We start from the raw sequence: 48516 nt of genomic DNA, 5'->3' as shown, positions 1-48516 counted from the left end.
ACCTGCACTGCCCACCCCTCGCCGTCGCCACCGCCGCCGACCTCGCCGCCTCCACCCTCAACCCCTCCCTCGACTCCTGGGACCAGGCCCCCACCGCCTCCGCCCTCGAAACCCTCGTCACCCAAGCCCTCGCCCGCCACACCGGCACCGCCGACGCCCTCATCACCAGCGGCGGCACCGAGTCCAACCAGCTCGCCCTGCTCCTCGCCCGCGAACGCCACGGCGCCGGCCTGCGCCTGATCACCGGAGCCAACGCCCACCACTCCCTGCCCCGCGCCGCCTGGCTGCTCGGCCTGCCCGACCCCGTCACCGTCCCCGCACCCGGCGGCACCCTCGACCCCGCCGCCCTCGACGAAGCCCTCACCCACATCCCCGGCCCCCACCTCGTCGCCGCCACCGCAGGCACCACCGACGCCGGCCTCATCGACCCCCTCCCCGACATCGCCGCCCGCTGCACCGCCCACGGCGCCCGCCTCCACATCGACGCCGCCTACGGAGGCGGCCTCCTCTTCAGCGACCGCCACCGCGACCGCCTCACCGGCCTGAACGCCGCCCACACCATCACCCTCGACCTGCACAAACTCGGCTGGCAACCCGTCCCCGCCGGCATCCTCGCCGTCCGCGACCCAGCCGACCTCACCGCCCTCGACCAGCGCGCCGACTACCTCAACGCCGACGACGACACCGACGCCGGCCTCCCCGACCTCCTCGGCCGCTCCCTGCACACCACCCGCCGCCCCGACGCCCTCAAAATCGCCGCCACCCTCACCACCCTCGGCCGCCGAGGCATCGGCCACCTCGTCGACACCGTCCTCGACCTCGCACAAGAACTCGCCGCCCTCATCAAGGACCACCCCCACCTCGACCTCTACGACACCCCCACCCTCAGCACCGTCCTCTTCCGCCCCACCGGCGCCCCCGACGAGGCCGTCGCCACCCTGCGCCGCACCCTCCTCCACCACGGCCACGCCGTCCTCGGCCGCGCCCGCCTCGACGGCCGGCTCTGGCTCAAAGCCACCCTCCTCAACCCCCACACCAGCACCGGCGACCTGGCCACCCTCCTCACCCACGTCCAGGCCGCACTCCCGGAAGGAACCACCCCCCGATGACCCCGCCCCCAACCCCCCGACACCCCCCGCGACCTCGTCGGCATCGGCATCGGCCCCAGCAACCTCTCCCTCGCCGCCCTCGCCCAGCCCCTCACCGAACTCGACACCGCCTTCTACGAACAACGCCCCGGCTTCCACTGGCACCCCGGACTGCTCCTCGACGGCACCACACTCCAAGTGCCCTTCCTCGCCGACCTCGTCACCCTCGTCGACCCCACCAGCCGCTGGACCTTCCTCAACCACCTCAAAGCCCGCGACCGGCTCTACCCCTTCTACTTCGCCGAGCGCTTCCACATCCCCCGCGCCGAATACGACGCCTACTGCCGCTGGGTCGCGGCGAACCTCCCCGCACTGCACTTCCGCCACCAGGTCGACGCCGTGCGCTGGAACCCCGAACGCGACATCTTCGAAGTCGACTACACCCAGCTCGACGCCGACGGAGAAGCCGAAGCCCTCGGCCGCACCCACACCCGCAACATCGTCATCGGCATCGGCACCGAACCCCACATCCCCGAACCGCTCAAACCCCTCGCCGACGCCCCCGGCGTCCCCGTCGTCCACGCCGCCGACTACCTCGACCACCGCGAACAACTCCTCACCGCCGGGCACATCACCGTCGTCGGATCAGGACAATCCGGCGCCGAGATCTTCCTCGACCTGCTCCGCCACCGCCCCGCCGGCCACGAACGCCTCACCTGGATCGGCCGCACCGACGCGTTCGCGCCCATGGAGTACTCCAAGCTCGGCCTGGAACACTTCACCCCCGACTACACCCGCTACTTCCACGCCCTCGCCGAACCCGTCCGCGACCAGCTCGTCACCGCACAGTGGCAACTCCACAAAGGCATCAGCGCCGACACCCTCGCCGCCATCCACGACGAGCTCTACCACCGCACCCTGCACGGCGGCTGGCCCGACACCGTCCTCACCCCCGGCGTCCGCGTCCGCACCGCCGGCCGCCTCGCCACCACCAAAGTCGAACTCCACCTCGAACACATCCAGCAAGGCACCCGCACCCGCCTCACCACCGACGCCGTCGTCCTCGCCACCGGCTACCACGAACGCCCCCTGACCCACCTGCTCGCCGGACTCGACCCCTACCTGCGCCGCGACACCAGCGACCGCCCCCGCATCGACGAGCACTACCGCCTCGTCCTCGACCCCTCCGTCACCGGCACCGTCTACGTACAGAACGCCGAACGCCACACCCACGGCGTCGGCGCCCCCGACCTAGGCCTCGCCGCCTGGCGCAGCGCCACCATCCTCAACACCCTCACCGGCAAAGAGACCTACCCCCTGCCCACCCGCACCGCCTTCACCACATTCGGCCTCCAGCCCACCGACCGCGTACCCCCCGGCCGCCGCCCCCACGAGCACCTCACGCCACTCGTCCAGGAACACTGAAACCCGGGCCCCGAACCACACAAAAAAGCCGGCGGAGCGGCAGCGACGGCCAGGACCACCATGGCCCGAACCACCGCCCACCGCTCCGCCGGCAGCAGCCTCCACCAGGTCAGAACACCGGCACACCGTTACGCGTCAGCTTCCAGTCCACCGACGCGAAGTCCTTCGGATCCAGCACACCCTTCGCCGTCACCCACTCCGCGATCCGCGTCCGGATCTCCGTCGACTCCGACCACAACTCCTTCGCCGACGCCACGAACGGGAACGCACCGCCACCGTTCGCCCGGTAGTTGTTCACCGCCAGCACGAACTGCTGCGCATCATCCAGCGGAGCCCCATTGAACGTCAGGTTCCTGATCCGCGACCCGGCCGGCTGCGCCACGTCGATGTCGTACACCAGACCCGACACATAGTCGTAGTTGTAGTCCGGACGCCCGTTCGCGTTCGTCAGCTTCTCCACATCGACCACCACGTCCGGCGCCGTCTGCACGAAGTACTCCGCCGAATACTCCAGGTACGCCCGCACCTGCGCACCCGTCATCAACTTCGCCACCAGCGTGTTGTCGTATATGTACAGGCTCGACAGATCCCGGATCGTCACCTCACCCGCGGGGATCTCCGACGTCCGCGAGAACGGCGACGCCTGCGCGATCACCGGCAGCGACGCGTACTCCGTCCCCGCCAGCGCCGCCCTGACCACGTCCTCCTGCACCTTCGTGATCAGGTCGATGATCGGCGCGTCCTTGTACCGCGCCTCCACCGTCGTCAGCGTCTGCGTCGCCGTGCCGACCACCTGATTGACATACGCCACCACCTTCGCGTGCTGCTCCGACAGCAACCTCGTGATCTTCGGGTCGTCCGCCACGGAGCGCGAGTCACGCAGCGACGCCGCCACCGACTCCACCTCCCAGCAACCCCGCCGGAACACCAGCTCGACATCGAACACCGTCAGCCGCTCCGCGTAACACAACGGCTCCGACAGCACGACCGTCTTCCCCGACTGCTCGTTGACGACCCTCAGCTCCGGGATCTCCACATGCGCGTGCCCCACCAGAATCGCGTCGATCCCCGGCACCCGCCGCGCCACGTTCGCCGCCGCGTTCTCCACATACGGCACCTGGTCACCGTACGACGACGTCCCCGACGTACCCGAGTGCGCCGACACGATCACCACGTCCGCACCCATCGACCTGAGCTTCGGCACCCACTTCGCCGCCTGCTCCTCCAGCCCCGGGAACGCCAACTTGCCCTGCACATACGCCTTGTCCCAGATCGCGATGCCCGGGTTGGTCAGACCCAGCACCGCCACCTTCACCGGGCGCGCGCCCCGCACCCGGAGCGTCTTCATCACGTACGGAGGAAACGCCGGCCGCAGCGTCCTTGCGTCCACCGCGTTCGCACCCAGCAGCGGAAAGTCCAGCTGCTCCTCGAACTTCCGCAGCGTCTCGATGCCGTAGTTGAACTCGTGGTTCCCCAGCGCCGCCGCGTCATACCCGATCGCGTTCATCGCCGCCGCCATCGGATGCACCGGACCACCCTGCGCGGTGATCGGATCCACCTTCGCGAAGTAGTACGTCAGCGGCGTGCCCTGGATCGTGTCACCCGCGTCCAGCAGCAGCGTGTTCTCCCGGCCCCGCTCGGCCCGGATCTGGTTCACCAGCGTCGAGACACGCGCCAGACCCTGCGCGTTGCCCGCCTTGTCGGAGTACTCCGCGTCCTTGAAGTAGTCCCAGTTGAAGACATGCCCGTGCAGATCCGTCGTCCCCATGACGGTCAGCGAGTACCGCTTCTCGCCGGGCTGCGCCGCGGGCGCCGCCTGCGCGGCCGGAGCCGCCACCGCGCTCGCCACGGCCACCCCCGCCCCGGTCGCGGCCGACTTCTCCAGAAACGTGCGGCGGTTCAACGCCATGGTCTGCCTCTCCTCACGGGAAAACGACGCGCGTAGACGACGCGCTCGGGTAACGCGCGTAGATTCTGACCCGCACATGACGGACCACAACAGGCCCCGAAGGTTTCGATCTGGTGACCACACCTGCGACAGTGACCATATGACGCCCCCTCCGGAACCCACCGCCCTCCCCTACGGCACCCCCGACGCACCCCGAATCGCCGTCCGCGGCGAAGCCCACCTCGAAGTCGACCCCGAAATCGCCCGCATCGGCATCACCGTCACCGCCCGCGGCAAAGACCGCCGCACCACCCTCGACGACCTCACCCGCCGCAACACCACCGTCCTCGACCTCGTCAAGTCCTACGGCGACGCCGTCGAACACCTCGAAACCGGCGCCCTCACCCTCACCCCCCAACTCGACCACAAAGGCCGCGGCGAACGCGTCCGCACCTACCACGGCGCCATCCACCTCACCGCCGAACTCACCGACTTCACCGCACTGGGCGAACTCACCACCCGACTGGCCGACTTGGACCTCACCCGCGTCGACGGCCCCTGGTGGTCCCTGCGCCCCGACTCGCCCACCCACCGCACCGCACGCCGGCAAGCCGTCCAAGCCGCCGTCCAGCGCGCCCGCGAATACGCCGACGCACTCGGCACCACCCTCGCCGCCCTCGTCGAACTCGCCGACATCGGCGCCGAAAGCCCCACACCGCCCTACCCCCCGGCACCCGGCCGCGCCCGCTCCATGGCCTACGCCGGCCCCGCCGAACCCGGCGCCGCCGCCCCACCACTCGACCTCGAACCCCAGCGCCAGCACGTCCGCGCCCAGATCAACGCACGCTTCACGATGGTCCCGCCCCGCCTCTGATTCCGGTATTCGAAAAAGCGACCGGGGTAACCCGAAAGAACGACACCGAAATGCTCATCAGAGCGGCCCGGCGCACAATTCAACACTTGTCAATAGCGCTTCACCCAAAGGTTGTTGAGTAGTCACGCCCCACCAATTCTCTACCCGCCGGTAAGTCATAGGCTCGAACCATGCGCCGAGCAAAGATCGTCTGCACCCTGGGCCCCGCCACCGACACATACGACCAGATCAAAGCCCTGGTCGACGCCGGAATGGACGTCGCCCGCTTCAACCTCAGCCACGGCGGCCACGCCGAACACGAGGAGCGCTACCACCACGTCCGCAAGGCCGCCGACGAAACCGGCCGCAGCGTCGGCATCCTCGCCGACCTTCAGGGCCCGAAGATCCGCCTCGGCCGCTTCACCGAAGGACCCGTACTCCTTGAACGCGGCGACACCTTCACCATCACCGTCGAAGACGGCGCCGAAGGCAACCACGACCAGTGCGGCACCACCTACAGCGGCCTCGCCGACGACGTCACCCCCGGCGAACGCATCCTCGTCGACGACGGCAAAGTCTGCTTGGAGGTCACCGAGGTGGACGGCCCCCGCGTCCACACCCGCGTACTCGAAGGCGGCATGGTCTCCGACCACAAAGGCCTCAACCTCCCCGGCGTCGCCGTCTCCGTCCCCGCCCTCTCCAAAAAGGACGAAGACGACCTCCGCTGGGCCCTGCGCACCGGCTTCGACGTCATCGCCCTGTCCTTCGTCCGCTCCGGCAGGGACATCCTCGACGTCCACCGCATCATGGACGAAGAAGGCCGCCGCCTGCCCGTGATCGCCAAGGTCGAAAAACCCCAGGCAGTCGAATCCATCGACGACATCGTCGCCGCCTTCGACGGCATCATGGTCGCCCGCGGCGACCTCGGCGTCGAAATGCCCCTCGAACAGGTCCCCATCGTCCAGAAGCGCGCGATCAAACTCGCCAAGCGCAACGCCAAGCCGGTCATCGTCGCGACACAGATGCTCGACTCCATGATCGAGAACTCCCGCCCCACCCGTGCCGAGGCCAGCGACGTCGCCAACGCCGTCATCGACGGCACGGACGCGGTCATGCTCTCCGGCGAGACCAGCGTCGGCAAACACGCCATCGAGACGGTCCGGACCATGGCCAAGATCGTCGCCGCGGCGGAGGAGGACATGCTGGCCAAGGGCCTCCCGCCGCTCACCGACCGCAACAAGCCCCGCACCCAGGGCGGCGCGGTCGCCCGAGCGGCGGCCGAGATGGGCGACTTCCTCGGCGCGAAGTTCCTCGTCGCGTTCACGCAATCGGGCGACACGGCGCGTCGCCTCTCCCGCTACCGCTCACCCATCCCGGTCCTGGCCTTCACCCCGGACCCGGCGACCCGCTCCCAGCTCAGCCTCTCGTGGGGCGTAGAGACGTTCCTCGGCCCCCACGTCGACTCCACGGACGCGATGGTCGACCAGGTGGACGAACTGCTGCTGAAGTACGGCCGCTGCGAGAAGGGCGACGTGGTGGTCATCACGGCCGGCTCCCCGCCCGGCGTCTCGGGCTCGACCAACCTGGTCCGGGTCCACCACATCGGGGAGGACGACAGCCCGAAGTAGGCGGTCAGTGCTTGGGACCGACGTGGGCGTCGAGGAGCGCGACGGAGGCGTTCCTTGCAACGGAGATGTTGTAGGCCGCGCCTTGCCGGGTGCAGTGGGTCCACTCGACGCCGAGCCTGTCGAGGGTGTCGGTGTAGAGCTGCCTGATGTCGTCGGACTTGTCGGTGAAGAAGTAGCGCGGGTATTCGTACCGCTTGCGCTCCCCGCCGACGATCCGGGTCGTCCAGTTGGTGATCCGACACCCGTCGGAGTGGATGAGGCCCCGGACGAAGTCCCAGGGGTGAGCGTCGACGATGGCTTGCTGCCAGGGCTCAAGAGCGATCTCGCGCTCATGCTTCCTGCCGGGTCCGTGCTGGGGGAAGAGGCAGGGCCAGTGGCTGCTGTAGGACTTCACGTCGACGCAGCCGGCGCGGGCCAGTCTGCTGATGCTGGGATCGGGCATTACGCGGCGTAACGCATTCTCGGCTGCGTCAACCAGCCCTGGCCACGAGGCAGAGCATGTAGTCATCAGATAGTGCTGGCGCGGCTTGGAGATGATGTAGCCATCACCCAAATAGAGCCCCAGTAAGCAGGCATACGAGGCTTCGTCTACCGGGGTGGCTGGCGCGTCCTGGCAACGGATGCAAGGCGGCGTGCGCCGAAGAGGTTCGATTCGGGTTAGCCACTGTGTGATCGCGTGACGAGAGATGCCCATTTCTTTACTGAACGAGTTGAGGCTGCGCCCCTGGGCCACCAGGGCCAGTGCTCGCTTGCGCGTGCCCATGTCGTACGTGTGAACACTGTGCGCGACTGGGCTATGGAGCGTGCAGCAAAAAGCGGAAGATCACGCGAACGTGATCCTCCGCTAATGTCGTTAACCTTCAGAACGAAGGAAAAGTACCCCGGGTCGGATTCGAACCGACGCTGGATGGTGTTTGAGACCATTGCCTCTACCGCTGGGCTACCGGGGCTCCCTTTGAAAGCAAGGTCGACGGTCACCCGCCGTGCACCCACCTTACCGCAGCTAGGTAGGCTCTTGTCAGCAGTACCTGCCTGCCCCGGAACAAGGAGCGCCCCCGTGACCGCCGAGTCGCCCCAGCCCGCTGACGTGACCGACGACGACAAGTCGCACGTGCCTCCGCTCACGACCCGTGTCGTCATCGCCGAGGACGAGGCCCTGATCCGGCTGGACCTCAAAGAGATGCTGGAGGAGGAGGGCTACTCCGTCGTCGGCGAGGCCGGTGACGGCGAGCAGGCGATCGAGCTCGCCCGCGAGCACAAGCCGGACCTCGTGATCCTGGACGTGAAGATGCCGAAGCTCGACGGCATCTCGGCGGCGGAGAAGATCGCCGAGGAGCGCATCGCCCCGGTGCTGATGCTGACCGCGTTCTCGCAGCGTGACCTGGTGGAGCGGGCGAGGGACGCCGGTGCGATGGCGTACCTGGTGAAGCCGTTCTCCAAGAGTGACGTCGTCCCGGCGATCGAGATGGCCGTCTCGCGTTTCACGGAGCTGAAGACGCTGGAGAAGGAGGTCGCTGACCTCACGCTGCGTCTGGAGACGCGCAAGCTGGTGGACCGGGCGAAGTCGATTCTCCAGACGGAGTACGGGCTGACGGAGCCGGCGGCGTTCCGGTGGATCCAGAAGACGTCGATGGACCGCCGTATGTCGATGCAGCAGGTCGCGGAGGCGGTCATTCAGGACGCCGAGGAGAAGAAGGCCGCGAAGGGCTGAGCCCGAGCGCGCTTGAGGCCCGCGTCCCCTGGAAAGGGGGCGCGGGCCTCAGCTGTGTCCGTGACCTCAGTCCTCGCCGAGGTAGGCCTTGCGGACGGACTCGTCGTGGAGGAGGTCGCGTCCGGTGCCGGACAGGACGATCTTGCCGATTTCCATGACGTGGCCGTGGTCGGCGAGGGAGAGTGCCGCCTGGGCGTTCTGCTCGACGAGCAGGATGGTGGTGCCCTGGGACTTCAGCTCGGCGATGGTGGCCATGATCTTCTGCATCATGATGGGGGAGAGGCCCATGGAGGGCTCGTCCAGCATGAGCAGTTTGGGCTGGGACATCAGTGCCCGCCCCATGGCGAGCATCTGCTGCTCGCCGCCGGAGAGGGTGCCGGCGGCCTGCTTGCGCCTTTCGCCGAGGATGGGGAAGAGGTCGTAGGCGCGCTGGATGTCTTTTTCGATGCCGGGTCGGTCGCTGCGCAGGAAGGCACCGAGGCGGAGGTTGTCCTCGATGGTCATGCGCGGGAAGATGTGCCGCCCTTCGGGGGAGTGGGCGAGCCCGAGGGAGACGATCTGGTGGGCGGGGACCTTCTTGAGCGACTTGCCGTTGAATTTGATCTGGCCGCCGACGGGCTTGAGGAGGCCGGAGAGGGTGCGCAGGGTGGTCGTCTTGCCGGCGCCGTTGGTGCCGATGAGGGTGACGACTTCGCCTGCTTCGACCTTGAACGAGATGCCCTTGACGGCTTCGATCTTGCCGTAGGCGACGCGGAGGTCTTCGACTTCGAGCAGGGTGGTCATCGGTCGTTCTCCTTGCCGGGCGCGGCGTCTTCCTGCACGGCCTGTGCTTCGCCGGCCTGTGCTTCGGCGGCTTCGACCTCGGCGGCTTCTGCTTCGCCGGGGTCGCCTTCGAAGGGTTCGCCGAGGTAGGCGGCGATGACGCGTTCGTCGCCCTGGACGGTGGCGCTGTCGCCTTCGATGAGTTTTTCGCCTTGGACGAGGACGGCGACGCGGTCGCAGAGGTTGAAGATGAACCGCATGTCGTGCTCGATGACGAGGACGGCGATGCCCTGGTCGCGGATGGCGAAGACGAGTTCTTCGGTGGTCCGGGTCTCCTGCGGGTTCATGCCGGCGGTGGGCTCGTCGAGGAGGAGCAGGCCGGGTTCGCTGGCGAGGGCGCGGGCGATTTCGAGCTTGCGCTGTTCGCCGTAGGGGAGGTTGCGGGCGAGGTGGTCGGCCTTGTTCGCGAGGCCGACGAACTCCAGGAGCTCCATGGCGCGTTCGCGGGAGGCCTTCTCGGCTTTGTGGAAGCCGGGGCCGCGCAGGACGGCGGACCAGAAGCCCTCTTTTGTCCTGGTGTGGCGTCCGACGAGGACGTTTTCCAGGACCGTCATGTTGGCGAACAGGCGGATGTTCTGGAAGGTGCGGGCGATGCCGGCCGCGGTGACCTTGAAGGATTTGGGCGGCAGGACGTTGCCCTTGTAGCGGACTTCGCCTTCGGTGGGGACGTACAGGCCGGTGAGGCAGTTGAAGAAGGTGGTTTTTCCGGCGCCGTTGGGGCCGATGAGTCCGACGATCTCGCCGCTGTTGACGGTGAGGTCGACGCCGCGGACGGCGGTGAGGCCGCCGAAGCGCATGGTGACGCCGCGTGCGTCGAGGACGGTGTCGCCGCTGGTGATGGTCTGGGTCGTCATCTTCGGTCAGGCCCCTGTCTTGCTGAGGACTGTGGGCGCTTCGGCCTCTTCGTGGAATTCGAGCTGGCGGCGCCGGTTGGCGACCAGGCCCTCGGGGCGGAAGCGCATCAGCAGGATGAGCGCGACGCCGAAGGCGAAGAGCTGGTAGTCGCCGAGGAACTGCAGCTTGTTGGGGATGAGGTAGAGCAGGGAGGCGCCGATGAGGGGGCCGCCGATGGTGCCCATGCCGCCGAGGACGACTGCGGCGAGCAGGAAGGCGCTGTTGGGCGGGATGGGTCCGGCGAACTGGTACTGCTCGGGGGTGACGGTGTAGGTGACGTGGGCCTGGACGGTGCCGGCGAGGCCGGCGAGGGAGGCGCCGACGGCGAAGGCGATGAGTTTGACGCGGAAGCCGTTGATGCCCATGGCGAGGGCGGCGGTCTCGTCTTCGCGGATGGCGACCCAGGCGCGGCCGATGCGGGAGTCGCCGCTGCGTCGGAAGACGAGGACGACGATGGCCGTGATGACCAGCATCAGCAGGAAGTAGTTGGCGAAGCGGCCGATGGTGAAGCCGGCGATGGTGTGTTCGGCGCCGAGGTCCCAGCCGAGGATGTTCAGGTTGGGGATGGAGGAGATGCCGTTGGAGCCGTTGGTGACGTCGGGTCCGGAGGTTCCGTCGAGGTTGTTGACGGTGATGCGGAAGATCTCTCCGAAGCCGAGGGTGACGATGGCGAGGTAGTCGCCGCGCAGTCGCAGGGTGGGGGCGCCGATGAGGACGCCGAACACGAGGGAGGCGGCGGCGCCGACGAGGACGGCTGCCCAGAAGGGGAAGTGGACGTCGAAGGGGGAGCTGGGGGAGCCGGAGACGAGGGCCGCGGCGTAGGCGCCGACGCCGAGGAAGGCGACGTAGCCGAGGTCGAGGAGTCCGGCGAGGCCGACGACGATGTTCAGGCCGAGGGCGACGGTGGCGAAGATGAGGATGTAGACGCCGAGGGTCGCGTACTGGTCGTCGGTCTGGGTGAAGGGGAAGAGGGCGGCGGTGACGAAGGCGCCGCACATGGTGATGTTCTGGTGTCGTGCGGTGATCTGGGAGGCGTGGGCGACGAGGCCGGCCTTGGCGAGGGCGGCGAAGCCGAAGCCTGCGGTGATGAGGAAGCCGATGAAGAGTTCGTCGTATTCGGTGCCGATGCCGTAGGTGAAGACGATGAGGGCGACGGCGAGGACGGCGACGATGACGAGGATCTCGGCGTAGGCGGGGAGTTTGGGTGCGGGGCGGGCGGTGCCTCCGGTGAAGGCGGCCTTGAGGGTGGCCCGGCCGTGTGCGGCGCGGTTCTTGAAGTGTTCCCAGCTGTTGTCGTCGGGGTCGATGGGGTCGGGTTCGGGCCGCTGGAAGGGCAGCGCGAGGGCGCCGATGAGGGCGACGAGGCTGGTGGCGGCGACGATGTAGCCGCCGGGTTCGAGGTTGACGACGCCGCCGAGTTCGACGCTGATGGCGATGACGGTGTACCAGGCGGTGGCGAAGGTGGCGAGGGCCGCGAACTTCAGGGCGGCGTCGGCGCCGGCGGGGACGAGCCAGCGCAGGTACTTGAGGTCGTAGGAGGCGACGGCGAGGACGGTGGTGAGGATGGCGCCGATGAGGACGAGGACCTGCAGGCCGCCGGGGTAGCCGTAGACGGTGAGGTCGCCGGGGAAGTCTGTGGTCCAGGTCCAGGCGAGGAAGGTGGAGGCGATGGTGAGGGCGGCGCCGGCGGTGGCGAGGGCGCGGCCGAGGGTGGCGGGGATGCCGATGAGGCCGGCCGGGGTTCCGGCGGTGGGGGTGCTGGGGGTTTCGGGTGCGGTGGTCTGTGTGGTCATCGGTGTCACGCCCTGTCCGCGACGCGCTCGCCGAGCAGGCCCTGGGGCCTGAGCAGCAGAACAAGGATGAGGAGTACGAAGGCCCAGACGTCGGCCCAGGACTGGCTGCCGAACTTGTCCATGCCGGGGAGGTCGGAGATGTAGGCGGCGGCGAGGGTTTCGGCGACGCCGAGGACGACGCCGCCGATCATGGCGCCGTAGATGTTGCCGATGCCTCCGAGGACGGCTGCGGTGAAGGCTTTGAGGCCGAGGATGAAGCCCATCTTGAAGTCGATCTGACCGTATTTGAGGCCGTTTGCGACTCCGGCGACGGCGGCGAAGGCGGCACCGAGGGCGAACGCGATCACGATGATGCGGTCGGTGTTGATGCCCATGAGCTTGGCGGTGTCGGGGTCCTGGGCGGTGGCCTGCATGCCGCGGCCGGTGCGGGTCTTCATGACGAAGTAGGCGAGGATCGCCATGCTGAGGGGGGCGGCGATGATGAGGAAGATGTCGCCGGTCTGGATGGTGACGCTTCCGATGTGGAAGGGTCCGCCTTCGATCTGGGGGAAGGTGCGGGCGGACTTGGCCTCGGGGTACCAGGCCCAGACGGCCTGCTGCAGCGCGAGGGAGAGGCCGATGGCGGTGATGAGAGGCGCCAGTCGGGGGGCGGTGCGCAGGGGCCGGTAGGCGAATCGTTCCGCTGCGACGGCGACGAGGACGGCGACGATGATGCCGCCGATGAGCATGAGGGGGAGGGCTATCCACATGCTGGTGCCGTCGGGCAGGACGTAGGCGTAGACCGTGAGGGCGCCGAAGGCGCCGGTCATGAAGATCTCGCCGTGGGCGAAGTTGATGAGCTGGACGATGCCATAGACCATCGTGTAGCCGATGGCGACCAGCCCGTACATGGATCCCAGTAGCAGGCCGTTGACCAGCTGCTGCGGCAGTTCGTTCACCGCATGTCCTCCGAGACGTTCGGATGTTAGACGGATGTGCCGGATGTCCGGATGTGAGTGCGCGCGGGGCGCCAAGTGGAACAGCGCCCCGCGCGGCTCATGTGTGGTGCGGGTGGGGTTGTGGGTCAGCCACCGTTGTAGGTACCGGACTCCACGGTCTTCCAGGTCCCGTTCTCGACGGCGTAGACGGTGAGCTGCTTGTTGGTGGTGTCGCCGTACTGGTCGAAGGAGACCTTGCCGGTCACTCCGTCGAAGGAGACGTTCTGCATGGCCTCGGTGATCTTGGCGCGGGCGTCGTCGGGGAGCTTGCCGTTGTTGTCGGCGACGACCTTCTTGACGGCCTCGATGATGGCCTGGGCGGAGTCGTAGGCGTAGCCGCCGTACGCGCCGTAGGCGTCCTTGTAGCCGCCGGCCTTGTAGTTGTCCAGGAACTGCTTGGCCGAGGGGAGTTCGTCGAGGGGGGCGCCGACGGAGGTGGCGAGGTCGCCGTTGCTGGCGGGGCCGGCGAGCTTGACGTAGGTCGGGTCGTACAGGGCGTCGCCGCCGACGACGGGGATCTTGGCACCGGCGGCCTTGATCTGCTTGCTGAGCGGGCCGGCCTGGGGGTACTCGCCGCCGTAGTAGACGACGTCGGCGCCGGAGTTCTTGACCTTGGTGGCGACCGCGGAGAAGTCCTTGGCGTCGGGGTTGATGTGCTCGGTGCCCGCGACGGTGCCGCCGAGCTTCTTGAACTCGGTGGTGAAGGTGCCCGCGAGGCCGGCGCCGTAGGTCTTCTTGTCGTCGATGACGAAGACCTTCTTCTTCTTGGCCTTGTTGAAGACGTACTGGGCGGCGAACGGGCCCTGGACGGCGTCCGTGGTCGCGGTGCGGAAGTACGACTTGTAGGTGCGGGTCTTGCTGGTGGCCCAGTTGGTGCCCTGGGTGAGGGCCGGGTTGGTGTTGGCCGGGGAGATCTCGACCAGCTTGGCGTCGTCGAAGACCTTCTGCATGGACTCGGCGACGGAGGAGTTCAGCGGGCCGACCACGCCGAGGACGTCCTTGTTGGCGACGAGCTTGGTGGCGTTCTGCTGGCCGGAGGAGGGCTGGGCCTGGTCGTCCAGGGCCTGCATCTCGAAGGTGATGCCGTCGACGGCCTTGTTCTTGTTGGCCTGCTTGACGGCGAGGTCGACGGAGTTCTTGATGCCGAGGCCGATCGCGGACAGGTCGCCCGTGAGGGGGGCGTCTACGCCGATGACGACCTTGGTGCCGCCGCCGTTTCCGGAGTCCGAGCCACCGTCCTTGTCACGCGAGCCGCAGGCGGTGAGGGTCAGTGCTCCCGCCGCCAGCGCGGCGGTGATGGCGATGAGCGAACGTTGACGCACGATCAGTCCTTTCCCTGGCACAGCCGAATCCCCGTGGAAACGGCTGAGTCGAGCGCTGGGCCGAAGTGGCATTCCGACGGCGCGGTGACTGGCGGTGACTCTAAGCGTGTGTGGGGAACGTGGAGGAGTGTCTGTCCAAGGCTGTGACGCTCTTGTTATGACACGACGTAATGCGGAGCGGTACTGGGTGGGGGGAACAGCGGAATTCAGGCCGATTCGCCCTGTCCGGATTCTGAGAACCCGCAGGACTCGCCGCGATCTGTTCAGGTGTCTCGGCGCTTTTGCTAATGACGGGGAATCGTTGCCATGGGCGACTCATGGGGGTGGCAGGGGGTGGGGCGGGCAAAGATGATCAAGAGGAATGGGTGATCGTTTATTGCGTCCGCATTACGCACCGTTACGGATCAGGAAAAGGAAGCGAGGGTTCCTCGCTGTATTTCCGTATTCCGCGACATGGACGGGGATCGTGATCTTGCGGGGGGAAGCTGCTTCTTTGTCCGTAAAACGGCGAGGCCGCCCGTCCGTTGGGACGGGCGGCCTCGGGCCGCCTCGGGGCGCGCGGCGGTCAGTTCGCCGGGCTCGCCGGGTTCTGCTCGCCGGGGTTGAGGTCACGCAGCAGACAGGTCAGCCGCGCGCTGCACACACGCCGCCCCTGCTCGTCGGAGATGACGATCTCGTACGTCGCCGTCGAGCGGCCCCGGTGCACCGGCGTGGCCACGCCGGTGACCAGGCCGGAGCGCACCCCGCGGTGATGGGTGCAGTTGAGGTCGACACCGACGGCGATCTTGGAGCTGCCGCCGTGCAGCATGGAGCCGACCGAGCCCAGCGTCTCGGCGAGCACGGCCGAGGCGCCGCCGTGCAGCAGGCCGTAGGGCTGGGTGTTGCCCTCGACCGGCATGGTGCCGACGACGCGCTCGGCGGAGGCCTCCAGGATCTGCACGCCCATGCGCGTGCCGAGGTGCCCCGCGGAGAACAGTGCCGGCAGGTCGACGCCGAGCGCGGCGTACTCGTCGATGACCTCCTGCGGGAACTTCACATGCTGCTGCTCGCCCATGGGCCCGGCTCCGTTCGTCGTCGTGACACGTCCTGGTGACTTAAGCGAACGCTCAGTCGGTGGCCGATTGTTCCAGACGCACCACGACGGACTTGCTGGCCGGGGTGTTGCTGGTGTCCGCGGTGGCGTCCAGCGGCACCAGGACGTTGGTCTCCGGGTAGTAGGCGGCCGCGCAGCCCCGTGCGGTCGGGTAGTGCACCACGCGGAAGCCGGGCGCGCGGCGCTCCACGCCGTCCCGCCACTCGCTGACGAGGTCCACGTAGGAGCCGTCGGCGACCTTCAGGGCGCGGGCGTCCTCCGGGTTGACCAGCACCACCCGGCGGCCGTTGCTGATGCCCCGGTAGCGGTCGTCGAGGCCGTAGATCGTGGTGTTGTACTGGTCGTGCGAGCGCAGCGTCTGCAGCAGCAGCCGCCCCTCGGGCACCTTCGGGAACTCCACGGGTGCCGCCGTGAAATTGGCCTTGCCGGTGGCCGTCGGGAAACGGCGCTCGTCGCGCGGGGCGTGCGGCAGTGCGAAGCCGCCGGGGCGGGCCACGCGCGCGTTGAAGTCCTCGAACCCGGGGACCACGCGGGCGATGCGCTCCCGGATCGCCGCGTAGTCCTTCTCGAACTCCTCCCACGGGGTGCGGGATCCCTCGCCCAGCACACGGCGGGCCAGACGGCACACGATGGCCGGCTCGGACAGCAGGTGCCGGCTCGCCGGCTCCAGCCGGCCGCGGGAGGCGTGCACCATGCCCATGGAGTCCTCGACGGTGACGAACTGCTCGCCGCTGTGCTGCACGTCGCGCTCGGTGCGGCCCAGCGTCGGCAGGATCAGCGCCCGCGCGCCCGTGACCACGTGCGAGCGGTTGAGCTTCGTCGACACGTGCACCGTCAGGCGTGCCCGCCGCATGGCCGCCTCGGTGACCTCCGTGTCCGGGGAGGCGGAGACGAAGTTGCCGCCCATCGCGAAGAACACCTTCGCCTCGCCGTCGCGCAGCGCGCGGATGGCCCGTACGACGTCGTAGCCGTGCCCCCGCGGGGGAGCGAAGCCGAACTCCTTCTCCAGCGCGTCCAGGAAGGCGGGCGCCGGGCGTTCGAAGATGCCCATGGTGCGGTCGCCCTGCACGTTGGAGTGGCCGCGCACCGGGCACACGCCGGCGCCGGGGCGGCCGATGTTGCCGCGCAGCAGCAGGAAGTTGACGACCTCCTTGATCGTCGGCACCGAGTGCTTGTGCTGGGTGAGGCCCATCGCCCAGCACACGATGGTGCGCTCGGAGGCGAGCACCATGTCGAGGGCCTGCTGGATCTCCTCGCGGCGCAGTCCGGTCGCGGCGAGCGTCTCGTCCCAGTCGGCGGCGCGGGCGGCTGCGGCGAACTCCTCGTAACCGTGCGTGTGTTCACGCACGAAGTCCTCGTCGACGGCCCCCTCGGCCTCGACGATCAACTTGTTGAGGAGGCGGAAGAGGGCCTGGTCGCCGCCGATGCGGATCTGCAGGAACAGGTCGGTGAGCGCGGCGCCCGCGGTGAGGCCCTTGGCGGTCTGCGGGTTGCGGAACTTCTCCAGGCCCGCTTCCGGCAGCGGGTTCACGCTGATGATCTTCGCGCCGGCCGCCTTGGCCTGCTCCAGGGCGGTGAGCATGCGCGGGTGGTTGGTGCCCGGGTTCTGCCCGGCGACGATGATCAGGTCGGCCCGGTGCAGGTCCTCCAGCAGGACGCTGCCCTTGCCGATGCCGATCGTCTCGGTCAGGGCGGAGCCCGAGGACTCGTGGCACATGTTGGAGCAGTCGGGCAGGTTGTTCGTGCCGAGCTCGCGCGCGAAGAGCTGGTAGAGGAACGCCGCCTCGTTGCTGGTGCGTCCGGAGGTGTAGAAGACGGCCTCGTCGGGGGAGGCGAGTGCGGTGATCTCCTCAGCGATGATGCCGAAGGCGCGCTCCCAGGTGACCGGCTCGTAGTGGTCGGCGCCCTCGGGCAGATACATGGGGTGGGTCAGACGGCCCTGCTGGCCCAGCCAGTACCCGCTCCTGGTCGCCAGGTCGGACACCGGGTGCGCGGCGAAGAACTCCGGTGTGACCCGGCGCAGCGTGGCCTCCTCGGCCACCGCCTTGGCGCCGTTCTCGCAGAACTCGGCCTTGTGCCGGCGCTCCGGCTCCGGCCAGGCGCAGCCCGGGCAGTCGAAGCCGTCCTTCTGGTTCACGCTCAGCAGCGTCAGCAGGGAGCGCTTGAGACCCATCTGCTGCTGCGCGACCCGCAGGCTGTGCCCGATGGCAGGCAGGCCGGCCGCCGCGTGCTTCGGCTCCACGACCTGCGGCGCGTCCTGAACCGGGTCGGCCTTGGGCGGCTTGGTCGCCATCGCGCACTCTCCTTCGGGTACACGGGTGTGATACGCCCCAGATCCTCGCACGGGCCACTGACAGCGATCAGCCCCTTGGGGGCGGGTGGCCGCTTCCGCGCGGGCGGTGACCCGGAGGCGGTCGGCGTCGGGTCCCTCGCGGATGCGTGGTCCAGGTTCTTTACGGGCGGTCGGTCTTCGGCCTCCGTCCGTGCCCGGATCGGACCTCTGTCCCAGCCATGCGTTGTTCGCGCCTCGCCGACGACGCCGGAGCCCCCTGATCACATCCGCCGAAGCCCCCGCACCCCTCCCGCCCCGCCACAGCACTCCGCGCACCCGTCCCTTGTGCGCCCCCTCACACCCCGCCGTCGGCGCCGGGCGGCCGCGGCGGCGCGGCTCGGCGGCTCTGGCCGGCCAACCCCGCGGCGGCGTACCCGGAGACGGCGGCCCGGTGACGACCGAGGTGGCCGCCCTCCGAAGCCGGCGGCAGCCACCGGTGGCGGCTCGTTGTCAGTGGGGCGTGGCAGGATCGGGGGCGTGGCAGAGACAGCATCGAAGAAGACCGAGACCACCCCCGGCGGCAGCCGCCCGCGCCTGATGCTCATGGACGGGCACTCCCTGGCCTACCGCGCGTTCTTCGCGCTGCCCGCGGAGAACTTCACCACCGCGACCGGCCAGCCGACGAACGCGATCTACGGCTTCGCGTCGATGCTGGCGAACACGCTGCGCGACGAGGCGCCCACGCACTTCGCGGTCGCCTTCGACGTCTCCCGCAAGACGTGGCGCTCGCAGGAGTTCACCGAGTACAAGGCGAACCGCTCCAAGACCCCGGACGAGTTCAAGGGGCAGGTCGAGCTGATCGGCGAGCTGCTCGACGCGATGCACGTCTCCCGTTTCGCCGTCGACGGCTTCGAGGCGGACGACATCATCGCCACCCTCGCCACACAGGCCGCCGCCGAGGGCTTCGAGGTGCTGATCGTCACCGGCGACCGCGACTCCTTCCAGCTGGTCAGCGACCACGTCACGGTGCTGTACCCGACGAAGGGCGTCTCGGAGCTGACCCGGTTCACCCCGGAGAAGGTTTTCGAGAAGTACGGATTGACGCCCGCCCAGTACCCCGACTTCGCGGCGCTGCGCGGCGACCCGTCGGACAACCTCCCCGGCATCCCGGGCGTCGGCGAGAAGACGGCCGCGAAGTGGATCAACCAGTTCGGTTCCTTCGCCGAGCTGGTCGAGCGGGTCGACGAGGTGAAGGGCAAGGCCGGGCAGAACCTGCGCGACCACCTGGAGGCCGTCAAGCTCAACCGCCGGCTCACCGAGCTGGAGCGACAGGTGCCGCTGGACAAGACGGTCGCCGACCTGGAGCGCCCGGCCTACGACCGCAAGGCCGTCGCGATGATCCTGGACACCCTGGAGATCCGCAACCCGTCGCTGCGCGAGCGCCTGCTCGCCGTCGACCCCGGCGCGGAGGAGGCCGAGACGACCCCGGTCGTCGCCGACGGCGTGGAGCTGGACGGCACGGTGCTCGGCAGCGGCGAGCTGGCCGGCTGGCTCGCCGAGCACGCCGGCCAGCCGCTCGGCGTCGCCACCGTCGACACCTGGGCGCTGGGCACCGGCTCGGTCGCCGAGGTCGCGCTCGCCACCGCCGGCGGGCCGGCCGCCTGGTTCGACCCGTCGCAGCTGGACGAGGCCGACGAGAACGCCTTCGCCGCCTGGCTCGCCGACGCCGAACGGCCCAAGATCTTCCACGACGCCAAGCGCGCCATGCGGGTCTTCGCCGAGCACGGCTGGAGCATCGCCGGTGTCGCCATGGACACCGCGCTCGCCGCGTACCTGGTCAAGCCGGGCCGCCGCTCCTTCGACCTGGACGCGCTGTCGATGGAGTACCTGCACCGCGAGCTGGCCCCGGCCGCCGCGGCCGACGGGCAGCTCGCGTTCGGCGCGGACGACGGCGCCGAGGCCGAGGCGCTGATGATCCAGGCCCGCGCCGTCGTCGACCTCGGGCAGGCGTTCGAGACCAAGCTGCAGGAGGTCGGCGCCGCGGACCTGCTGCGCGACATGGAGCTGCCCACCTCCGCGCTGCTGGCCCGGATGGAGCGGCACGGCATCGCCGCCGACCGCGCCCACCTGGAGGCCATGGAGCAGATGTTCGCGGGCGCCGTGCAGCAGGCGGTGAAGGAGGCGCACGCGGCGGCCGGCCGCGAGTTCAACCTGGGCTCGCCCAAGCAGCTGCAGGAGGTCCTCTTCGGCGAGCTGGGCCTGCCGAAGACGAAGAAGACCAAGACCGGCTACACCACCGACGCCGACGCCCTGGCCTGGCTCGCCACGCAGACCGACAACGAACTGCCGGTGATCATGCTGCGTCACCGTGAGCAGGCCAAGCTGCGGGTCACGGTCGAGGGCCTGATCAAGACGATCGCCTCGGACGGCCGGATCCACACCACGTTCAACCAGACGGTCGCGGCCACCGGCCGGCTGTCCTCCACCGACCCCAACCTGCAGAACATCCCGGTGCGCACCGACGAGGGCCGCGCGATCCGCCGCGGCTTCGTCGTCGGCGAGGGCTACGACTCGCTGATGACCGCCGACTACAGCCAGATCGAGCTGCGGGTGATGGCCCATCTGTCGGAGGACGAGGGCCTGATCGAGGCGTTCACCTCCGGTGAGGACCTGCACACCACCGCCGCCTCCCAGGTCTTCGCGGTCGAGCCCACCGCGGTGGACGCGGAGATGCGGCGCAAGATCAAGGCGATGTCCTACGGCCTGGCGTACGGTCTGTCGGCGTTCGGCCTGTCCCAGCAGCTGAACATCGACGCCGCCGAGGCGCGCATGCTGATGGACGCCTACTTCGACCGCTTCGGCGGGGTGCGGGACTATCTGCGCCGGGTCGTCGACGAGGCACGGGCGACGGGCTACACGGCGACGCTGTTCGGCCGCCGCCGCTACCTGCCCGACCTCAACAGCGACAACCGCCAGCGCCGTGAGGCCGCCGAGCGCATGGCGCTGAACGCGCCGATCCAGGGCACGGCCGCCGACATCGTCAAGATCGCGATGCTGAACGTGGACCGGGCGCTGCGCGAGGCGAACCTGACCTCCCGCATGCTGCTCCAGGTCCACGACGAAATCGTCCTGGAGATCGCCCCCGGCGAGCGCGAGCAGGCGGAGGAACTGGTCCGCCGAGAAATGGCGAACGCAGTCCAGCTCCGAGTCCCCCTGGGCGTCTCGGTAGGCGCAGGCCCGGACTGGGAATCGGCAGCGCACTAGCCCGCAGACGGCAGGACAGGGAGTGGCCGAGCGGCACCAGTCGCTCGGCCACTCCCTGCCAGGCAGACGCCGTTGCCCGATGAACCGGCGGAAGTATCCGCACCTCAAAGGGTGCCCTCTCAACCAACGGCCCCCCACCCAACCCGAAGGGGCGCGGGGAACTGCGCGACCAGCCACCCCCCACCCGCACCCGCAAGACCCCCCAAGCCCCCCACAACGTCGGCGACCCGCTCTTGCCAGACATTGCCCTTCCAGCCGACGCCCCCGCAGCCAACCTCAAGGGGCGCGGGGAACTGCGCGACCAGCCACCCCCCACCCGCACCCGTCCCCCAACCCAAGCCCCCCACGAACGACGGCACCCCCCAACCCCCGGAGGGAACCGTCACTCGCCTGGCCCCCGCAAAAACGCGCCCCGCCCCGCCCTCCCGCCAGGATGCGGGCATGGGTATACGCATGCTCCACCGCCGCACGGCACGAGCTCAGGCCCAGCACCAGGCACCGGCCCGAGCCGAAGCCATGGCGGAACTCCCCGCGCCTCATCCCCACGTCCCGCCCTACGCCCCAAACGCCAGTACCGGCCGCATCCCGCACACCCGCGTCGAAGCCCTGCGCCGCAGCACCGCGGCCCTCGCCCGCCGCCTCACCCACCGCCACGCCGGCGCCGTGGCCGATACGGCGACGCCCGGCGAGTCGTCCCGCTGGCGCCTGTGGACCGAGCTGGGCCTGAGCTATCTGGCCCTGCTGCTCAGCCGGCTGCCCCGCCCGACCCGCCCGGCGCGCACCTTCAGGGTGTTCACGGTGCCCCTGCCGCCGACGGCCACCGCGACGGTCACCGCACCGGACGGCGCTCCTCGACCACGCCGCTGACCCGGCCCCCACCCACGGCGACGGGCCGCCGCGCCCGCACCCCGACGGCGTACACGAGCAGCCCGAGGAACAGTCCGGCGCCGCTGCCGAAACACACCGTCGGGATCAGTTCCCACGGCTTGGCGGTGGCCCCCCAATAGGCCCACCACCGCGTGGCCCGCTGCACGGCGCCCGCCGTCGCGCAACCGGCGAGCACCGCCGCGGCCCACCACCGGTCCCGCCCCGACAGCACCGGCACCCCGGCGGCCGGCTCACCCGAGGGCGCCCGGCGCAGCGCACGCCACAGGAACGCGGCGATCACCACCGCGGCCAGGGCCGACCCGCCGTACTGCAGGTACCAGTACAGGGGTGCGCCGGCCAGCCGGTTCCCCAGGACGGGGAACACCCGCATCCCCCAGCGGTCCAGGTGCGTGAACGCGTCCCACACCACATGGGTCAGCGCCCCGAGCGCCGCCGACACGTACCACCACAGCACGACGGCGGGCCGCAGCCGCGCGCGTGGCGTCCCGCAGCGCAGCAGTGCCGCCCACCGCGACTGCCGGGAGCGTGGCAGCAGCGCCACCAGCGGTTCGCGCACCAGCAGCCACAGCGCCACGAGCAGCCAGGCCACGCACACGTCGACGGTGAAGACGCCGCCGAAGGAGTGGGTGACGTCGCCGAACTCCATCGCACCGGCGACCGCACTGGCCGCGTAGTAGGTCATGTCGGGCGCGAAGGACCCCGCCACGAGGACGGCCGGCACCAGCGGCCCCCGGCCGGAGCCGTCGGTGCGCACGGCGGGCAGGACGGCCGCCGCGTGGCTCATCGTGAACGGCAACGGTGTTCCCCCTGTCGCGTGTTGACCGGCCGCGACCGGTCCGTGATCACCAGCGTTCACCGGCGATCACCGGCGATCAGTATGCGATGCGGCGCGGCATCCGAACGACACATGGACAAGCGGTAAAAATCGGTCATGAACAGGTGTCCCGTGAAAGGAAGTTGTCGTAGGGTCACGGAGGTGCCGCGCCGGGCAGACCCATCGCCCCATGAGGGCAACCGGAGCGGTGGTTCGTTCGTCACACCAAGGCGAGTACGCCACACCGGGCACAACACGACGGCACAGCACGAGGCAGAGCGGACGCTTCGGCGTCCACGGGAGGGGTTCACCACATGGCGGCGCAATTCGGCAGCAGACTGCGCAAGGGGGCGCTCACCACCGCTGTGGCCGCTGCGGCGGTCGCGGCGCTCTCCGCGTCCCAGGCCCCGGGCGTCACGGTCGACGACCAGGGCAGACAGTCCGCCACCGGAGCCGTCCCCACCCCCGACGTGGAGGCGGCCGACGACACCGCCACCGGCAACTCGCAGTACTACACCGACCTGCCGCCGCTCAACAGCCCCAACCCCGCGCCGACCGCCGGCACCACCCCGCCGGCCACGGGCAAGGCCACCGAGTCCGGCATCCCCGCCACCGTCCTGGACGCCTACCAGAAGGCGGCGGCCGAACTGCGCTCGTCCAAGCCCGGCTGCAACCTGCCCTGGGAACTGCTGGCCGCCATCGGCAAGGTCGAGTCGGGCCAGGCCCGCGGCGGCCGCGTCGACGCCAACGGCACGACGATCGGCAAGATCCTCGGCCCCGCCCTGAACGGCAACGGCTTCGCGCTCATCCACGACACCGACAACGGCGCCTACGACGGCGACACCACCGTCGACCGGGCCGTGGGCCCCATGCAGTTCATCCCGTCCACCTGGGCGTGGGCCGGCCGCGACGGCAACGGCGACGGCGCCAAGGACCCCAACAACATCTACGACGCCGCCCTCGCCGCCGGCCACTACCTGTGCCGCAACGGCTGGGACCTGTCCGTCCAGCGGGACATGAACAAGGCGATCCTCAGCTACAACAACTCGCAGGACTACCTGAACACGGTCCTGACGTGGCTGGAGTACTACCGCAAGGGCGCCCACGAGATCCCGGATGGCACCGGCACCCTGCCCTCGCACCCCAGCGACCCAGGCACCTCCGGTCCGACCCCGCGGCCCACGCCCACCCCGCCGCAGCCGACGCCGGGCACGCCCACCACGCCCGGCGGCACCCCGAAGCCGAAGCCGAGCAAGCCGGGCACCCCCACGCCGACTCCCACGCCGCCCCCGACCCCGACGCCGACTCCCACGCCCACCGACACGGTGGACCACCTGGAGCGGACCAGCACGGTCAAGCCCACCGCGATGGCCGGCGACGCCTTCACCCAGCGGATCGGGGCCCGCGCCGAGACCAAGGCCGGCAAGTCCGTGGCCAAGGTGCGCATCCGCTTCACCATCGACGGCGACACCGACGCCACCTTCGCCGGCGGTGAGAAGGTCGCCGCCGTCGTCACCGACAGCTCCGGCGTCGCCCTCGCCCCCGCGCTCCAGGCGGGCGAGAAGACCGGCGACTTCACCGTCCACGCGTCCGTCGTCGGCCGCATGGTGCCCGCGCTCGCCTACACGGCCACCGTGACCGAGCGCGCCGCCGACACCCTCGCCCGCACCGGCGACACCCAGCTGACCTGCGTCGCGGGCGGCACGTTCGCCGAGCAGGTGCAGGTCAAGGCCACCTACAAGGGCGCGGCCGCAGACAAGGTCGCCGCCACCGCCACCCTGATCAAGTCGGCCGACGACCCGTCCGAGAACGACAAGGGCCCCTACTTCAAGGACGCCGACGGGAAGGCCGTACGCAGCCTGACGGGCCTGCAGACCGACGCGGACGGCCTGCTGACGCTGCCGAAGCTGTACGCCGACGACACCACCGGCACGTTCCTGCTGCGCGTCACCACCGCGGGCGGGGCCACGCTGACCGTCGAACTCACCGTGACGGCGCCGGAGCCGGCCGGCAGCCCCTCCCCGTCGCCCTCGGGCAGCTCCTCCCCCTCACCGTCGCCCAGCCCTAGCGCCTGACCCGCCCGGCCCCGCGCGGCGCCCCTCCCTGCGAGGGGCGCCGCGCCGTTGTGCGCACGAGCTGTTCTCATCTCACCCGCCCGTTGCTACCGTGCCGCACCTGACGGTCCATCAGATGCACGGGGTTTCACGGGAGGCCCGTATGCGCGCCATCGTCGCCGCCGCGGCCGGTCTGGCCGCCGCGCTCGCCCTGGTCCTCACCCTCACCGCCGTGGGCTCCCCGAGCGGGAAGACCTCCCCGAAACCGCTGCTGACGACGGTGCCCACACACCCGTGACCACCCGGGAGGGAGGCCGAGATGCGCCGCAAGGCCGGCCTGGTCCTGCTCGCCCTCGCCGTGTTCTGCACGGCCCTGTCCCCACTGCTGCGCTGGTACGCCTTCCCCCGTCTGGCCAAGATCCCGGCGAACCAGTACCAGGAGGTGGTCCTGGAGGCCAAGGACGCCACCCTGCTCGACTACGGCACCATGCGCTCGCGCACCGTTGCGAAGGTCACCATCGTGCAGACCCTCAAGGGCGACGTGGCGGCGTCCGAGCGCATCGAGCGGACGGCCGGCCGCGACGTCGTCGTCTGGGACGGGCTGTCCTACATCCAGGGACCCGACGGGAAGATGGTCTCGGAGATCCCCGAGCGCTACATCTTCGACGCCCACACCCAAGAACCCGTCCACGCCACCGGCGAGATGGTCGACGGCGACCCCGTGCGCCGCGACGGCATCGAGTTCAAGTGGCCCTTCCTGACCCAGAAACGCGACTACGAGTACTTCGACGCCCAGGCCCGCATCACCGCCCCCATCCACTACCGGGGCACCCGCACCTTCCGCGGCCTGACCGTCTACTACTTCGAGCAGACCGTCCCCTGGACCAAGGTGCCCTTCCCCAAGGCCATGCCCGTCAAGGGCATCACGCCCGAATCGGTCGCCCGCACGGGCACCACCCGCTGGTACACCACCGTCCGCCGCTTCTGGGTCGAACCCGTCACGGGAGCCCCCGTCTACGGCGAGGAGATCCACCGCGAGGAACTGCGCGGCGGCACCCTGCTCGGGGGCCGCGCCAAGGTGACGGCGTTCGCCGGGCACGTGAAGATGCGCGAGGACTACATCGAGCACACCGTCGCCCTCGTGCGGCACAACCGCACCCTGGTCCTGCTGCTCACCTCCTATCTGCCGTGGGGCTCCCTGACCGCCGGGGCCCTGCTGCTCGCCCTGTCCCTCTGGCTGGAGGCCCGCGGCCGCCGCCCCGCGCCGACCCCGACCGCGGAACCCGCACCGCTCACCGTCTGAGCCGCGCGTTGGTGTGCCGGGTCGGCTCCGCACCGGCCGGGTCCTCGGGCCATGGATGCTTCGGATAGCGGCCCCGCAGCTCCGCCCGCACCCCCTTGTATCCGTCGCGCCAGAAGGAGGCCAGGTCGGCGGTGACCGCCGCCGGCCGCCCGGCGGGGGAGAGCAGATGCACCAGCACCGGCACCCCGGCGAGCGTGGGCGAGCGCTGCGCCCCGAACATCTCCTGCAGCTTCACCGCGAGCACCGGCCGCTCCGGATCGGCGTAGTCGACCCGGATCCTGGACCCGCTCGGCACGGTGATCCGCTCCGGGGCCAGCTCGTCGAACCGCGCCGCCTCACCCGAGGCCCAGGGCAGCAGCCGGGCCAGCGCCTGCCCCGCGTCGATCCGCGCCAGGTCGGCCCGCCGCCGGGCCCGGCTCAGCTCCGGCTCCAGCCACTGATCCACGCGCGCGTGCAGCGCCTCGTCGGACACCTCCGGCCACGGCTCCCCGAGGTGCAGCCGCACGAACGCCATCCGCTGTCGCAGCACGACGGCCTCCGGCGACCAGCGCAGCAGCCCGAACCCCTCCTGCCGCAACCCCTCCAGCAGCGCCCGCCGTACGGCACCGGGATCGGCCTCGGCCGGCGGCCGCACCGCCAGCTCTATCGCCCCCAGCCGCTCCACCCGCCGCGCGACGACGTCCCCGCCGGACCAGTGCACCTCCTGCCGCTCCTCAAGCAGCGACCCGGCGGCCGAGCGCGCCACGTCCTCGTCGATCACGGCACCGAGCCGCAGCCGCGCATGCCCCTTGCCGAGCGGCCGGTCGGCCACGGCGACGGCGATCCAGGGGGCGCCGTGCAGGGGAGAGCCGTCGGGCAGTTCGGCACGAGTACCGGAGGCCATGAGATACGAACCGCCCTCCAGCTTGGCGACACGCTCCGGAAAGGCGAGCGAGGCCACGACACCGGCCGCCCTGTCGTCACCGGTGAGCGCGCCGGCATCGACGGTCACGTCCGCCGGCCGGGACACCTCACCGAGGACCGCCCGCAGCCGCCGCACCTCCGCACGCCACCGGGCGGAGTAGGCGTCACCCCCGCGCCGGGCCGCCCGCAGGGCACCGGCCAGATCCTCCCCGTACTCCCGCGGCACCTCCTCGGACAGCAGCGCCACCACCTCGGCACCCGCCGCTGAGGTGTCCAGCAGGGCCCGGCCGAGGCGCGGGTGCACCCCGAGCCGCGCCAGCGTCCGGCCCCGCTCGGTGACCCGCCCGGCCGAGTCCACCGCGCCCAGCGCCGCCAGAGTGTCCCGCGCCGCCGCCATCGCCCCGGCCGGCGGCGGGTCCAGCAACGCCAGACCGGACGCGTCCGGGTCGCCCCAGCAGGCCACCTGCAGAGCGAACGCCGTCAGGTCGGCCACCTTGATCTCCGGCGACGGGAACCGCGGCAGCCGGCCCTCCTCCGCCTGTGGCCAGCACCGGTAGACGACCCCCGGCGCCTCACGCCCGGCCCGGCCCGCCCGCTGCCGCCCCGCGGCGTGCGAGGCCCTCACCGTCGCCAGCGCGCTCATCCCGCGCGCGTGATCGACCCGCGGCTCCCGCGCCAGACCCGAATCGACGACCACCCGCACCCCGGGAACCGTCAACGAGGACTCCGCGACCGACGTCGCCAGCACCACCCGGCGCCGCACCCCGGGCGCCAGCACCGCGTCCTGCACCGCGGCCGGCGCCCGCCCGTGCACCTGCAGCACGTCCACGTCACCGAGATCGCCGAGCAGCCCCGCCACGCGCGCGATCTCGCCCACGCCCGGCAGGAAGCACAGCACGTCCCCCTCCCGCTCGGCCAGCGCCCGCCGCACCACCGACGCCACATGCGCCAGCAGCGCCGGATCGACCCACATCCCGTGCGACGGCCGCACGGCCCGCGCGGGAGGCGCGTAGACGATGCCGACCGCGTGCGCCGCCCCCTGCGCCTCCACGACGGGAGCCCCGCCCAGCAGCCGCGCCCACTGCGCCCAGTCCGTGGTCGCCGACGCGGCCACCAGCTTCAGCTCCGGCCGCAGTGCCTCCCGCACGTCCCACAGGAACGCGGCCACCGTGTCCGCGTCCAGATGCCGCTCGTGGCACTCGTCGAGCAGCACCACATCCACGTCCGCGAGCTCCTGGTCCCGCTGCAGGCGCTGCAGCAGCACACCCGTCGTGACGACCTCCACGCGCGTGTGCCGACCCACGACGCGCTCCCCGCGCACGGTGAACCCGACGCTCTGCCCGGGCTTCTCGCCCAGCAGCCACGCCATCCGGCGGGCGGCGGCACGCGCCGCGATCCGGCGCGGCTCGGCCACCACCACCCGGCGGCCCGGCCCGCCGTCCAGCAGACCGGCCAGCGCCAGCGGCACCAGTGTCGTCTTGCCCGTGCCGGGCGGAGCGCCGAGCACGGCGGCACCGTGCCCGTCGAGGGCGTCGGTCAGCGCGGGCAGGGCGCTGCGCACCGGCAGCGCGTCCAGGGCGTCGTAACGGATCACGCCCCCAGTGTCGTACGTCCGTGAAGGCGCGCGGCGGGCCTGTGGACAACCGGCCGGACCCGGCCGACACGCCTGTGGATAACTCCGCCTGGCGCGCTCAGTCCCGCTCGCACACGAAGATCGCCGTGCCCGGGATCAGATGCCCGCGCAGCGGCGACCAGCCGCCCCACTCCGCGGTGTTCCAGTCCGGCCACTCCGGCTCGATGAGGTCCACCAGCCGGAACCCGGACGTCACCACGTCCCGGACCCGGTCGCCGAGCGTGCGGTGGTGCTCGACGTACACCGCGAGCCCCTCCTCGTCCTGCTCCACGTAGGGCGTGCGGTCGAAGTAGGAGGCGGACACGGTCAGCCCCTCGGGGCCCGGCTCGTCGGGGAACGCCCAGCGGATCGGATGGGTCACCGAGAACACCAGCCGCCCGCCCGGCCGCAGCACGCGCCGCACCTCCCGCAGCACCAGCCGCGGGTCGGCCACGAACGGCAGCGCCCCGTACGCCGAGCACGCCAGGTCGAAGGAGGCGTCCGCGAAGGGCAGTGCGCCCGCGTCCGCGCACACCAGAGGGAAGGAGGAGCCGATGCGCAGGGCGTGCTGGAGCTGGCGGTGGGAGATGTCCAGGGCCACCGGGCGCGCGCCCTGCGCGGCCAGCCAGCGAGCGCACTGGGCCGCGCCGGCGCCGATCTCCAGCACGTCCTTCCCCTTCAGCTCCTCGGGCGGGCCGAGCAGCTCGGCCTCCACCTCGTCCAGGCCCTCGGGCCCCCACACGAAGCGGTCGTCGCCGAGGAAGGTGCCGTGTTCGGTCTGGTACTCGTCGGCGTTGCGGTCCCACCAGCCCCGGTTGGCGCGGGCGCTCTCGGTGACGCCTGCGGCACGCCGGGTGGCCTCCGCCTCGGCTTCGGGTCCGGCGGGGGCGGGCTGGGCGGAAACGGGCTCTTGGATGATCGGCTCCCTCGTCGTACTCTTCGGACCAACCCGCCCCGGGGTGTCATGAGACGTGTCCTGTGACGTGTCGTGACAGGGGTGCCATGGGGCCCGTGTGGCCTCGCGGGACAGGTTTTGTGCCGGGAATGCGGCGATCCGCCCCGGGTGTGCGCCTTCGCGCATTGACCCTGCCCGGCTGCCCCCGTATGCTACAAGTTGCGCTGCGGGCCTGCGCACCTCAGACGTAGCAGGCTGCGCTCGCATCTGTTGTATGTCCCCTCGGTTGTCGAGGCGCCACAAGGGCACCTGGTGCTCGCAGTGTGGCGCTTCCTTGGCTGTCCGGCTTCTGCAGAGCGAAACGGGCTCCGGCGTAGCAGTACCTACGACTTCAATGTCCGTACCGGAGCCCTTTTCCACATGACGAGCAGCACCGAGACCACCGCTACCACGCCCCAGGTGGCGGTCAACGACATCGGTAACGAGGAAGCCTTCCTCGCCGCGATCGACGAGACGATCAAGTACTTCAACGACGGCGACATCGTCGACGGCGTCATCGTGAAGGTCGACCGGGACGAGGTCCTGCTCGACATCGGTTACAAGACCGAAGGTGTCATCCCGAGCCGCGAGCTCTCGATCAAGCACGACGTCGACCCGAACGAGGTCGTGGCGGTCGGCGACGAGATCGAGGCCCTGGTTCTCCAGAAGGAGGACAAGGAAGGCCGCCTGATCCTCTCGAAGAAGCGCGCCCAGTACGAGCGGGCCTGGGGCACCATCGAGAAGATCAAGGAAGAGGACGGCATCGTCACCGGTACCGTCATCGAGGTCGTCAAGGGTGGTCTCATCCTCGACATCGGCCTCCGCGGCTTCCTTCCGGCCTCCCTCGTCGAGATGCGCCGCGTCCGCGACCTCCAGCCGTACGTCGGCAAGGAGCTTGAGGCGAAGATCATCGAGCTGGACAAGAACCGCAACAACGTGGTCCTGTCCCGCCGTGCCTGGCTGGAGCAGACCCAGTCCGAGGTCCGCCAGACGTTCCTCACCACCCTGCAGAAGGGTCAGGTCCGTTCCGGCGTCGTCTCCTCGATCGTCAACTTCGGTGCCTTCGTGGACCTGGGTGGCGTCGACGGTCTGGTCCACGTCTCCGAGCTGTCCTGGAAGCACATCGACCACCCGTCCGAGGTCGTCGAGGTGGGCCAGGAGGTCACCGTCGAGGTTCTCGACGTCGACATGGACCGCGAGCGTGTCTCCCTGTCGCTGAAGGCGACCCAGGAAGACCCGTGGCAGCAGTTCGCCCGCACCCACCAGATCGGCCAGGTCGTGCCCGGCAAGGTCACGAAGCTGGTTCCGTTCGGTGCGTTCGTCCGCGTGGACGAGGGCATCGAGGGTCTGGTCCACATCTCCGAGCTGGCCGAGCGCCACGTGGAGATCCCGGAGCAGGTCGTCCAGGTCAACGACGAGATCTTCGTCAAGGTCATCGACATCGACCTTGAGCGCCGTCGCATCAGCCTCTCGCTGAAGCAGGCCAACGAGGCCTTCGGCGCCGACCCGACGGCGGTCGAGTTCGACCCGACCCTGTACGGCATGGCCGCGTCCTACGACGACCAGGGCAACTACATCTACCCCGAGGGCTTCGACCCCGAGACCAACGACTGGCTCGAAGGGTACGAGAAGCAGCGCGAGGAGTGGGAGCGCCAGTACGCCGAGGCGCAGCAGCGCTTCGAGCAGCACCAGCAGCAGGTCATCAAGTCCCGCGAGGCGGACGCCCAGGCCGCTGCCGAGGGTGGCGAGGCCGCCGCTCCGGCCGCGACCGGTGGCTCGTACTCCTCCGAGGGCGGCGACACCTCCGGCGCCCTGGCGTCGGACGAGGCGCTGGCCGCGCTGCGCGAGAAGCTGGCCGGCGGCCAGAGCTGATCGCTTGCCGCTGAGGCTCAGCCGGTAGCTGCTGAGGGGCCGTACCTTTCGAGGTGCGGCCCCTCGGTCGTACCTGGCGCCCGTCGGTGGTCTGGTGCGGGTCGGGGGGTGGCTGGTCGCGCAGTTCCCCGCGCCCGTGGGCAGGTTGCCGGTAACCCTCGCTGTCATGATCACCGGTTCCTTGAGTGGTCATGATCGCGGGAATGCTCACGCTCCGTTCCTCGTTGTCATCTACGGATACGAGGAGGAGCGGTCACTGTGCTTGATCCGCAGGGTTTGTACACGTGGGAGCCGAAGGGGCTGGCCGTCGTCGACATGGCGCTCGCCCAGGAGTCGGCCGGACTTGTCATGCTCTACCACTTCGACGGATACATCGACGCGGGTGAGACCGGCGACCAGATCGTCGACCGGCTGCTCGACACGCTGCCCCACCAGGTCGTCGCCCGCTTCGACCACGACCGGCTGGTCGACTACCGTGCGCGCCGTCCGCTGCTGACCTTCCGCCGCGACCGCTGGACCGAGTACGAGGAGCCGGACATCACCGTCCGGATCGTCCAGGACGCGACCGGCGCACCCTTCCTGCTGCTGTCCGGGCCCGAGCCCGACGTCGAGTGGGAGCGCTTCGCCGCGGCCGTGAAGGAGATCGTCGAACGGCTCGGGGTCCGCCTGTCCGTCAACTTCCACGGCATCCCGATGGGCGTCCCGCACACCCGTCCGGTGGGCCTCACCCCGCACGGCAACCGCACCGACCTGGTGCCCGGCCACAGCAGCCCCTTCGACGAGGCCCAGGTGCCCGGCAGCGCCGAGGCGCTCGTCGAGTACCGCCTGATGCAGGCCGGACACGACGTCCTGGGCGTCGCCGCGCACGTCCCGCACTACATCGCCCGCTCGCCCTACCCCGACGCCGCCCTCACCGTGCTGGAGGCCGTCACGGCCGCCACCGGGCTGGTGCTGCCGAGCGCCGCGCACTCCCTGCGCAACGACGCCCACCGCACGCAGACGGAGATCGACCGCCAGATCCGCGAGGGCGACGAGGAGCTCACCGCCCTGATCCAGGGCCTTGAGCACCAGTACGACGCCGCCGCGGGCGCGGAGACCCGCGGCAACATGCTCGCCGAACCGGTCGAGATCCCCTCGGCGGACGAGATCGGCCGCGAGTTCGAGCGCTTCCTGGCGGAGCGGGAGGGCGAGAACTGAGCGGGACGGCGAGAAGGGGCCTCCGCCGGTTCCGTGGTCGGCGCCAGGGCCTAAGCTTCCGCTCATGCTGACAGTGGGCCTGACCGGCGGCATCGGCGCCGGCAAGAGTGAGGTGTCCCGGCTGCTCGTGTCCTGCGGGGCGGTGCTGATCGACGCCGACCGCATCGCCCGTGAGGTCGTCGAGCCGGGCACGCCGGGCCTCGCCGCCGTCGTCGAGGCCTTCGGGCCCGAGGTGCTCACGCCCGACGGCAGCCTCGACCGGCCCAAGCTCGGCTCCATCGTCTTCGCCGACCGGGAGAAGCTCGCCGCCCTGAACGCCATCGTGCACCCGCTGGTCGGTGCCCGATCCCGCGAGCTGGAGCAGGCCGCCGCCGAGGACGCCGTCGTCGTCCACGACGTGCCGCTGCTCACCGAGAACGGCCTGGCCCCGCTCTACGATGTCGTGGTGGTCGTCGACGCGAGCCCCGCGACCCAGCTGGACCGGCTCGTGCGGCTGCGCGGCATGACCGAGGAGGACGCACGCGCGCGCATGGCAGCGCAGGCCTCCCGCGACAAGCGCCTGGAGATCGCCGACATCGTGATCGACAACGACGTGCCGCTGCAGCAGTTGGAGCGCCGCGTCCGGGAGGTCTGGGCGGACCTGGCCCGCCGGGCACGGGAATCCCGGCAGACACCCTGAGCACCGTGAGTACCAAGTGCCCCAGTGCACTGAGGGCCTCGCAGGAATAGGGCTCCTGGGGGAGGGCGTTGAAGCGGTTGAGTGAGGGAAGGATCTTTCCGTGCCCGAAACCAGCGGTTCCACCGGCCGCAGCCCGGAGACACACGTCATCGACTTCCGCGCTGCCGAACAACTGCTCGCCGCCCGCGACCCGCGGGGCGCGGTGAAGCTGCTCGACGGCGTCATCGCCGCGCACCCGGAGAACACCGCCGCCCGGCTGCTGCGCGCCCGGGCCTTCTTCGCCGCCGCGCAGCTGCGGCCCGCCGAGCTGGAATTCACGATCGTCCTGGAGCGGGAACCGGACAACGCCTTCGCCCACTTCGCGCTCGCGCGCACCTATGAGCGCCTGGGCCGTGACGACCAGGCCCGGCGGCACTTCCGCCTGGCCGCCGCGCTGGACCCGAACCCGCGCTATCTCAAGGCGGCGCGTTTCGACGCGTGACGCCGAGCTCGACGCGGGACGCTGACTTTGGACCCGTGACACCGAGTCCCGACGCGTGACGCCTGCGCCTCACGGCCGGCGGTGCTCCGGCGGCCGGTACGGCGGGATGTCGGGGCCGGGCTGGAAGTGCGGGCCCTGCCGCATGTGCCGGAGGATCACGGCCATGTCGACGGTGATCACCACCCACAGCACCCCGAACGCGGCGGCCCATCCGGGCCGTCCGGCGAGGGCGAACCCGGCCGTGCCGGCGATCGCCCAGATCAGGCCCCACACACTCAGCCAGAAGCGCATCCGCAGCGCACTGCGTGCGGTCGTCGGCTCACTGCCCGTACGCATCGCGATCACCACTCCTCCTAGCAACGTACTCCCGCCCAGGGCGTTCACCAAGGGGTTCCCGTCCCGGCCTCGAACGGAGGGGCTTCGCTCGAACGGGTGAATGAGCGGACTGGGGGAACGGCCGTGCTGGAGCGGTCCGTTGGACGGGCATGGGACTGAAGAAGCGAGCAGGACATCAGGGGACGGGGCCGGGGCCGATCACGCCGGACGGCTGCGCGGTCGAGCTGTACACACGGCTGCCGGTCATGGGTGAGCCGGACATCATCGCCGGGGCCGTGCCGGCCGGTGCGCGCATCCTGGAGCTGGGCAGCGGCGTCGGGCGGATGACGCATCCGCTGCTGGAGCGGGGGTTCCAGGTCACCGCGGTGGACGAGTCCGCGGACATGCTGGAGCACGTGCGCGGGGCGCGCACCGTGTGCGGCCCGATCGAGGACCTCGACCTGGGCGAGACCTTCGACGTGGTGCTGCTCGCGTCGTTCCTGGTGCACAGCGGGGACGCCGATGTCCGGCGCGGTCTGCTGAGGACCTGTGCGCGGCATGTCGCGGAAGGGGGATGCGTACTGATCCAGCGGGAGGGCGAGGACTACCACACCCGTGTGCCGCGCGAACGCGTCGACCCGGCGGGCTTCACGGTGCGCATCGCCTCGGCGGAGCCGGTCGGGGACGGGGTCAACGAGGTCCGGTGCGAGTACGTGTTCCCCGACGCGGTGTGGACCCAGACCTTCCGCAGCCGGCCGCTGACCAAGGAGCAGTTCGAGGAGGCGCTGGCGGAGGAGGGACTGAGGGTGGACCGCTACCTGACCGAGGACCGCATATGGGTCAGGGCGGTCCCGGCGGTCTAGTGCACCGCCTGCTGATCGCGGCGGTCAACTCGCCGTCCATGGACCGAGTTTGGCGGGGTTGAGGACGGCCCAGATGTGCTGGATCCGGTGGTCGGTGACCTCGAAGGCCATCACCGACACGGTGGCGCCGTCGTGGAGGGCCACCAGCCCCGGCTGACCGTTGACCGTGCGCTCCACGAGCGTCAGGCCGGGCGCCGTGACGGGCAGGTCGGCGAAGAAGCGGGCGACCGGCTCGGCGCCCTGGACCGGGTGGAGCGCGGCCCTGACGAGTCCGCCGCCGTCGCCGGTCGCGGTGGCGTCCGGGGCCAGCAGGGCGATGAGGGCGTCGATGTCCTTGGCCTCCCAGGCGTGCTTGAAGGCTCGGACGACATCGGCGCGCTGAGCCGTCGAGGCCGCCTCGGGCTGTGCCGCGCGAAGGCGCCGACGGGCCGAGGTGGCCAGCTGGCGGCAGGCGGCCGGGGTGCGGCCGACGATCTCGGCGATGTCGGCGAAGGGGTAGCGGAAGACGTCGTGCAGGATGAACGCGACGCGTTCGGCGGGAGTCATGGCTTCGAGCACGACGAGGAAGGCCATGTGCACCGACTCGTCGAGGGTGACCCGGTCAGCCGGGTCGACGGTGCCCGCTCCCGGCCGTCCGCTGATCCATTCGGTGCGGTCGGGCAGCGGCTCCGGGATCCACTCGCCGACGTAGCGTTCGCGCCTGGCCCGTGCCGAGCCGAGCAGGTCGAGGCAGATCCGGCCGGCGACCTTCGTCAGCCAGGCACCGGGGGAGTCGATGGCCTCCTGCTGCTCCGGGGACAGGGCGTACCAGCGGGTGTAGGTCTCCTGCACGACATCCTCGGCGTCGGCCAGCGAGCCCAGCAGACGGTACGCGAGGTTGGTCAGCCGGCGCCGCTCGCTGATGATCGCGGTCAGGCCGGGCTCGGTCGGGTTGGTCATGGTGTCACCGGCTCCCTCGGACGCGTTGTCTCATCCCTTTCGACGGTCCAGCGCCCAGAAGTGTGAGGCGGGCGGCCCACGACTCACATTTCACGGGGCTGCGTCGTCGTACCGGTCGGATCCCTTCGCTTCGAAGCCATTTGGGTCGGATCGGTTCAACAAGGACTGGAAGGAAACCGCGTATGTCCGTGAACGTCGCGATCATCTACTACAGCTCCACCGGCACCGTGCACGCCCTGGCGCGGGCCGCCGCCGAGGGGGCCGAGAAGGCCGGTGCCGAGGTGCGTCTGCGCAAGGTCGCCGAAACGGCGCCGCCCGAGGCGGTGGGCGCCAGGCCGGAGTGGGCCCAGCATCTGCGGGACACCGCCGATGTGCCCGAGGCCGGCCACGAGGACTTGGAGTGGGCCGACGCGGTGCTGTTCGGCACGCCCACCCGCTTCGGCAACCCCGCCAGTCAGCTCAGGGCGTTCATCGACACCACCGGCCCCCTGTGGTTCCAGGGCAAGCTGGCGGACAAGGTGTATTCGGCCTTCACCGCGTCCAACACCGCTCACGGCGGGCAGGAATCGACTCTGCTGGCGCTGGCGAACACCTTTTACCACTGGGGCGGCATCATCGTGCCTCCCGAGTACACCGACCCGGTGCAGTTCCAGTCGGGCAACCCGTACGGCACGTCCCACATAGCCGGCGAGGGGGCGCCCGGGGAGGTGGTCCTGCAGGCGGCCCGCCATCAGGCCCGCCGCGTCGTCGACACCACCGCGCAGCTCAAGGCCGGCCGCGCAGCATGACGGGCCCGGGGAGCCGAGGGAGACCTCGCCCGGGGCGGGCCGCCGTCACCGGTGGCCGGGTCCCTCGGGGCCTCCCATGCCGGGGAAGCCGCCCAGGCCGCCCAGGCCGCGCAGCCGCTCCAGTTCGCGGCGGTCGCGCTTGGTGGGGCGGCCGGCGCCGCGGTCACGGATGCCGGCGGGTGCGACGGCCTCGCGGGGCGGGGCGGCGGGCTGTTGTCGATGTAGCACTGGGCGGCCACGGGAGCTCCGACCCGCTTGCGGATCAGGCGCTTGACGACCACGACCCGTTCCCGGTTCTCGTGGCGCAGCCGGACCTCGTCGCCGACGCGCACGTTGTAGGCGGGCTTCACGCGCTCGCCGTTGACCCGGACATGGCCGCCCTTGCAGGCGGCGGCGCCCAGCGAGCGGGTCTTGATCAGGCGCACGGCCCAGATCCAGCTGTCGATGCGGACGGACTCGCCGTTGGCCGGTCCGGCGGCCTCGGCGGCGGCTACGGCGGCGGCGATCTTCGGATCGGTGACGTCCTGACCGGTGGCCTCGGCCTCCGGGCCGCCCTCGCCCTCGCCGGCCTCGCGGGGCAGGCGGTCCGGTCCGGAGCTCTCGCCGATGCCACGGGGCAGGGCGTCCGGGCCGCCCCCACGGGGCAGGTCGTCCTCTGCGGCCTTGTCCGTCCTGTCACGGTCCGCACCCTCAGCAACCATGTCCCCGACCTTAGCTCCCCGCGGGGGGTGTGCCGTACGGGTTTATGGCTCCCGGCCTACCGTGGAGCCATGACCTCCGGTACCCCTTCCGGCCTGCCCGACCTGGACCGGCGCATCGCCGGCTGCCGGGCCTGCCCACGGCTGGTGGCCTGGCGGGAGGACGTGGCCCGGGACAAGCGGGCCGCGTTCGCCGACTGGACGTACTGGGGGCGGCCGGTGCCCGGGTTCGGGCCGGCGGACGCGCGGCTGCTGATCGTCGGGCTGGCGCCTGCCGCGCATGGGGGCAACCGGACCGGCCGGATGTTCACCGGGGACCGTTCCGGTGACGTGCTGTACCAGGCGCTGTACGACGTGGGGCTGGCCTCGCAGCCGACGTCGGTGAGCGCGGACGACGGGCTGGAGCTGTACGGCGTGCGGGTCACCGCGCCGGTGCACTGCGCGCCGCCGGCGAACAAGCCGACGCCCGAGGAGCGGGACACCTGCCGGCCCTGGCTGGTGCGGGAACTGACGTTGCTGCGGCCGACGGTGCGGGCGGTGATGGTGCTGGGCGCGTTCGGATGGCAGGCGGCGCTGCCCGCGTTCGCCGAGGCGGGCTGGGTGGTGCCCCGTCCGCGGCCGGCGTTCGCGCACGGGGCGCGGGTGACGATCGAGGGCGTCGACGGTGGCGCGGCGCCGCTGGACCTGTTCGGCTGCTTCCACGTCAGCCAGCGCAACACCTTCACCGGCCGCCTCACCCCCGAGATGCTGCGGGACGTGCTGCGCACGGCGGCAGAGGCGGCCGGGCTGCCTCCAGTCGCCCCAGGCTCCCGGTAATCGAGGCGACCGGAGTGCTGTACCGCACATAGCCTGCCCGGATGGCGCTCTACCCCGAGATCGAACCGTATGAGCAGGGCATGCTCGACGTCGGCGACGGCAACCGCGTGTACTGGGAGGCGTGCGGCAACCCGCGGGGCAAGCCCGCGCTGGTGCTGCACGGCGGGCCGGGGTCGGGCTGCACGCCGTATCCGCGGCGGCTGTTCGACCCGGAGGCGTACCGGATCGTGCTGCTGGACCAGCGGGGCTGCGGACGGTCGTCGCCGCACGCGAGCGCGCACGGTACCGACATGAGCGTCAACACCACGGCGCACCTCCTCGCCGACCTGGAGCTGCTGCGCCGGCATCTGGGGATCGGGCGGTGGCTGGTGTGGGGTGTGTCGTTCGGGTCGATGCTCGGTCTGCGGTATGCGCAGACGCACCCGGAGGCGGTGTCGGAGCTGGTGCTCACGGGGGTGGCGACGGGGTCGAACGCCGAGGTCGAGCTGTTGACCAGGGGACTGGGGAAGATCTTCCCCGAGGCCTTCGAGCGTTTCCTGGCCGAGCTGCCCGAGGAGGAGCGCGACGGGAACCTCGCCGCGGCCTACAACCGGCTCATGGAATCGCCCGACCCGGAGGTCCGGCGCAGGGCGGCGCGGGCCTGGACGGACTGGGAGACGGCGATCATCCCGGCCCCGCCCCGGTCGGTGGCGCGGTTCGAGGACGAGCGGTTCCGGCTGGGCTTCGTCCGCACGGTCACGCACTACTGGGGCCACGGCCACTTCCTGCCGGAAGACGCCGGGAACGTGATCCTGCGGGACGCGTACCGGCTCAACGGCATCCCCGGCACGCTGGTCCAGGGCAGCCTGGACCTCGGCAACCTGCTCGGCGTCGTCTGGCGGCTGCACCACGCGTGGCCCGGCAGTGAGCTGGTGATCGTCGACGAGGCCGGGCACAACGCCGGTGCGCCCGGCGTGCAGGAGGCGCTGGTGGCGGCGACGAACCGGTACGCCGCACGCTGACCCGCGCCGGCGCCGTATCGCAGCGGGCGCCCACCGGCACCCGGCCGATGCCTACGCCTCCTCGGAGTCTGCGCACTCGGAGTCCCCGAACTCGGAGTTGCCGAACAGGTGCCGTACCGTCGACCGGTAGTTGCCCCGTACGTGCTCCAGTGCGTGCGCCCGCGCGCGGTCCGGGTCGCCGGAGGCGATGGCCTCGTACAACTCTCGGTGTTCGGTGAGGAGTTGGGGCCATTCCTCGTTCTGCCGGGTGAGCCAGCGCAGGCGGCCGTCGACCGGTTCCATCACGGAGATCAGCAGGCTGTTGCCGGCCATCGCCAGGATGCCGTCGTGGAAGCGCGTGTTGATGTCGGTGATCGCCTCGGCCTCACCCGCCTTCGTGGCCGTCGCCGCCTGGTCGAGCAGTTCCCGCAGCTGTGCGAGCGCCTCGCCGGTCGCCCGCTCGGCGGCCAGTCCGGCCGCGTAGACCTCCAAGGCCTCGCGCAGCTCGAAGAGTTCCTTCACATCGGCCGGTGTCAGCCGGCGTACGACGGTCCGGCGCGCGGACTCGAAGTGGACGAAGCCCTCGGCGACCAGGGCGCGGATCGCCTCCCGCACCGGTACGCGGGAGACGCCGAATCGCTCGGCCAGATCCCGTTCGACCAGCCGGTCACCCGGTCGCAGGCGGCCCGCGATGATGTCCTGCCGCAGGGTCGCGAGGACGCGTTCGCGCACCGCGCCGAGCGGTTCGGGCGCCGCGGCGGGCGGTTCGATCTTCCCCATGGGGCCATCTTCCCCGACGCGAGAACTCTTTTACGGCCCGGTAACGGCAAGGACATGGCTCCGACCCCTTGACGGCGGCACCATAACGGCAGTTTGGTATACCAAACGCGCTCGGTCGGCCGCGCTTTTCGGCCACCCGCGCCGTTCGGTCACCACACCCCGGACGGCCGCCCCCTCGTCACCCCTTCTCCTCCTGCTCCCCCTCCTCCCGTCCCCTCGTCCCAGGAGGCCCCGTGTCCCTCGCCGACCGTGCCCCCGCCGCCGGCACCGCAGCGTTCACCCCCGATCCCCGCCTGACGAACGAAGACCTCGCGCCCGCGGACAAGCGCAGCTGGAAGGTCTTCGACCTGTTCGCCATGTGGATGTCGGACGTCCACAACCTCGGCAACTACACGTTCGCCGCAGGACTGCTCTTCCTCGGCATGAACGTCTGGCAGATCTTCACGTCCCTGCTGGTCGGCTTCGTGATCATCTACGCCGGGATGAACATGATGGGCCGCATCGGCCAGCGCACCGGCGTCCCCTTCCCGGTGGTCAGCAGGATCGCCTTCGGCATCTGGGGAGCCAACATCCCCGCCCTGATCCGGGCCGTGATCGCCATCATGTGGTACGGCATCCAGACCTATCTGGCCTCGGTCGCGGTGAACGTGATGCTGCTCGCCGCGTGGCCGGGCCTTGAGTCCTGGACCCACAGCAGCTTCCTCGGGCTGGACGCGCTCGGCTGGGTCTCCTTCATCGCCCTGTGGCTGATCCAGGCGGCGATCATCACCCGCGGCATGGAGTCGGTGCGCAAGTTCCAGGACTTCTGCGGCCCCGCGATCTGGCTGGTGATGATCGCCCTCGCCGTGTGGATCCTCGCCAAGGCCGGCTGGGGCATCTCGCTCACCACCACCCCGCACCCGGTCTCCACCGGCGAGCAGTGGCGCCAGTGGTTCGGCGCGGTCGGTCTGATCCTGGCCACCTACGGCACCCTGATGCTCAACTTCTGCGACTTCTCCCGCTTCGCCCCCGACTACCGCTCGGTCCGCCGCGGCAACTTCTGGGGCCTGCCGGTCAACTCCACGGCCTTCGTGATCGTGTCGGTGATCGTCACGGCCGGCGCGTACGAGGTGTTCGGCAAGGAGATCACCGACCCCGCCTATCTGGTCGCCGAGATCGGCAACACCTGGGTGCTGGTCGTGGGCGCGCTGACCTTCGCCATCGCCACCATGGGCGTCAACATCGTCGCCAACTTCGTCTCCCCGGCGTACGACCTCGCCAACGTCTGGCCGCAGAAGATCACCTTCAAGGTCGGCGGCCTGATCAGCACGGTGGCCGCGCTGGTGGTGACCCCGTGGAACCTCTTCTCCAACCCGACCGTCGTCAACTACTTCCTGGGCGGCCTCGGCGCCTTCCTCGGCCCCCTGTTCGGCGTGATCATGGTCGACTACTACTGGGTCAAGCGGGGCCGCGTCGACGTCGACCGCCTCTTCGACGCGGCGCCGGACGCGCCGTACCACTACCGCAAGGGCGTCAACCCCAAGGCGCTGTGGGCGTTCCTGCCGTCGGCCGCGGTCGCCGCGGTGCTCGCCCTGGTGAAGGCGTTCAGCGCCGTCGGCCCCTACTCGTGGTTCATCGGTACGGCCCTGGCGGCCGGCCTGTACGCGGCGCTGTGCCGTGGCGAGCGCACCGTCCGGGAGGGCTGAGGACGTGCGGATCGTCGTCACCAACTGCAACACCACGCAGTGGATGACCGAGGAGATCGTCCGTGGGGCCCGGGCCGCCGCGAGCCCGGGCACCACGGTCACCGGACTCACCCCGCCCTGGGGCCCGGAGTCGGCGGAGGGCTGGCTGGACAGCCATCTGTCCGCCGCGGCCGTCCTGGACGCGCTGCGCACCTACGACGGCCCGCGCTACGACGCGGTCGTGCTGGCCGGGTTCGGCGAGCACGGCCGCGAGGGCGTACGCGAACTCGTCGGTGTACCCGTCGTCGACATCACCGAGGCGGCGGCCCACCTGGCCTGCCTGCTGGGCCGCCGCTACGGCGTGGTCACCACCCTGGACCGCTCGCGCGGCCAGATCGAGGACAGCCTCGAACTGGCCGGCGTGGGCCGCAACTGCGCCGCCGTCGTCGGCACCGGACTCGGTGTCCTCGACCTCGACGACCCGCAGCGCACCGAAGCGGCCTTCCTCGCGGCCGCCGAGCAGGCCCGCCGGGCCGGAGCCGAGGTCCTGGTCCTGGGCTGCGCCGGGATGACGGGCCTGCAGCGGACGGTGGGGGAGAAGCTGGGGCTCCCGGTCGTCGACGGTGTGGCCGCGGCCGTCCGCCTAGCCGAGTCCCTGGTCGCCCTCGGCCTGACGACGAGCCGCGCGGGCAGCTACGCGCACCCGCTCCCCAAGCGACGGACCTGGGGCCGCCCGCACTGACCGATCAGCACGGCCAGGCGCCCGACGCGCCTCGCAACCGCAGCAGCCGAAGCACCCGAAGCACCCGGAGGACTCACGGCGTCCAGACGTACCGCACATCGGGCTCCCGCTCCTCGTTGCGGCTGCCATCGGTGAACTCGGCGGCGACGAACCCGTGCCGTTCGTAGAAGCGGCGGGCCGGCGCGTTGACCTGGAAGCTCCACAGCTCCAGCCCGCCCGGCCGCCGCTCCTTGGCGAGCGCGACGAACCGGTCCCCGATCCCGCGCCCGCGCACCCCGGGCTCCAGATACAGCTGCGCCAGCTCACGGTCGTCGAGCACCATGAGCCCCACGACCCGCCCGTCCGCCTCCGCGACCCATGTCTCCAGCGCGGGGACGACGACAGCCCGGAACCACCCCCGCACCTCGTCGTCGGTGTGCGCCCGCACCACACCGGGCAACGCGGCCGCGAACGACCGCAGATAGACACCGGCCACGTCCTCGGCGTCGGCGGGGGTGGCGGGACGCAGGGTGACCTGCGGTTGAACGTCCACGAAAGGGGCCTCCTGTGATCCGCGACCCGCCGATCCTCCCGACCGCCCCCGGCCACCGCACCTGGTTTTATCGCGTCTTATTGCCTCGCCGCGCCCTGCCCACCGCGCCTACGCTGCGCCCGACCCCGGTTTCGACGTCCGCTGGAGCGCAACCCGTGCCGTCCCCCACCGACCAGGCCTTCCTCGACAGCACCGCCGACCGGCTGGCCGCCCTCCCCACCGTCCGCGCCGTCGCCCTGGGCGGCTCACGGGCCCAGGGAACCCACCGGCCCGACAGCGACTGGGACCTGGCCGTCTACTACCGAGGCCCCTTCGACCCCGCCCACCTGCGCGCCCTCGGCTGGCCGGGCGAGGTGTCCGAGGTCGGCGGCTGGGGCGGCGGCGTCTTCAACGGCGGGGCCTGGCTGACCATCGAGGGCCGGCGCGTCGACGTCCACTACCGCGACCTGGACGTCGTCGAACACGAACTGTCCGAGGCGGAGCAGGGCCGCTTCCGCGTGGAGCCGCTCCTCTTCCACCTCGCGGGCATCCCCACCTACCTGGTGGTCGCGGAACTGGCGGCCAACCAGGTGCTGCGCGGGCGGATGCCGAAACCGGCCGGCTACCCCGAACCGCTGCGGCACACCGCGCGCGACCGCTGGTCCGGCTGCGCCCGCCTCACACTCGCCTACGCCAGGGACAACCACGCCCCGGCCGGCTGCCTCACCGAGGTCGCCGGAGCCGTCGCCACGGCCGCCGTGCAGACCGCGCACGCGGTGCTGGCGGCACGCGGCGAGTGGATCACCAACGAAAAGCGGCTGCTGGAGCGGGCGGGCCTGCGCACGGTGGACGACCTGCTGGCCGGCCTCCAGCCCACCCCGTCCCGCCTGACCGCCGCCGTCGACGAGGCCGAGGCCCTCTTCTCGACCGCCCTGCGCTGAGCCACGGCTCCGGAAGGCAGGGGCGCGTCAGCGTGCGGCGGGCGCTGGCTGGCGCACCGGCCACGTCCGGCGCGGCAGCCGCGACGGGTCCCCGAGCAGGTCGAAGTACGGCACCCGGGACCAGCTGTCATGGTTGCCGATGACGAACAGCCTCCGCTTGGCCCGGCTGACCGCCACATTGAGCAGGTTCGGCTTCTCCGCCGCCCAGGCGCGCGCCCCGGCGCCCTGGCGGGGATGCGTGCCCAGCACCAGGATGACCACGTCGGACTCCTTGCCCTGCATGGTGTGGACGGTGCCGATGTGCTCGGACTCGAACACGGAGACCTGGCGGCGGTACGACTCCGGGTCCACACCGGGCGGAACCTGGTCGGCCATCCGCATCTCCCGCACGGTGCGGGCGCAGTTGGCCACGACATCACGGAACGGACTGAGCACCCGCACCCGGTCCAGCGCGACGCCCCGCTCCCGGTGCAGCACGGTGAGCATGCGTTCCAGCGCCACGCCCTCCTCGGGCACCCACTTGCCGACCGTTTCACCCGAGCCCACGTCCACCCAGCAGCTGAGCGGGTAGATGCAGGCCCGGCAGCCGTCCCGGCCCTCCTCCAGGCACTCGTCGCACAGGCCGGGCCCGGGGAAGGGCTTCTCGTCGGTCGCGTACACCATCAGTCCGTCGTAGGCGATGTCGTTGCTGAGTGCGAACATCGTCCGCTCGCAGCGCCGGTGGACCCGCAGGGGCGCACCCACCCACACCGACTCGGTCTCCCCGTCGGGGCGGCGCGTCGTCAGCTCCGTGCCCCAGCGGTTGACCCGGTCCCCCACGCGCTGGGCGGAGGTCCGCCACGGCAGCCACTCCTCGCTGACGCCGTATGCCTGCCGCAGCCGTTCCTGCACGGAGCGCGGCAGCGGCACCACCGGCTCCAACTGCAGCGGATCACCCACCAGAACGGCCCGTCGCGCCCGCCACAGCGCGCCGACGGCTGCCTGGGGAGCGGCCTGACCGGCCTCGTCGATCAGCAGCCAGCCCAGCGACTCGGCCCCGAGCGGGGCGAACAGCCGCCCGCAGGAGGCGAACGTCGTCGACACGACCGGCATGACGAGGAACAGCGTCTGCCAGACGGCGAGCGCCGCGTCTTGCGGTACGACGCCGTTGAACGCCTCCTTGAGCAGCAGCAGGTTCAGCCGTACGGTCCGGGCGTTGGCGGCGACGAAGGCGCGGTGCAGATCCAGGGCCGCCAGGAACACGCGGGTCCGCGCGGCGCAGAACTCCTCGTCGGACCAGGGTGAGGACTTCTCCCGCTCGTCCTCGCCGAGGTGCTGCCAGCCGGCCGGGAAGTGCTCGCCCCAGTCGGCGCGCGCCCGCGCCACCGCGTGCTCGGCCTCCTCGAAGGCCGCCCGGGTCAGGCCGAGACGCGCGGCGCTGCGACTGCGCAGAGCGGCGGCCTCGGCCAGTGCCCGCTCCGCGGCGCGGGCCGTGTTGCGCGCCTCCCCGACGGCCAGGAACGCCCGCTCCACCTCCGCCTGGTAGCGGCGCTCCCGTTCCTCCCACTCCTGGAAGGCCCGCCCGGTGCCGAGCGCCGCCAGCAGCCCGCCGGGCCTGGCCCGGTGGTGATCCTCGGCGGCCTGCCGGGCGTGCTCGTACACGCCGGACGCCTCACGGAGGGCGGCGGAGGCGGCGGCCACCTCCGCTTGCGCTCTCTGCTCGGCGTCCCCGGCCGACTGATCCAAGAGCGCGGCGGCCCGTGCGTCGTCGGCCAGCCGTCCGAGGTCGCGCAGCGCACGTGCGGCAGCCGCCCGGTGGGCGCGCAGCGACTCCGCGTGCCGCAGCGCCCGCTGGAACGCCGCCTTGGCCGCGGCCCAGCCGTCCGCCGGGGCCGTCCCGTCCGGCACCGCCACGAGTTCCCCGTCCCGCCGGTGGGGAAAGCGGACCCCGGCGGGCGGGTCGTGCAGCGGCTCGCCACGCTCCAGCCGCTGGAGCAGCGCCTGCATGCCCGGGCCCGGCCCGCTCGCCGCGCGGTCTCCGCCGGCGTCCCCCGTACGACGGTCCCGTCCCCGGCCGCGCGGTTCACGCTTGGGCTTCTCGCCCCACCACCAGCGCTCCATGAAGTCACGGCGCTTCTCGGCCTTGCCCAGCGGCGCGGCCACGGCACCCCAGGCGGGCACGCCGCCGAGCAGCGCCACCGCCTGGTCCAGGAAGTACGACGCCTCGCCGTGCCACTCCTCGCCGAGCGCGTCGAGCGCCGGCAGCTCGGTGGTGATGTTCTGCACCGCCCCGTTGTTCGAGGACGCGACGACGATCTCGTGGCCGGTCAGCTCCGGCCTGAGCCGGCCGACCGTGCGGGTGACGCCGTCCGAGGTCCACTCGACCCGCCCGCCGAACCCGTCCGAAGGGCGCGACAGCGACGCCAGCCGCACGGCCCGCTCGACCACGACCGCCGCGATCAGGTCCCGCAGCATCGTCGTCTTGCCCGTCCCGGGCGGTCCGTTGACGGAGAACAGCCCACAGCGCCCGGACAGCTCGCTCAGCAGCGTGTTCACCGCGAACTGCTGGCTGAGGGCCAGCGGATGAGCCGTCGGTGCCGGCCACCGCCCCAGCGGCACGGTCCCGGGTGAGACACCCTCCAGGACGACATCGCGATCCCGCCGCACGTCGACACGGTCCGCCGTGCGTACGGCCGCGGGATCGGTGAGGTAGGCGCTCAGGGCCGTACCGTGCCTGTCCGCGTCCGCGACCCGTTCCAGGTCCTCCGGCAGCAGGCTGTTGAGGAACGCGGGCTCCGGATCGGGCAGCGACCCGTCCTTGCGCCGGCGGACCCGGTGGCTGTGGACGCGGATGCTCGCCGGGGCCAGCAGGTCTCCCACTCCGCACAGATCGGCCACGTGGGCGGCGAACGCCACCAGGTCCGGCAGCTCCAGCGGCCGCCCCGGCTCCTCGCCGTCCATGACCTGACCAGGGTCGTGACCCGGCTCCGGCTCCGGCGTGCCGTCCGCGCCGCCCGCCGCCGGACCGGGCCCGTCGCCCGGACGCCGCAGGGCGCCGCCGACGCGCCGGGCGACCGGGCGCAGCGCACCGGCGACCACGCCGGCGCCCAGATCCCCGATCAGCGCGCCGAGCGCCCCGACGGCGGCGCCGCCGAGGATTTCCCCCACCACTCCCCGCCAGTCCAGGGCCGCACCGCCCACCCCGGCCGGGCCCGCACCCGCGGCCGCGCGGTAGGGGATGTGGTGCCGGGTGAGCATGGCGATGGCCTCCTCGCAGGCCGCCTCCGTCTCCCCGAACCCGTCGAGCCACCCCGGAGCACCCGGCCCGGGGTCGCGCACACGCCCGGTGGCCCAGGCACAGGTGGAGAAGGCGGTGGCCTTGTCCAGGAGCCGCCCGTCGGCGTCCACGGTGATGGCGAACACCGCACTCTCACCGCGCTGCCGCCGCGTGCCGGCGTGGTCCTCCCCGTCGGCGCCGAAGTGGGATTCGAGCGCCAGCCGCACGGCGTCCACGGAGAAGACACCGCCGTAGACGGTGTGTCTCCACACCTCCTTGCGGGTGTCGATCCGCTCCCGCTGCAGGGGATGGTCCGGCTCCCAGGGCAGCGCGGGCCACGGCTGCCCCGGACGGACGTCGACCTGCTGGATCCACTCCCGCTCCGAGACACGGGCACCACGCCGAGGAGGCGACGGAATCTGCGGTGGGCTGAAGAGCTCGACCGCCCGCCAGTACCGCACGACATCGGTACGGCGCCGGTGTTCCGACCGCATCCGCCCCCCTGGATCACGCACGCCCCGTCATCGGAGTGATCCACTGTATCTGTCAAGGCCGGTGGGACGGGCGGGAGTTGGGTCGGTCTGGGCCGGCGCCGTAGGGCCAGGGCGCTCGCCGGTCTGCCGCACGGGGCGAGATCAGTGTCGTCCCGCACGCCTGGTCTGACTGTCACATGTCCGAAACATCCCCGTCCCCGTCCCTACAAGAACGCGATCTACGGTGAACAGCACGGCCCACCGCCGGCCGACCGCCGGCTCGCCGTACCCGTTCGCCCGGCCACCGTCGTCCGAAGGCACACCCCGCCCTCGTCCGAACAGGAGCCCTGCCGTGTTCCGCCGTGTCCTGACGTCCCTTCCGCCCTGGCTCGCGCACGCCCTGCGTGCCCAGCGTGGGCCGGTGCCGTGGAGTGCGGTGGTGCGGGGTGCGCTGGCCGGTGGGTCCTTGCTGGTGGGGGCGTTGGGCGCCGGGCGGGTCTCGCTCGGCGTCGTCGCCGCCATCGGGGCCATGTTCGCCGGGATCAACGACCGGCCCGGCAGCCGGCGGGCGTCGGTCCGGCGGGTCGGTGTGCCCGCGCTCGCCGGGGCCGCCGGGCTGGTCGTCGGGACGTACGCGGGGCAGCATGCCGGTGCCGTCCCGCTCACCCTCGCGCTCACCGGGCTCGGGCTGGTGGCCGGCGGGGTCAGCGCCGTCGGGCCGGTCGCCTCGGCGGCCGGGACGCAGCTGCTGGTCGCGGCGGCCGTCGGGGCCGGGATGCCGTTGCCGGACAGCGGCTGGGCGCGGGCCCTCGGCTTCCTCGCCGGGGCCGGGTGGCTGCTGCTCCTGCGGCTCGTGCTGCCCACGCCGGGCTCACTCGCCGGGGACTTCCGGTTCGACGGGGAGAGGGATGCCGTCGCCGATGTGTACGACGCCGTCGCGCGTCTCCTCGATGCTGCCGGCACCCCGCTCGCCACTGCCCGGC

Annotated in this window: 39 protein-coding genes, 1 tRNA gene and 1 pseudogene (1 of these 41 running past the window's edge); 22 read left to right on the top strand and 19 right to left on the bottom strand. The window is 71.1% G+C overall.

The window, feature by feature from the left end:
• Positions 1–1109: aminotransferase class V-fold PLP-dependent enzyme (locus C3489_RS16200; protein ID WP_103782527.1), on the top strand; the 1109-nt coding region annotated here is incomplete at its 5' end.
• 42 nt (positions 1110–1151) lie between these two features.
• The gene (locus C3489_RS16195) at positions 1152–2513 is read left to right on the top strand and encodes a lysine N(6)-hydroxylase/L-ornithine N(5)-oxygenase family protein (protein WP_181139694.1); all 1362 of its coding nucleotides are present in this window, start codon (positions 1152–1154) and stop codon (positions 2511–2513) included.
• Positions 2514–2622: 109 nt separating this feature from the next.
• On the opposite strand, the gene C3489_RS16190 is transcribed toward C3489_RS16195, so the two are convergent.
• Positions 2623–4422: a bifunctional UDP-sugar hydrolase/5'-nucleotidase gene (locus C3489_RS16190; protein ID WP_103782526.1), complete on the bottom strand. Its 1800-nt coding sequence runs from the start codon at positions 4420–4422 to the stop codon at positions 2623–2625.
• Between the two features lie 139 nt (positions 4423–4561).
• Between C3489_RS16190 and C3489_RS16185 the strand changes: the two genes are divergently transcribed.
• Together C3489_RS16185 and pyk are read left to right on the top strand one after the other, a co-directional pair.
• A complete protein-coding gene (locus tag C3489_RS16185; RefSeq protein ID WP_103782525.1) occupies positions 4562–5275 on the top strand; it encodes an SIMPL domain-containing protein in 714 nt (237 codons plus the stop codon).
• Between the two features lie 170 nt (positions 5276–5445).
• Positions 5446–6882, top strand: a complete 1437-nt coding sequence (pyk, locus tag C3489_RS16180; protein WP_103782524.1) for a pyruvate kinase — start codon at positions 5446–5448, stop codon at positions 6880–6882.
• 4 nt (positions 6883–6886) lie between these two features.
• Here pyk and C3489_RS16175 read toward each other — a convergent pair whose 3' ends face one another.
• A complete protein-coding gene (locus C3489_RS16175) occupies positions 6887–7645 on the bottom strand; it encodes a helix-turn-helix domain containing protein (protein WP_103782523.1) in 759 nt (252 codons plus the stop codon).
• 114 nt (positions 7646–7759) lie between these two features.
• Positions 7760–7832: transfer RNA gene (locus C3489_RS16170), tRNA-Leu, on the bottom strand.
• Positions 7833–7939: 107 nt separating this feature from the next.
• On the opposite strand from C3489_RS16170, the gene C3489_RS16165 reads away from it, so the two are divergent.
• On the top strand, positions 7940–8593 hold the full coding sequence (locus C3489_RS16165) for an ANTAR domain-containing response regulator (protein ID WP_103782522.1): 654 nt from the start codon (positions 7940–7942) through the stop codon (positions 8591–8593).
• Between the two features lie 66 nt (positions 8594–8659).
• Here C3489_RS16165 and C3489_RS16160 read toward each other — a convergent pair whose 3' ends face one another.
• From C3489_RS16160 to C3489_RS16130, 7 genes are all read right to left on the bottom strand, one after another.
• Entirely contained in the window at positions 8660–9376 is a 717-nt protein-coding gene (locus C3489_RS16160) for an ABC transporter ATP-binding protein (RefSeq protein ID WP_103782521.1), read from the bottom strand.
• A complete protein-coding gene (locus C3489_RS16155; protein ID WP_103782520.1) occupies positions 9373–10269 on the bottom strand; it encodes an ABC transporter ATP-binding protein in 897 nt (298 codons plus the stop codon). The genes C3489_RS16160 and C3489_RS16155 overlap by 4 nt, the downstream gene beginning before the upstream one ends.
• A 6-nt stretch (positions 10270–10275) precedes the next feature.
• Entirely contained in the window at positions 10276–12102 is a 1827-nt protein-coding gene (locus tag C3489_RS16150; protein WP_103782519.1) for a branched-chain amino acid ABC transporter permease, read from the bottom strand.
• 5 nt (positions 12103–12107) lie between these two features.
• On the bottom strand, positions 12108–13040 hold the full coding sequence (locus C3489_RS16145; protein ID WP_103782518.1) for a branched-chain amino acid ABC transporter permease: 933 nt from the start codon (positions 13038–13040) through the stop codon (positions 12108–12110).
• A 125-nt stretch (positions 13041–13165) separates the two neighbouring features.
• Positions 13166–14401, bottom strand: a complete 1236-nt coding sequence (locus C3489_RS16140) for a branched-chain amino acid ABC transporter substrate-binding protein (protein WP_181139690.1) — start codon at positions 14399–14401, stop codon at positions 13166–13168.
• Between the two features lie 565 nt (positions 14402–14966).
• The gene (locus tag C3489_RS16135; RefSeq protein ID WP_103782516.1) at positions 14967–15455 is read right to left on the bottom strand and encodes a hotdog fold thioesterase; all 489 of its coding nucleotides are present in this window, start codon (positions 15453–15455) and stop codon (positions 14967–14969) included.
• A gap of 52 nt (positions 15456–15507) precedes the next feature.
• Positions 15508–17787 carry an FdhF/YdeP family oxidoreductase gene (locus C3489_RS16130; protein ID WP_103782515.1) on the bottom strand — a complete coding sequence of 760 codons (2280 nt, stop codon included), beginning with the start codon at positions 17785–17787 and terminating at the stop codon, positions 15508–15510.
• 516 nt (positions 17788–18303) lie between these two features.
• Between C3489_RS16130 and polA the strand changes: the two genes are divergently transcribed.
• Entirely contained in the window at positions 18304–21030 is a 2727-nt protein-coding gene (gene polA / locus C3489_RS16125; protein ID WP_103782514.1) for a DNA polymerase I, read from the top strand.
• A 441-nt stretch (positions 21031–21471) separates the two neighbouring features.
• Positions 21472–21897, top strand: coding sequence for a hypothetical protein (locus C3489_RS16120; RefSeq protein WP_181139689.1), 426 nt, complete (start codon positions 21472–21474; stop codon positions 21895–21897).
• Here C3489_RS16120 and C3489_RS16115 read toward each other — a convergent pair.
• Complete coding sequence (locus tag C3489_RS16115) at positions 21860–22714, bottom strand: DUF4184 family protein (protein WP_103782513.1); 855 nt, start codon at positions 22712–22714, stop codon at positions 21860–21862. The two genes, C3489_RS16120 and C3489_RS16115, sit on opposite strands and share 38 nt — an antisense overlap.
• Positions 22715–23046: 332 nt before the next feature.
• Here C3489_RS16115 and C3489_RS16110 point away from each other — a divergent pair, with 332 nt between their 5' ends.
• The 3 genes from C3489_RS16110 (at position 23047) to C3489_RS16100 (ending at position 26089) form a co-directional block, all read left to right on the top strand.
• Positions 23047–24807, top strand: a complete 1761-nt coding sequence (locus C3489_RS16110) for a lytic transglycosylase domain-containing protein (protein WP_103782512.1) — start codon at positions 23047–23049, stop codon at positions 24805–24807.
• 142 nt (positions 24808–24949) lie between these two features.
• Complete coding sequence (locus C3489_RS16105) at positions 24950–25084, top strand: SPW_0924 family protein (protein ID WP_103782511.1); 135 nt, start codon at positions 24950–24952, stop codon at positions 25082–25084.
• 21 nt (positions 25085–25105) lie between these two features.
• Entirely contained in the window at positions 25106–26089 is a 984-nt protein-coding gene (locus C3489_RS16100; RefSeq protein ID WP_103782510.1) for a DUF3068 domain-containing protein, read from the top strand.
• Here C3489_RS16100 and hrpB read toward each other — a convergent pair.
• Both hrpB and C3489_RS16090 read right to left on the bottom strand, forming a co-directional pair.
• Positions 26079–28586 (bottom strand): ATP-dependent helicase HrpB, encoded by a 2508-nt coding sequence (hrpB, locus tag C3489_RS16095; protein ID WP_103782509.1) that lies wholly within the window; start codon positions 28584–28586, stop codon positions 26079–26081. The two genes, C3489_RS16100 and hrpB, sit on opposite strands and share 11 nt — an antisense overlap.
• A 97-nt stretch (positions 28587–28683) precedes the next feature.
• Positions 28684–29685, bottom strand: a complete 1002-nt coding sequence (locus tag C3489_RS16090) for a class I SAM-dependent methyltransferase (protein ID WP_258054713.1) — start codon at positions 29683–29685, stop codon at positions 28684–28686.
• Positions 29686–29919: 234 nt separating this feature from the next.
• On the opposite strand from C3489_RS16090, the gene rpsA reads away from it, so the two are divergent.
• From rpsA to C3489_RS16070, 4 genes are all read left to right on the top strand, one after another.
• Entirely contained in the window at positions 29920–31410 is a 1491-nt protein-coding gene (gene rpsA, locus C3489_RS16085; protein WP_103782508.1) for a 30S ribosomal protein S1, read from the top strand.
• A 258-nt stretch (positions 31411–31668) separates the two neighbouring features.
• Positions 31669–32607, top strand: a complete 939-nt coding sequence (locus tag C3489_RS16080) for a PAC2 family protein (protein WP_103782507.1) — start codon at positions 31669–31671, stop codon at positions 32605–32607.
• 64 nt (positions 32608–32671) lie between these two features.
• The gene (gene coaE, locus C3489_RS16075) at positions 32672–33286 is read left to right on the top strand and encodes a dephospho-CoA kinase (protein ID WP_103782506.1); all 615 of its coding nucleotides are present in this window, start codon (positions 32672–32674) and stop codon (positions 33284–33286) included.
• A 100-nt stretch (positions 33287–33386) separates the two neighbouring features.
• Positions 33387–33767 carry a tetratricopeptide repeat protein gene (locus tag C3489_RS16070; protein ID WP_103782505.1) on the top strand — a complete coding sequence of 127 codons (381 nt, stop codon included), beginning with the start codon at positions 33387–33389 and terminating at the stop codon, positions 33765–33767.
• 69 nt (positions 33768–33836) lie between these two features.
• Here C3489_RS16070 and C3489_RS16065 read toward each other — a convergent pair whose 3' ends face one another.
• Positions 33837–34103 carry a DUF6343 family protein gene (locus tag C3489_RS16065; RefSeq protein WP_181139688.1) on the bottom strand — a complete coding sequence of 89 codons (267 nt, stop codon included), beginning with the start codon at positions 34101–34103 and terminating at the stop codon, positions 33837–33839.
• A gap of 149 nt (positions 34104–34252) precedes the next feature.
• On the opposite strand from C3489_RS16065, the gene C3489_RS16060 reads away from it, so the two are divergent.
• Positions 34253–34945 carry a bifunctional 2-polyprenyl-6-hydroxyphenol methylase/3-demethylubiquinol 3-O-methyltransferase UbiG gene (locus tag C3489_RS16060; RefSeq protein WP_103782503.1) on the top strand — a complete coding sequence of 231 codons (693 nt, stop codon included), beginning with the start codon at positions 34253–34255 and terminating at the stop codon, positions 34943–34945.
• A gap of 24 nt (positions 34946–34969) precedes the next feature.
• On the opposite strand, the gene sigJ is transcribed toward C3489_RS16060, so the two are convergent.
• Positions 34970–35884, bottom strand: coding sequence for an RNA polymerase sigma factor SigJ (gene sigJ, locus C3489_RS16055; RefSeq protein ID WP_103782502.1), 915 nt, complete (start codon positions 35882–35884; stop codon positions 34970–34972).
• Between the two features lie 182 nt (positions 35885–36066).
• Here sigJ and wrbA point away from each other — a divergent pair, with 182 nt between their 5' ends.
• Positions 36067–36672 carry an NAD(P)H:quinone oxidoreductase gene (gene wrbA, locus C3489_RS16050; protein ID WP_103782501.1) on the top strand — a complete coding sequence of 202 codons (606 nt, stop codon included), beginning with the start codon at positions 36067–36069 and terminating at the stop codon, positions 36670–36672.
• Positions 36673–36717: 45 nt separating this feature from the next.
• Here the strand turns inward: wrbA and C3489_RS16045 are convergent.
• A pseudogene (locus C3489_RS16045) lies at positions 36718–37280 on the bottom strand (RNA-binding S4 domain-containing protein).
• Between the two features lie 162 nt (positions 37281–37442).
• Between C3489_RS16045 and C3489_RS16040 the strand changes: the two are divergent.
• Positions 37443–38186 (top strand): uracil-DNA glycosylase, encoded by a 744-nt coding sequence (locus tag C3489_RS16040; protein ID WP_103782500.1) that lies wholly within the window; start codon positions 37443–37445, stop codon positions 38184–38186.
• Between the two features lie 41 nt (positions 38187–38227).
• Entirely contained in the window at positions 38228–39187 is a 960-nt protein-coding gene (gene pip, locus C3489_RS16035) for a prolyl aminopeptidase (RefSeq protein WP_103782499.1), read from the top strand.
• A gap of 51 nt (positions 39188–39238) precedes the next feature.
• On the opposite strand, the gene C3489_RS16030 is transcribed toward pip, so the two are convergent.
• Entirely contained in the window at positions 39239–39946 is a 708-nt protein-coding gene (locus C3489_RS16030) for a GntR family transcriptional regulator (protein WP_103782498.1), read from the bottom strand.
• 233 nt (positions 39947–40179) lie between these two features.
• On the opposite strand from C3489_RS16030, the gene C3489_RS16025 reads away from it, so the two are divergent.
• Both C3489_RS16025 and C3489_RS16020 read left to right on the top strand, forming a co-directional pair.
• Positions 40180–41631: an NCS1 family nucleobase:cation symporter-1 gene (locus tag C3489_RS16025; protein WP_103782497.1), complete on the top strand. Its 1452-nt coding sequence runs from the start codon at positions 40180–40182 to the stop codon at positions 41629–41631.
• Between the two features lie 4 nt (positions 41632–41635).
• Positions 41636–42352, top strand: coding sequence for an aspartate/glutamate racemase family protein (locus C3489_RS16020; protein WP_103782496.1), 717 nt, complete (start codon positions 41636–41638; stop codon positions 42350–42352).
• Between the two features lie 73 nt (positions 42353–42425).
• On the opposite strand, the gene C3489_RS16015 is transcribed toward C3489_RS16020, so the two are convergent.
• Entirely contained in the window at positions 42426–42884 is a 459-nt protein-coding gene (locus C3489_RS16015; protein WP_103782495.1) for a GNAT family N-acetyltransferase, read from the bottom strand.
• 155 nt (positions 42885–43039) lie between these two features.
• Between C3489_RS16015 and C3489_RS16010 the strand changes: the two genes are divergently transcribed.
• The gene (locus tag C3489_RS16010) at positions 43040–43804 is read left to right on the top strand and encodes a nucleotidyltransferase domain-containing protein (RefSeq protein WP_103782494.1); all 765 of its coding nucleotides are present in this window, start codon (positions 43040–43042) and stop codon (positions 43802–43804) included.
• Between the two features lie 27 nt (positions 43805–43831).
• Here C3489_RS16010 and C3489_RS16005 read toward each other — a convergent pair whose 3' ends face one another.
• A complete protein-coding gene (locus C3489_RS16005; protein WP_103782493.1) occupies positions 43832–47554 on the bottom strand; it encodes a DEAD/DEAH box helicase in 3723 nt (1240 codons plus the stop codon).
• Between the two features lie 331 nt (positions 47555–47885).
• On the opposite strand from C3489_RS16005, the gene C3489_RS16000 reads away from it, so the two are divergent.
• Positions 47886–48516, top strand: partial view of an FUSC family protein gene (locus C3489_RS16000; RefSeq protein ID WP_103782492.1) — the beginning only. The gene runs 1214 nt beyond the window's last position; only the first 631 of its 1845 coding nucleotides appear in the window; its start codon is at positions 47886–47888; the stop codon falls past the right edge of the window.

Origin of the sequence: Streptomyces sp. Ru71, from assembly GCF_002920535.1 — a bacterium.
GTDB lineage: Bacteria > Actinomycetota > Actinomycetes > Streptomycetales > Streptomycetaceae > Streptomyces.
This window is presented reverse-complemented; position numbering and strand designations above follow the sequence as displayed.

Excerpts from the sequence above, each read along its gene's own strand:
- C3489_RS16190 (WP_103782526.1), bottom strand. The coding sequence starts at position 4,422 with ATGGCGTTGAACCGCCGCACGTTTCTGGAGAAGTCGGCCGCGACCGGG.
- C3489_RS16185 (WP_103782525.1), top strand. The coding sequence starts at position 4,562 with ATGACGCCCCCTCCGGAACCCACCGCCCTCCCCTACGGCACCCCCGAC.
- pyk (WP_103782524.1), top strand. The coding sequence starts at position 5,446 with ATGCGCCGAGCAAAGATCGTCTGCACCCTGGGCCCCGCCACCGACACA.
- C3489_RS16175 (WP_103782523.1), bottom strand. The coding sequence starts at position 7,645 with ATGGGCACGCGCAAGCGAGCACTGGCCCTGGTGGCCCAGGGGCGCAGC.
- C3489_RS16160 (WP_103782521.1), bottom strand. The coding sequence starts at position 9,376 with ATGACCACCCTGCTCGAAGTCGAAGACCTCCGCGTCGCCTACGGCAAG.
- C3489_RS16155 (WP_103782520.1), bottom strand. The coding sequence starts at position 10,269 with ATGACGACCCAGACCATCACCAGCGGCGACACCGTCCTCGACGCACGC.
- C3489_RS16150 (WP_103782519.1), bottom strand. The coding sequence starts at position 12,102 with ATGACCACACAGACCACCGCACCCGAAACCCCCAGCACCCCCACCGCC.
- C3489_RS16135 (WP_103782516.1), bottom strand. The coding sequence starts at position 15,455 with ATGGGCGAGCAGCAGCATGTGAAGTTCCCGCAGGAGGTCATCGACGAG.
- C3489_RS16130 (WP_103782515.1), bottom strand. The coding sequence starts at position 17,787 with ATGGCGACCAAGCCGCCCAAGGCCGACCCGGTTCAGGACGCGCCGCAG.
- C3489_RS16120 (WP_181139689.1), top strand. The coding sequence starts at position 21,472 with ATGGGTATACGCATGCTCCACCGCCGCACGGCACGAGCTCAGGCCCAG.
- C3489_RS16110 (WP_103782512.1), top strand. The coding sequence starts at position 23,047 with ATGGCGGCGCAATTCGGCAGCAGACTGCGCAAGGGGGCGCTCACCACC.
- C3489_RS16105 (WP_103782511.1), top strand. The coding sequence starts at position 24,950 with ATGCGCGCCATCGTCGCCGCCGCGGCCGGTCTGGCCGCCGCGCTCGCC.
- C3489_RS16100 (WP_103782510.1), top strand. The coding sequence starts at position 25,106 with ATGCGCCGCAAGGCCGGCCTGGTCCTGCTCGCCCTCGCCGTGTTCTGC.
- C3489_RS16090 (WP_258054713.1), bottom strand. The coding sequence starts at position 29,685 with ATGCGCGAAGGCGCACACCCGGGGCGGATCGCCGCATTCCCGGCACAA.
- rpsA (WP_103782508.1), top strand. The coding sequence starts at position 29,920 with ATGACGAGCAGCACCGAGACCACCGCTACCACGCCCCAGGTGGCGGTC.
- coaE (WP_103782506.1), top strand. The coding sequence starts at position 32,672 with ATGCTGACAGTGGGCCTGACCGGCGGCATCGGCGCCGGCAAGAGTGAG.
- C3489_RS16065 (WP_181139688.1), bottom strand. The coding sequence starts at position 34,103 with ATGCGTACGGGCAGTGAGCCGACGACCGCACGCAGTGCGCTGCGGATG.
- C3489_RS16060 (WP_103782503.1), top strand. The coding sequence starts at position 34,253 with ATGGGACTGAAGAAGCGAGCAGGACATCAGGGGACGGGGCCGGGGCCG.
- sigJ (WP_103782502.1), bottom strand. The coding sequence starts at position 35,884 with ATGACCAACCCGACCGAGCCCGGCCTGACCGCGATCATCAGCGAGCGG.
- wrbA (WP_103782501.1), top strand. The coding sequence starts at position 36,067 with ATGTCCGTGAACGTCGCGATCATCTACTACAGCTCCACCGGCACCGTG.
- C3489_RS16040 (WP_103782500.1), top strand. The coding sequence starts at position 37,443 with ATGACCTCCGGTACCCCTTCCGGCCTGCCCGACCTGGACCGGCGCATC.
- pip (WP_103782499.1), top strand. The coding sequence starts at position 38,228 with ATGGCGCTCTACCCCGAGATCGAACCGTATGAGCAGGGCATGCTCGAC.
- C3489_RS16030 (WP_103782498.1), bottom strand. The coding sequence starts at position 39,946 with ATGGGGAAGATCGAACCGCCCGCCGCGGCGCCCGAACCGCTCGGCGCG.
- C3489_RS16005 (WP_103782493.1), bottom strand. The coding sequence starts at position 47,554 with ATGCGGTCGGAACACCGGCGCCGTACCGATGTCGTGCGGTACTGGCGG.